Source organism: Pseudomonas sp. MDT1-85 (assembly GCF_054898065.1).
Map to the genome: position 1 here is coordinate 739,349 of NZ_CM142715.1, position 57,671 is coordinate 797,019.

Here is a 57,671-nt window from a genome sequence, read left to right on the forward strand (position 1 = left end):
GTACCGGCGTGCGCAAGTATTTCAGCAGCGATTCACGCAGCTCCAGCAACTTCTCGGCGATGCGCATCGGCCATTGCGCCGGCCGCAGATCCACGCCCTTGAGCAGCGCCGGCAACAGGCACACTGCCGACAGATAGGCGCCCACCAGGCCGGCAGCGGAGAACACGGCAATTTGCGTCAGAGCCGGGAATGGCGTCCAGGCCAGGGCCAGGTAGCCGATGCAACTGGTGATCAGGCTCAGCGTCAGCCCCGGCAGGGTCAGGCGCAACGCCGGCCAGCTGTGCCAGGGTTTCAGGCTCCAGCTTTTGGACAGGTAATGCAGTGGGTAATCCACCGCCACGCCGATCAGGCTGGAGCCCAATACCAGCGTCATCACATGCATGTGACCGAACAGCGCCACGCAGGCCACCGCGCCGAACAGCATGCCCACCAGCACCGGAACAAACGCCAACAATACCCGCCAACGCCGGAAGGCCAGTAAAAGCAACAACAAAATCCCGACCGTGGCGCCGCCGCCGACCCAGGTCATTTCGCGCGCGGCTTGCCGTTGACCGCTGGCGGCGTACAGCAGGCCACTGGCGGCGAGCAGTTGCACATCGGCCTGGGCGGCTTCTTCGCGACTGTGCTGGAGCAGGTCGGCCACTTGCAGCGGCAGGTTCATGTCGAATGCATTGCCGGCGGTTCGCGCCCGCAACATCACCCAACTCTTGCCGTCGGCATCGGCGACCAGCGCACCGCTGCCGATGTCCAGTTGCACTGAGCCGTGTTGCGGCTGGCTGTTCTGAATGCGCCCGGTCAGGCCGAGCCAGTCGTCCTGACTCGGCACCAGGCTGAAGCCAGTGAACGGGTCGAACAGGGCTTGTACCCGTTGCTGGATAAAGGCGTCGGGATGCTCGATGAGTTGCTGCCGGTCGGCAGCCGACAACATCGCCAGTCGGCCTTGCAGCAATTGCGTGCGCAGCGCCGGTAAGTCGGCTTGCAGGTTCCACTGGACCTTTTCGAACACGCCGCTGGCCTGCCACTGCTCGCCGAGTTTTTGCGCCATGGCGATGGCTTGCTGGCGGTCTGTATGGCCGACCAGCACCAGCATTTCCCGGTTCAGCGGTTCTTGCATGCGTTGTTCGGCGCGCAATTCCAACGCGTCCGGCGCCGTGCCTGGCACCAGTTCCATCAGGTTGGCCGACAGCGGGGCACCGTCACGCCATTGCCAGCCGGCGAGCGCGAGCACCGCCAGCAGCAGGATCAGAAACAGCCGCGGGAGCATCCGTTCACTCGGCAAAGTCATGTTGCTCCGCATCGCTCAAAGGTTGTGCGCTAGTGCTGTCCTGCATGCGCAACAGGGTTCGGTCACCCTGGGTTTCGAGCAGCTCGATGCTGTGCACCAGTTCGCCGCCGTCGATGTTGATCTGATTGAACACTTGCTTGAGCAGCATCGAACGCGGGCTCAGGGTCAGCTTCCAGTTCTGTGCATCGCCGCTCAGCGAAAGCTCGAAATCCCGTTGCAGGCCACTGCTGTCGCCTTGCAGCACCGCGAGGAACAAGCGGTTCTGCTCGGCGCCGGCACTCTTGTTCGGCAGCATTTGCCAGCCGCTGGCATCACGCCGGGCAATGCCCTTGGCACTGATGCGGTAGTCCTGTTGCAGCGGCGTTTTCAGCAGCCAGAGCAGGCCGTGATTCTTCGCCAAAACGAAGGTGCCCTTGCTGGTCAGCGGTTGGGGCAGGGCGCGCAGGTGTTTTTCCTGGATGAAGCTGCCGTGGATCACATCGGGTTTGGCCAGTTGATCACTTAACTGCTGCAAATCAAAAGCCTGCGACAACGAAGAAAACCCCAGCGCCACCACAAACATGTAGCAGCTGCCGAGCCCGCGAGGCTGCGTCCGGCGGCGAAGCCTTCGTAAAACCTGAGCATGCGATACATCAGAAGAAACGCAGGGCGACTGCTGCGCAGCCGAACGCAGGCTTCGCCAGCTGCTACAGAGGGTTTTCAGCAGGTTCATGGCAGCATCCTTTCAACTGCGTCGGTGAACACCTTCGGTGAGGCCAACTGCATTTCGCGGCTGCTCATGTCGACGGCGACCTGCACGGAACAGGCGCGGGTCAGGCGCTCGCCGGTGGCCAGATCGCTGATCAGGTAACTGATCTTCAGGCGGTTTTCCCACTCCACCAGGTTGGCGCGCACATTCAGCTTCTGGCCGAACACGGCACCGCGCACATAGCGCAGCTGCAAGTCGATCACCGGCCACGCGTAACCCGACGCTACCATGGCGTCGTAGTTGTGGCCGATCTTGTCCAGCAGCGCACAGCGGGCGACTTCCAGGTATTTGACGTAATGGCCGTGCCAGACCACGTTCATGGTGTCGACGTCAAAGAACGGTACGAGGATTTCCGTGTCGGTGTGAAGCACTCCTTTGCTACGCATGCAGCCTCCAGTGTTGTTCGGCGATACGTTGCAGGCACAGGCGCAATTCGCCTTCCAGGGCACGGTCTTCGATGACTGGCGGGAAGTCCTTGGCCAATTCTTCGTGCATCGCGGCCAGTGCCGGTGGCAGTGAGCGCGCGTCTTCAGCCTGACCCCGCAGCCAGACGCCTTGGTTGGCGGCCAGCAGCGTGGCGGCGGCGACCTGTTCGGTCAGCTCCAGCACGCGGATGGCGTCGCGGGCGGCGATGGTGCCCATGCTGACTTTGTCCTGGTTGTGGCACTCGGTGGAGCGCGAGAAGACGCTGGCCGGCATAGTGTTTTTCAGGGCTTCTGCGGTCCAGGCACTGGTGCCGATCTGCACCGCCTTGAAGCCATGATTGAGCATCGCGCGGTCGGCGGTGGCGCCAGACAGGTTGCTTGGCAAACCATGGTTGTAACGCTCGTCCACCAACAGCGCGAGCTGGCGGTCGAGCAAGTCAGCGACGTTCGCCACCAGGGTTTTCAGGCTGTCCATGGCGAAGGCGATGTGGCCGCCGTAGAAGTGTCCGCCGTGCAGCACGCGTTCGGCTTCGGCGTCGATGATCGGGTTGTCGTTGGCGCTGTTGAGTTCGATCTCGATGAACGAGCGCAGCCAATTCAGGCTGTCGGCCAGCACACCGAGCACGTGCGGCGCACAACGCAGGGAATAGCGGTCTTGCAGGCGATGCAGCGGCGCGGTCGGCGCATCGATCGCCAGATCCTTGCGCAACCACGCAGCGACTTGCATCTGCCCTGGATGGGGTTTGGTGGCGAACAGACGCTCGTCGAAGTGCTCAGGGTTGCCCTGCAAAGCGACCACGTTCAGCGCGGTGATACGCGTGGCCAGTTGCAACAGGTAATCGGCGCGGGCATAAGCCAGGCACGCGAGGCCAGTCATCACGGCGGTGCCGTTCATCAGCGCCAAGGCTTCTTTGGGACGCAATACCAGCGGTTCCCAGCCCAGTTCGTTGTGCACATCGGCGGCTTGTCGACGCTCGCCGCGGAACATCACTTCGCGTTCACCGGACAAGGTCGCGGCGACGTAGGATAGCGGCGTCAGATCACCGCTGGCGCCCACCGAACCTTCTTCCGGAATCAGCGGCAGAATGTCGTGTTCGAGGAAGGCTTGCAGACGCTCCAGCAGTTCCACGCGTACCCCGGAAACGCCTTGGCAAAGCGATTGCAGACGCGCTGCCAGCACCGCGCGGGTGGCTTGAGCGTCGAGCAGTTTGCCCAGGCCGCAGCCGTGGAAGGTATACAGATGACGGGGCAAGGCTTCGACATGGTGCAGCGGCACCGCCACCACGCAGGAGTCGCCATAACCGGTGGTCACGCCATAGATCACGCCTTCCTTGTCCAGCAGGGAATCAAGGAATTGCGGGCCCTTGGCGATGCGCTGGCGAAACTCGGGGTCGCCCTGCAACTGCGTCGGCACCTGACGGTTGGCCAGGGCCAACACGTCTTCGATGCGCAAAGGGAGTTCGCCGAAGGTTACCGGCTCAAGCGTTGGCGTCGTCATCGGTCTTCCAGAAAGGGTAAAAGTTGAACCATTGTTGGGGCGCTTCGAGGCAATAGTGACTCAGGCGTTCGGCGTAGCGGGAGGCCCACTGATGAATGACCTGTTCGCGGTCGCTACGTTTCCACACGATGGCGTCGGCGAACGGTTCGAGGGTCAGTCGATAGTCGCCCGTGGGTTTCTTCAGGCACAGCATCAGGTTGATCGGGCATTTCAGCAGGCCGGCCAACAGCCAAGGGCCTTGCGGGAATGCTGCCTGATGGCCGAGAAAATCCACTGTCACGCTGCGCCCGCCATGCAGCGGCACGCGGTCGCCGGCAATCGCCAGCCATTCGCCGCGCTCCAGGCGTTCATGCAGTTGCAGCATGATTACCGGGTCCAGCTCGCTGACCTGAATCAGCCGCAGATTGGTCGCCCCGGCTTCGCCCAGCAGGCGATTGAATTGTTCGGCGTGCTTGGTATGCACCAGCACGTTCATGGTGACTTTCTCACCGATCTCGGCCAGCGCCCGGCAGACCTCGAGATTGCCCAGGTGCGCGCCTACCAGCATTTGCCCGCGTGTGCCGCGCAGTTTATTGCGCAGCAGCGCCGGGTCGATGATTTCGATTTGATCGATGCTCAGCTTGCCGTTCCATACATCGAGTTTGTCGAGCATGGAATCGGCGAAGGCCATGAACTGGCCGAACACCCGCCAATGGGTCGGGCGCAATTCGCTACGACCGCTCCAGTCAGCGAGCCGCTGCTGGTATTGCCAGGCGCTTTGGCGGGCGCTGCGCCCGAACAGGAAAAAGTACAGCACGATGCCGTACAGCAACGGGCTCAACAACCGACGGCCCAAGACTTTTGCACAGAGCGCGGTGAACTTCATCAGCCAGAAGCTGCCACGCTCCTGGCGGTCGGCCCAGTGCTGTTTGTCTGCGCTGCCGCTCATGCTCGCCACCGTCGCCAGAGGATTACCGGTGCGCGCAGCAACATGCCGAAGAACAGCCGGGTGTGCATGCTCGAAATCAATACATTGTCGTGGAACAGGCGGAAATGCGAGACGCCATCCTGGGGGTAATGGACCTTGGTTTTCAGCCACTGCATCGGCTGATTGCGCCAGGCCAGACGCACCAGGATGTCGGAGTCGAAGTCCATGCGTTTACCAATCCTGGCCGAGTCGATCAGTGCCAGAGTCGGCGGCAATGGGTAGACACGGAAGCCGCACATCGAGTCGCGAATCTGCAACGACAGGGTGTTGATCCACACCATCACGTGGGTCAGGTAGCGGGCGTACAAACGGCCCTTCGGCACGCTGGCGTCGTATTGCGGATAGCCGCAGATCACCGCCTCGGGATGGGCGCGCGATTGCTCGATGAAAACCTTGACGTCTTGCAGGTTGTGCTGGCCGTCGGCGTCCACCTGCAAGGCGTGGCTGAAGCCCAGGCGCGAAGCTTCGCGCAAGCCGGTCATCACCGCGCCGCCCTTGCCTTGATTGATGGTAAGTCTGATCAGGTAAACCTTGTCGCGCTGGGCCAGTCGATCAAGCACCTTGGCGCAGGCCGGGCTGCTGGCATCGTCCACCAGAATGCATGGCAGGCCGCAAGCAAGCAGCGCATCGACCACGGCAGTGATTGCGGTTTCGTGGTTGTAGACCGGGATTACGGCGCAGGGGTTATGCATGTTGGCGTGCATCTGAAGGATAGAGGTGTCTGCATCGCGAGCAGGCTCGCTCCCACAGGGAATTCGTGTTTAACAGAGATCCAATGTGGGAGCGAGCCTGCTCGCGATTGAGTGCGCAGCACTCACCAAAGTTATGCATCGCTGGCAGCCTCCAGCAAAATCCGCCCGCTGGAGCAGGTGGCGGTTTCATTGCGATAGGCGAAATACAATTTACTGCGCGCCGAGTCGAAGCGCAGGTGCAACTGGATTTCGTCACCGGGACGCACCAGTTGCTGAAACTTCAGCACTTCCATGCCGGCGAATTTTGCCGGCAGGTCCATCAATTGCTGACCAAGGCACAGCGCCCAATCCACCTGCACCACGCCGGGCAATACCGGCGCTCGGGGAAAGTGGCCGCTGAAATACGCCAGGTCTGGCGGGACGGCCAGTTGCAGGCTCCACTCGCCATCGGTGTCGATCTGTTCCAGCACTTGCGGCGCCTTTGGGCGTGGCGCCAGCAATAGGGTCTCCACTTCGGCCTGAGGCAGTTTACCTTGAGCGTTCAGTGGCAGTTGTCGCAGCAGGCGCCAGCGACGGGGCAGGGCGAGTGCTTCACAATGCTGGTTGAGGTGTTGGCGCAGCTCCTGAATAAGAGTGCGTCGACCCTGATTGCGCAAGGCATGCAAACCCTGCTCGCTCAACACCAACAGCGCGCCCAGCGAAGCACGGTTTTCCTGGACGACGCCAAGCCGCGCTTCAGCGACCCACTCATGGGTCATCAGTGCTTGTTCGAGCATCGGTAGCGAGATACGTTTTTCTTCCAGTTTGACGATTCGGTCCAACCGTCCCAACAGCTCGAAACGGCCGTCGACGGCGATGCGCGCGGCATCGGCGGTGTGTTCGATATGGCCGGCCGGCAAGTACGGGGAGGCGATAAGCAGGGCGCCATCGCTGTCCTGGCTCAGCGCCACGTCGGCGAAGGGCTGCCAGAGATTCTGGCCCTGACGCCAGGCGATGCCGCCGGTTTCCGAGCTGCCGAAGATTTCTGTCGGCCATTGCTGCAGGCGCTCATGCAGGCTTTGCGCTGCTTCGGCGGGCAGCGCGCCACCGGAGGAAAACACTCGGCGCACCGCGCTCAGCGCTGGCCAGTCGAGGTTGTCGCCCATGCGCTTGAGCAGCGCCGGGCTGGCGACCCAGGCGAAGGCCGGGTGTTCGCGGCTGGCGCGCTGCAAGTCTTCCGGGAAGGCCAGTTGTTTGCGCACGAACGAGCGCCCGGCGCACAGCGGCCACAGCACGCGAAACAGCAAACCGTAGATGTGCTGCGTGGCGACACTGCCGATGATGCAGGCCTCGCCCAGATCTGCGCCCCACAGGTGCTCCAGCGCTTCGACTTCATTGGCCAGTTGGCGCAGGGTTTTGTCGATGCGCTTGGGTTCACCACTGGACCCAGAGGTGCACAGGCCCAGCTGACAGCGATCCAGATCCAGAGGGCTGGCCGGCAGCGGTGAATACCGATAATCGCTCAGGTGCGCATCGTCGGCCTGATCGGTCAGCCACAGATCGACCTCGGTCGACCAACGCTGGCGAGTCTGCGCTTGCAGGTCGGCGGGCAGCAGTACGCTGACCCCGGCACGCCAGGCGCCGAGCAGGGCAATGGCCAGGTCGGCGGCGTCTTCAAGGTGCACGGCGACGCGCTGCACGCCCTGCGCTTGCAGGCCGGCAGCCAGGCTCAGCGCCTGTTCGCACAATTGCGCGTGATTCAACGCAGGTTCCACCGTCACGGCTCGGTCCGGCTGAGCCTTGAGCAACAGTTGCTCAAGTGTTATCCAATTCATGGGCGGCCTCTTACCCGTTGTCGTATCAGCCATTCAATGGCAAACATCAGGCCGATCAATCCATAGGAGATCAGGCCGGTGTACAACATCCACCAACTCAGCGGCGCCCAAAGGGTCAGGGCGGCGGCGCACAAGCCGTTGCAGAGAAAAAACACGCTCCAGGCAATGGTCACCTGGCGGGTGTAGCGAATGGCCCTGGCCGGTAATTCCGGCTCTCGCAGACGGGCCAGGCGTTCGATCATCGGCGGGCCATATTTCAGGCTCAGGCCGAACAGCACCAGCATGAACGCGCTGATCAGCACCGGGTACCAGCGCAGCAGCACTGGACTGTCGAACAGCGCCAACAGCAGGCAAAACCCGATGGCGATCGTGGCCATCCACAGGCTGCCAGGTTGCCGCTCGCCGGTCAGCGCCCGTGCCAGCCACAGGCTACCCAGCAGCAGACCGAACTGCCACGGGGCAAAATGCTCCATGCCGAAATACACCGCAAAGGGGTACAACAGGCCTGCCAGCAGCAGGCCAAGGCCGATCAGTCGGCTCATGCGGCGGGTTGAACCAGACGGTAGACCGCCTCGACCACGTCGCCGACGGTACGCACCGATTTGAATTCTTCGGCAGCGATTTTTTTGCCGGTCTGGCGTTTGATGTGATCGATCAGGTCGACCGCATCGATGCTATCGATTTCCAGATCCTGATACAGGTTGGATTCCAGACTGATGCGTTCGGGGTCCAGCTCGAAGAGTTCGACCAGAGCATCGCGCAGGGTATTGAAAATATCGTCACGAGTTTGCATGGTCCGGTCTCAAGCTGCCTGTTTTGCAGTGACGAACGCCGCAAGGCTCGCCACGTTGGTGAAGTGATTACGGGTGTCCTTGGCGTCGGCATCGATTTTGATGCCGTACTTTTTCTGAATCGCCAGGCCGAGTTCCAGGGCATCTACCGAGTCCAGGCCCAGGCCTTCGCCGAACAGCGTTTGTTCATCGCCAATGTCGTCGACGCTGATGTCTTCGAGGCCCAGGGCTTCGATGATCAATTCTTTGATTTCCAGCATCAGGCTATTGGTGTGTAGATCGCTCATCTTCGGCGAGCTCCTTGATAAAGTAAGAGTGCAAATAGTCGTTGAACTTGCGCGAAGCCTGAGGTGCAGCACCCAGCGCGGCGAAGGTCTGTGGGTCTATATCGGCCCCGACGCGAAAACTGAAGTGCACGCGGCGTGTGGGGATCCGATACCAGGGTTCGGCCTTGGTCAATGTGGTCGGATTGACCTTGATGATCACCGGGGTGAGGATTCTCGCACCGCGCAGGGCGATTGCCGCGCCCCCCCGATGAAAGGCCGGCGGTTTACCGGGTTGGGTGCGGGTTCCCTCAGGAAAGATGATCAGGGTCTGACCGCTTTTCAGCGCGTCGGCAGCGGCGTCGAGCATGTCCATGCTGCCATCGTTGCTGATGTAATCGGTGCGGCGTAGCGGGCCGCGGGTGAACGGGTTTTCCCAGAGGCTTTTCTTGACCACGCAATTGGCGTGGCCCACCAGGCCGATCAAAAACACCACATCGATCAGCGAAGGGTGATTGGCGACGATCATCTGGCCTGGCCTTCCGAGCTTTTCCGCACCCTGAATGTCATAGGTCAGCACGCCAGTGCGAGCCATGAACCGAATGAAAAACCAGAAACAGCGGCTCACCGTCTGTCGTGCACGCTGACGATGGGCCTGGGCGTCTCCCGGCAGGCAGCTCAATAACGGGAACACCACCAGTCGCAGGCATAGCCCGCCCAACCCGAACAGGGTGAAGCTTGCGGCAGTGGCCAGCAGGCGCCAGTAGTAGGCGTCGCGGTTTTTATCGGTTACGGGTTGCGTTGCCAGGTCCATACACGATTTTTCCAGGCATGTTGGCAGGTAGTCTGCTGGCCGAGCAGGGTACGCAAGAGATTCAGGGCATGGGGCCAGTGGGCGTTGGACAATGCTTGCGAGGTGCTGTTCAGCGACAGCTGCCACTGATTACCAGGTGTAATCAACAGGCCGACCGCGTAAGGGAATGGCACATCGTCGATCCAGTCCGAGTAGACAGCGGGCGGTTGCTCTTCAGTCACTATCAGCAGTACCGCGGGCGCTCCTTCTTCAAGCAGTGCCACCGCCTCTAGCATGCCGTGTTCAAGGCCATCGCCAGCCGCGGCGAGAGCGGTCATTTCGCTGGTTTCGCCACGCATGATCGACCACAGGCCGATAACCGCGTTGTGCACCGACAAGCTGAACTGAGTGGGCGACAACGGTTGGTCAGTCGCCAGATCGCTGAGAATTTCGAAGGTGCGCGGGGTTTCGCCATGGCGGGAAATAAAGACCAACGGTAGGTCCTGGCGACCTTCAGCCAAAGGCCAGCCGACGCTGAACGCCATCCGCGCCAGACGGCTAAGTCGCCGACGCTGCATGGCCGGCAGAAACGACACATCGGGGGCGGCATCGCTGCGCTCGAGCACGACCGGTTGTCGGCTCCAGGCCTGCCAATCATCCACGCTTTGAAGCCCAGGGGCCCATGCGCGCCATTGGGCGATGTTGAAGTTGATCACAGACATTCATCCCGCCCCTGCGGGCTTCCTTTTGACGCGGTGAGTCGCAAAAAACGCGGCAGACCTTACATGGCGCTAAACGCCGAGTGGCGCGCATTATCCCGGTGCGGCGGGCGTGTAGCAAATGCTGGTTACATTTTGCGCAATGAAATGTACCGGATGGTTCGCGAAAAAGCTGTCGTTTGGCCATTATCCACATTGCGGCGGACATGTCTGTCAGCCCTATCGGCTGTCGATGGACGAGTTGGCGGCTTTTTCCGTCGGATATTTACCAATGACTGTAGTCCCGATACCAGCGAGGTAGCTAAGCAGCGTCGTGGACTACTACACTCGGTCATTCTTTGATACACGGAGGTTTTGACATGCGGCGCGTGGTGTTCAATCAGAAAGGTGGCGTGGGCAAGTCAAGCATTGCCTGTAATCTGGCGGCGGTCAGCGCCAGCGAAGGCTATCGCACGCTGTTGGTGGATCTCGATGCTCAGGCCAACTCCACTCAATACCTGACAGGACTCACCGGTGATGATATCCCGATGGGGATCGCTGACTTCTTCAAGCAGACGCTGTCCTCCGGGCCGTTCTCGAAGAAAAACCAGGTCGATATCTACGAAACCCCGTTCGACAACCTTCACGTCGTCACCGCCACCGCTGAGCTGGCTGACTTGCAGCCCAAGCTTGAGGCCAAGCACAAGATCAACAAGCTGCGAAAATTGCTCGAGGAACTGGACGGCGATTACGACCGAATCTACCTCGATACGCCGCCAGCACTGAATTTCTATGCTGTCTCGGCCTTGATCGCCGCTGATCGTGTGCTGATTCCCTTCGATTGCGACAGTTTCTCGCGTCAGGCGCTGTATGGTCTGCTGGCGGAAATCGAAGAATTGAAGGAGGACCACAACGAAGGGCTAGAGGTTGAAGGCATTGTCGTCAACCAGTTCCAGGCCCGCGCCAGCCTGCCTCAGCAAATCCTCGATGAACTGATCGCCGAAGGGCTGCCGGTGTTGCCGGTGTACCTGGCCAGTTCGGTGCGCATGCGCGAATCCCATCAGGCCAACACGCCGCTGATCCATCTCGACCCGCGGCACAAACTGACCCAGCAGTTCGTCGATCTGCACAATCTGCTGGAGAATGCCTGAAGATCAAAAGATCGCAGCCTGCGGCAGCTCCTACATGGATTGGAGTACACCCTGTAGGAGCTGCCGAAGGCTGCGATCTTTTCAGGCTGTTGTCAGATCCCCTGACTGCGCAACCAGCTCATCAACTGCGCTAACGGGAAGGCTCCGCTCTGGCGAGCCACTTCCCGGCCGTTCTTGAACAGAATCAGGCTCGGGATCGAGCGAATCCCCAACTGCGCCGACAACTGCTGATTCGCCTCGCTGTCCAGTTTGGCCAACCGACACTTGCCCGCCAATTGCCCCGCAGCCTGCTCGAACACCGGCGCAAACGACTTGCACGGCCCGCACCAGTCCGCCCACACATCCACCAGCAACGGCAAGTCACCCTTGATCTGACTGGCGTAATCGCCTTGCTTCAATTCGAACGGCTTGTTCAGCAGGACGTCGGCCCTGCAGCGACCGCACTTTGGATGGTCGTTGAGGCGCTCGGCGGGGATGCGGTTCAGGCCGTTGCAGTGGGGACATGGGATGAGGAGTGGGTCGGTCATGATTGGGTTCCGGATGAGTAGGCAATCTATGGCACTGATCTGGAGTCGGAAATAATGTTTATCAAGGCAGAAGTTTGTAGGCAAAAACCTTCCCTGGTTAGAGACCCTACGAGTGCTGAAGATCGAAGCCTATGACCACGAGCGCCGGCCAGTACCAGTCTGAATGTTCAGTGTTGTTCAGTCTCACGACGAACAACTGATCTCCAGATGCTTACCCCATTCCGGCGGCCGCTCGGCGTAATTATCCATTCCAGGCTGCTCCTCGAACGGATTGCTCAGTACCGCGTGCAAACGACGAACTTCCGCATAGTCGCCACTTTCCGCCGCATCGATGGCTTTCTGCGCCAGGTAGTTACGCAGGATGTACAGCGGATTGACCGCATGCATGCGCTTGCGGCGCTGTTCCTGATCAATCACGCCTTCGCGAGCAACCCGGGCGATGTAGAGCGCGCCCCACGCATCGAAGCCCTTGATGTCGACGAAGTCATCGCGCAAACGGGCGACGGCCAGTTCGGGTGACTCATCGCCGAGGCGGCGGAAGAACAGGCTGTAATCGACGCCGCTGTTCTGCATCAGTTGCAGCAGGTGCTCCAGCAGTTTCTGGTCGTCGTCTTCGGCAGTGGTGAGACCGAGGCGGCGGCGCATCAGGTCCAGGTAGTGGGCCTGGAACAGTGGCAGGTACAGGCCGAGGGTTTCGCGCAGGGCTTCGACGCTGATGAACGGCGTCAGGGCTTGGGCGAGGGCGCTGAGGTTCCACTGGCCGATCGGCACCTGATTGCTGAAGGAGTAGCGGCCCTGATCATCGGAGTGGTTGCAGATGAAGTGGGCGTCGAAGTCGTCGAGGAAGGCGAACGGGCCGAAGTCGAAGGTGATGCCCAGGATCGACATGTTGTCGGTGTTCATCACACCGTGGCAGAACCCATAGGCCTGCCATTTGGCGATCAACTCGGCATTGCGCTCGACGATCTCGTGGAACATCGCCAGGTACGGTTCCGGCTGTTCCAGGCAATTCGGGAAATGCATGGCCAGTACATGGTCGCCAAGTTCTTTCTGCTGCTCGGGGCGCTTGGTGTAGTAGAAAAATTCGAAATGCCCGAAGCGCACATGGCTCGGTGACAGGCGCAGGACCATGGCCGCGCGTTCCTGTTTCTCGCGCCAGACCGGCGTGTCGGAGCCGATCACGCACAGCGCGCGAGTGGTGGGAATGTTCAGGGCATGCAGGGCTTCGGAGGCGAGAAATTCGCGGATCGACGAACGCAGCACCGCCCGTCCATCGCCCATGCGTGAGTAAGGCGTCTGACCGGCGCCCTTGAGGTGCAGGTCCCAATGCTCGCCGGCTTCGTTATAGACCTCGCCCAGCAACAGGCCGCGACCGTCGCCCAACTGCGGGTTGTAGGAACCGAACTGATGCCCGGAATAGACCATCGCCCGCGGCTCGGCCTCGGCCCAGAGCTTGTGGCCGCCAAACAGCTCGGCGAACACCGGCGTCTCGGTCACGGCCGGGTCCAGGTCCAGCAACGCCATGGCAGCGGGGCTGGCGACCACCAGTCGCGGAGCGGCGATGGGCTCGGGCAGCACATGGGTTGAGAACGCGTCGCCCAGGCGGGCGAAGCGATTGTCGAAGGTCAGTTCGTCGAGGGCTTTCAACGGCCATCTCCAGCAGAATGTCCGAGCATTCTGCTAGGGATAGAGCGGTTAGTCGAGTTTGACAGGCGGCGGCTCTCGGCGCGATTCGCCATCGGGCAGCGGCACGATGGTTTTGGTTTCCGGCTCGACCGGCACCATTTTGTATTCCTGGCCGTGAAGGTTCTTGAGATAGACCTCCATTTGCCGGAATGAGATGTTGATCTTCTGCTTCTTGAACTCGCGATTGATGAAGCGGTTGACCTCGTCGAGTACCGGGTTGCGGTCGCCGAGGTCGCGCACATGCATACGCAATTCGTGGTCGAGGGTGCTTTCGCCGAAGTTCAGGAAGTACACGTGGGGTTCCGGGTCCTTCAGCACGCGCGGGTTATCCCGGGCAGCCTTGAGCAGCAGCTCTTTCACCAGGTCCAGGTCCGAGCCGTAGTCGACACCGAGCTTGAGGGTCACCCGGGTGATGGTGTCGGTCAGGGACCAGTTGATCAACTGCCCGGTGATGAATGTCTTGTTCGGGACGATGATGTCCTTGCGGTCGAAATCGGTGATGGTGGTAGCGCGGATGCGGATCTTGCTCACCGTGCCCGACAGGTTGCCGATGGTGATAGTGTCGCCGATCCGCACCGGACGTTCGAACAGGATCATGATGCCGGAGATGAAGTTGGCGAAGATCTCCTGCATCCCGAAACCGAGACCGACCGACAGCGCCGCCACCAGCCATTGCAACTTGTCCCAGCTCACGCCGAGCGTGGACAAGGTCGAGACGAAACCGATACCAGCGATCACATAGGACAGCAGCGTTGTCGTGGCGTAGGCACTGCCCTGAGCCAGGTTCAGCTTCGACAGCACAAACACTTCCAGCAAACCGGGCAAGTTGCGCGCCAGTGCAAAGGTGATGCCGATAATGATCAGCGCCCCAAGCATGTCGCCGATGCTGATCGGCACCATGCTCATGTTGGCGCCGGTGCCGCTGGTGTATTCGTAGAGGGTGATGTTGTCCAGGTACGAGAACACTGAAATCAGGTCCGACCAGACCCAATACAGGGCCGCGATGAAACCACCGAGCAGGGCCAGACGGATCAGTCGCAGGGACTGTTCGTTGACCTTCTCGATGTCCAGGGTCGGCTCTTCGATCACCGCTTCGCCGTCGCCAGCCTCTTTCGCGGCCTGGCGTTTGGCCAGCGCGCGCTGATAGGCCAGGCGCCGTGCCGCAACACTGAGGCCGCGCACGAAGGTCGCTTCGATCACCAGCCAGAACATCAGCAGGTAAAGCGTGTTGATCAACCGGTCGCTGAGTTTCAGCGCGGTGTAGTAGTAGCCAAAGCACACAGCGACGAACAGCGCGATTGGCAGGGCGGTAAACAGAACCCCCACGGCCTTGCGGAACAGCGACGCGTTCTGGTGAGTCGGGCTGCTGATCAGCAGGCGGCTGAGCAACCAGGCCATCAAGGCATAGCAGGTCAACACCACCGGCATGCCGAGCACGTCATCGGCCAGTGCCGCCGGTTGCAGCTCAGCGACCGCCACCACCGCCACCAGGGCCATCACCACCAGGCCGAGTCGGCGTATCCAGCCTTGAAGGAATTCGACCTGAGGTTTTTCCCAACGGAAATGCAATTCGGCGACGCCGCCCGGCGCGAGGATGCGGTAGGCGGTGTAGAACACCAGCCAGGCCTGGGCCATTTGCAGCAGCGCCGCGCCCATATTGGCGTTCTGCCCGCGGGCGTCGATCTGCAACGCCAGGCCGCACAAGGCCAAACCCAGGGCGACGGGCATCGCCAGCAGGATGTTGATCAGAATCGCTTGCGGTGTGTGCCACTGGCTGTCGCGCTTGAAATGGCCGATGTCCAGGTGAACTTTGTTCAGGCGGGCGTAAAGGTTTTTGCGGCGCCACAGCAACGCGCCGATCAGAAAGGCCAGCGGCAAGAACAGCAGCGGCCGCTGCGTCAGGCCATCGGTCAATTCGCTCAGGCTCGAGGCCCACGGCAGTGTGGTGACCTGACGTTGCAGGCGTTCCGGCACGCCACGCATCCACTCAAAATCCAGGGGCTTGTTGCTGGGAATCCAGAACATTTGCTCGTCCAGCGTAGCCCTCAGACTTTGCGCGGTGCTGAGCAGTTGTTTCTGGTTGAGTTGCAGCGTGATGGATTCGTTGAGCACCGCGCTCAGCTCGCGATTCAAACGCTCCAGCAGGTCTGCGCGGGTGATGGCCAGTTCCAGCAGGCTCTTGCGCAGTTGTGGGGTGACTTGCTCGGGCGGTTGAGTCGCCAGCAGGTTATTGACGTAGGTTGTCGGGTTGCTGAGCAGTTCCCGTTGCTGGCTGACTTCGAACTGATACAGACGAATGTCGGCGATCTGGTCGGCCAGGTCGCGGTCGAGCTGGAGGTGCGGCAGGGCCTGTTTCTGTTTGTACAGGATCTTGGAGAGCAGCAGGCTGCCCTTGAGCACGTTGATCTGTTCGTCCAGCGCCGAGTCGCTCTGCGTCACACTGTCCAGTTGCTGTTTGGTCTGCAGGTTTTGTTGGGTGACTTCGTTGAGGCGGTCGGTGCTTTTGAGCAGGTAGTCGGAGAGCTTCAGGTTGGCCGCGCTTTCGGTGGCCAACAGGCTGCTGCCGCCGGCCTTCTGCGCTTCGATGGACTGCTGGGTGACCGTCTCTTGGGACTGGGCCAGGCGCTTCTGGTTGATCAGGGTTTGCAGCTCCTGGATCTCCTGATCCAGGCGATTGGTTTTTTCCGTGAGCAGGTCATGCTGGCTGTTGCCCAGATCCTGCAGCTGACTGTTACCGGCCAGTTCCTGTCGACGCAACGGGATCAGCGCATTCAGCGCCGTGAGCTCGGCGTTGAGCTGGTCGCGCTGTTCACCGCTCAACGTCTTGCCGTTGTCTTTGCCTATTTTAAGGATGTTATTGATTTGCTGAATGCGCGTCTGGCTGGCGGAAATTTCGGCCTGGGCACGCTCGGGACGGGTCTGGGCAGTAATCACCAGACTGTTGGCCTCGGCCAATGCTTTTTGCAGATCGCTTTGCTGTGTCGAGCGTTCGGTCAATAACTGCTCAAGCTGCTGAATGGTCTCTTTGGTGTAGCGTTGCGCCACCGGCACCACATTGCTGGCCTTCAGGCGAGTCAGTTCACGCTGGTTCTCGATGTTCTGCTTTGGCGCGCTAGCTAGCTGCTGTTTGAGAGCAACCAGCTTTTGCTCGTAATCACGCTTGTTGGTGAGGTGCGTCAACGTGCCTTGCAAAATGCTCTGCAGCGCTTTCTGATCGGCTTCCGGCAGTTTGCGGTCGGCGATCTTGTCCAGGCTCGCCTGCACGGCTGCGCTGGAGGGCGGTTCGGCGGCTTGCAGTGTGTTTATGGAAAGATTCAAGCCCAGCAGGGCCATGATGAAAAAAGTGCGCAGGGTTGACATAAAGACCGATCGAAAACTAGACGAAGAGTGGAGTTTAGAGGAACAAGCCGGGACCCGGGCGACTTCCTTCGGGGAATCTGACGCCTACCTTACCAATCTTGTTCCCTTCCATGACAGCAACCGTCCAAAGGGTGTTGTTCCATTCCACCTGGTCACCCACTACGGGTGCACCGCCCACTTTCTGGGCAATGAAGTGGCCCAAGGACATGTTTGGATCGATACCTTCGACTTTCAACCCGTACAGGGCAGCAACCGCGGCCAGCTGGGCGTCTCCTTCGAGTACGAAGTCGCCGAAGAAGCGCAAATCCAGCCCCCGTTGCGGGGCCTGACTGAAGAGTTTTCCGAGGGCCGGAAGGTTGTGTTCATGGCCGATTACGCAGAGCAAATCATTGACTTCGAGCACCGTACTACCCGACGGATGGAGCAGTTGTTGGCCACGAAACAGGGCAGCGATACGGGTGCCTTCGGGCATTTTCAGCTCGCGAAGAGGGGATCCAATGCACCATTTCTCAGCACCAAGGCGATACACGAACAGCTCCCACTCACTGGTGACATGCACTTCCAGCGCCGATCGGGAGATGGGCAAAGGTTCTGGCGGGACAGTCACTTTCAAGAGCTTGGCAACCCACGGCAGGCTCGTGCCTTGCACCAGCAGCGACACCAGCACGATAAAGAACGCCAGATTGAAGTAGAGCTGAGCATTGGGCAGCCCCGCCATCAGCGGGAACACCGCCAGAATGATCGGTACGGCACCGCGCAGGCCAACCCAGGAAATGAATGCCTTTTCGCGGCCGTGGAATGCCTTGAAGGGCAGCAGGCCGACCAGCACCGACAGTGGGCGGGCAAACAGAATCATCCACAGCGCCAGGCCCAGCGCCGGCAACGCGATCGGCAGCAGGTCATGGGGCGTAACCAACAGCCCCAGCACCAGGAACATGCCGATCTGGGCCAGCCAGGCCATGCCGTCGAGCATGTGCAAAATGCCGTGGCGACTGCGCACCGGACGGTTGCCGATCACCAGGCCACACAAGTACACCGCCAAAAAGCCGCTGCCGTGCAGGGCGTTGGTCAGGGCAAACACCACCAGGCCACCAGCAACCACCAGAATCGGATAAAGGCCGGTGGCCAGGTGGATACGGTTGACCAGTTGCAGCATCAGCCAGCCACCGCCGAGGCCAATCACACCGCCGATGCCGAACTCACGCACCAAATGCCCCAGCAGATTCCAGTGCAGGCCGGTCTCGCCGCTGGCGAGCATGTCGATCAGGGTCACGGTGAGGAACACCGCCATGGGGTCGTTGCTGCCGGATTCGATCTCCAGACTCGCGCTCACCCGTTCGTTCAGACCCTTGCCGCCCAGCAGCGAGAACACAGCCGCGGCATCGGTGGAGCCGACGATGGCGCCGATCAGCAGGCCCTGGATCATGTTCAAGTCGAACAGCCACGCCGCCGCCATTCCGGTCAGCCCGGTGGTGATCAACACCCCGACTGTGGCCAGCGACAGTGCTGGCCATAACGCCACACGGAAACTCGCCACCCGGGTGCGCAAGCCGCCGTCGAGCAGGATCACTGCCAGGGCGAGGTTGCCGACCAGATAAGCCGTTGGGTAGTTATCGAAAACAATGCCGGCGCCGTCGACACCGGCCGCCATGCCCACCGCGAGGATGATCACCAGAATCGGGATACCGAGGCGCGATGAAAGTGAGCTCACCAGAATGCTCGCACCTACCAGCAACGCGCCGATCAAGAACAGGCTGTTGATGGTCGTCGCATTCAAAGGCAGTACTCCAGAAAGCTAAAGGCGGGCACAAACTGACCATGCAGTCTGCGTGCCAGCGATTCTAACCTGTTGAAATGTGATGCTGTCAAAAAGCTTTTGCAGATCAAAAGATCGCAGCCTCGTTTCACTCGACAGCTCCTACAAAGAATCTGCGTAAACCTGTAGGCGCTGTCGAGTGAAACGAGGCTGCGATCTTTTCGGCAGTGATGCGATCTTCGTTTAGAGGCTAAACCGCCCAACCATGTTGTTCAGGTCCAGCGCCAGGCGCGACAGCTCGTTGCTGGCCGCGCTCGTCTGGTTGGCACCCGTGGCCGATTGCACCGACAGGTCACGAATGTTTACCAGATTGCGGTCCACTTCACGGGCAACCTGTGCCTGCTCTTCGGCCGCGCTGGCGATCACCAGGTTGCGCTCGTTGATTTCGACAATGGCGCTGTTGATGGTGTCCAGCGACATGCCTGCACCACGGGCGATATTCAAGGTCGACTCAGCGCGCTCGGTGCTGTTGCGCATCGAATCCACGGCGTGTTCGGTGCCGCTCTGGATGCTGCCGATCATGCGTTCGATTTCGCTGGTCGACTGCTGGGTGCGATGGGCCAGGGCACGCACTTCGTCGGCGACCACCGCGAAACCACGACCGGCTTCACCGGCACGGGCAGCTTCGATGGCTGCGTTCAACGCCAACAGATTGGTCTGGTCAGCCAGGCCGCGAATCACGTCCAGCACTTTGCCGATGTCTCGCGACTCGTTGGCCAGATCGCCGATCAGGGTGGCGGTACTCTGTACATCGGCACTCATGCGCTCGATGGCACTGACGGTTTCCTGCACCAGGTCACGACCGTCGCCCGCCGAAGTGGTGGCGTTTTTCGAGGCTTCGGAGGTGCTCACGGCGTTGCGAGCGACTTCTTCCACGGCGCTGGTCATTTCGTTGACAGCGGTGGCGGCCTGTTCGATTTCGTTGTTCTGTTGAGTCAAGCCGCGAGCGCTTTCGTCGGTGACGCTGTTGAGCTCTTCCGCGGCGGACGCCAGTTGCGTGGCCGAGCCGGAAATCCGTTGCAGGGTGTCGCGCAGCTTTTCCTGCATCTTCGCCATTGCGGCCAGCAGACGACCGGCTTCATCTTCACCGTCAACCGTGATCGGGCGTGTCAGGTTGCCTTCGGCGATTTGTTCGGCAGCGCTCAGGGCGTTGGCAATTGGCTTGGTGATGCTGTTGGTCAACAGCCAGGCGAACAGCACGGTCAGGCCGGTGGCGATAACCAGCATAGTCACCACAAGGTTGAAGGCCGACGAGTACTGATCGGCGGCTCGCTGGTTGGTGTCGGCGGTCTGCTGGGTGTTGATCTCCAGCAGGCGGTTGAGCACGGAGTTGACGGCTTCAGAGTTGGTCAGCAAATCGGTGTTGAGCAGTGTGCGCAATTCATCGACCTGATTGCTGCGCGACAGGCTCTTCATCCGGTCTTCGATCTGGCGGTACTGACCCAGCAACTGCACGTATTGATCATAGGCTGCACGTTCCTGCGGGCTGGCGATCAGTTTTTCGTAGACGGTTTGAGCCGCTCTGATCTGCTGATTGCGTGTGTCCAGCAGGTCTATGGTTTTCTGCTGGACGTCTGGCTCGCGGTTCACCAACAGGCGATAAGACAGGACGCGCAGGCGCAAGGTTAGCTGAGTGAACTCGTCGAGGCTTTTAATGCTCGGTACGCTGTTGGAGGTGATTTCCTGGGCGGCGCCGCGAATCTTGCTCATCTGGTTCAGCGCGAACACCCCCAGAACCAGCATCAAGCTGCCAATCAAGGCAAAACCGAGGAACGCCCGCGGTGCGATATTCATATTTCGTAAAGACATAGTGTTCACCGAAAAAAGCGCATCCGTGCGGGGCTGAGACTGCTGTATGGATGACTTATCGGTCATACGACTAAAGTCTTGAGGCGCTGCGCGCTTTTGTCGCAGAACGGCCGTGGCGACGAAGTGCAGGAACCAGATCCGCCATACACAGTCTTTAAAGCTCGCGAGGAAGGTCGCCCGCCAGGAAAATCAAGGCCTTGCGCCTGCATAACCCTGGCATCCGTGGTGACTTTTCTTTATCGTACGCGCCCTTTGAAAATGCCCGGAAAATCAAAATGTTGGAAGCATCCCTAAGCCAATTGGAACAACTGGTCAGCGACCTGGTGCAACAGAACCAGATCCTGCTCGGCACTAATCAATCGCTGAGTGCAGAACTGGCCCAGGTCAAGGATGAAAACGAAAGCCTGCAACTGAGCCTGATGGAACAGGAAGAGAAACAAGGCGCCACCGCCGCACGCATTCAGGCCTTGGTTGAGCGCGTCAACGCCGGCCCGGTCAGCGCATGAGTTACGGCGCCGCAGGGGTAAAAGTCGTCTCGATTCTGGGGGAGGACTATTCGATCAAGGCGCCGGCCGGGGAAGAGCAGACCCTGCTGGACGCCGCATTAATGTTGAAGGCCGCCTTGGCCGAGACCAAAAAGAAATACCCGACGCTGATCGGTGACCGCTTGCTGGTGCTCGCGGCGATGAATCTGTGCTCGCAGCAGATCGAAATGCAAAAGCGTCACCAGCAAGAACTCGACCGTTACCAAGAGCAAGTCAGCGCCACGGTTGAAGTGATCGCCAAGACAATCAATCAGGCCTGATCGGCTTTGCGCACAACCAAAGAATAAATTGTCGTTTGTGTTGTATACAATCGGCACGGCTGTTGCAGTGTTTCAGCCTCTTATTCTTTGGGGGTGCTCCATGCAGTTCTGGCGACGCAGTATTCAATGGCAGTTGATCCTGAGCATGGGCACCGCCCTGCTGGTCAGTATTCTGATCGTGGTTGGCGTTTATACCCTCGTGGTCAACCGCCTTGCCCAGCGTTATCTGGTCGAGCAGGCGCTGCCGTCGAGCATCGAGGCAATGCGCAACGACATCGAACGAATCCTCGTTCAACCCCTCACCGCCGCCAAGGACATCGCCAGTAACAGCATGGTGCGCGACTGGTTGGCCGCAGGTGAAAACAGTGCCCAGACCGATACATTCGTGAAGTATCTGGAAGGCATCCGCGCCGAGCACAAAGCCTTTACCGCGATTATTGTCGGCACCGCGTCCAACCATTACTTCACTGAAAAAGGCCTGGACCGGACCCTCAGTCGCTCCAATCCAAAAGACGCCTGGTTCTATGCTTTCCTCGACAGCAACCAGCCGCGCACCCTCAATATCGACAATGACACCGCCACCGGCGAATTGGCGCTGTTCATTGACTTCAAGGTCGAGCAGGCCGGCAAAGTCGTGGGCGTCGCTGGCCTCGGGCTGAGCATGAAAGAGCTGTCGGAGCTGATCCACAATTTCAACTTCGGTGAGCGTGGCAAGGTCTATCTCGTGCGTTCCGACGGTTTGATCCAGGTTCACCCCGAGGCGCAGTTCAGCGGCAAACGCATGCTGGTTGAACAGATCGGCGCCCCGGCGGCGCAAGCGCTCATGGGGCAGCTCTCGACCTCCACCGCGTCCGCCACCAGCAGTTTTGTCCGCGATGGCGAAGATTTTCTGGCCTTGAGCCTGCCGCTGCGTGATCTGGGTTGGACCCTGGTGGCCGAAGTGCCGCAGTCACAGATCTATGCCGAAGCCCGGCGAGCGATGTGGATGAGCAGCGGAATTGGCCTGGCTGTGGCGCTGGTTTGCCTGTTGCTGGTCGTGTTGCTGGCCCGTGGATTGGTGCGACCGATTCGACAGGTAACAACCGCGCTGGTAGCCATCGGTAGCGGTGGTGGAGATTTGACCCACAGGTTAGATTCCAGCCGCGCCGATGAACTGGGTGACCTCGCTCGCGGCTTCAATCGTTTCCTGGAAAGTCAGCGCGACATGATCGGCGAAGTCCTGGCCACCAGTGAGCGTTTGCGCACGGCGGTCGGCCAGGTGGCGCGGGTGGTGGACAACACGGCCGAACGTTCGGGTCGTCAGCAGGAAATGACCGACATGGTCGCCACCGCTGTCCACGAGATGGGCCTGACCGTGCAGGAAATCGCTCAGAACGCCGGCAACGCGGCCGTCGCTTCGCAAACCGCGCGGGATGAAGCACTGCAGGCGCGGGAAGTGGTGGGCGGATCGATCCGGCATATCGAAAACATGTCCGACGAGATCGGCATCGCCGCCGGTGCGGTGGGCGAATTGGCCCATCAGGTGGCGTCCATCGATCAGGTGTTGGCGGTGATTCGCGGGATCTCCGAGCAAACCAATTTGCTGGCGCTCAACGCTGCCATCGAAGCGGCGCGGGCCGGAGACATGGGGCGCGGCTTTGCGGTGGTGGCCGATGAAGTGCGAACGCTGGCGCGGCGGACTCAATCGTCAACCGACGAGATCCAGCAGATGATCGGCAGCCTCAAGCAGGGCGCGGAGAATGCGGTGTCTTCCATGCACGCCGGGCAAGCGGCGACCGGCACCGGCGTTGAGTCGAGTCAGCGCACCGGGGCGTCGTTGACGGCGATCACCGGGCAGGTCGAACGGATCAGCGACATGAACCATCAGGTGGCAACGGCGACGGAAGAGCAGTCGGCGGTGACGGAAGAGATCAACCGCAATGTGCAGGGGATTTCTGACTTGGCGCGGGCTACGGCGGGGGAAGTCAGGGCTTGTCGGGAAGACTGTCAGACGTTGCAGCGGTTGGCCGATGATCTGGCGCGGCAGATGGGTGGGTTCAAGCTGAGCTGAAAAATGCGACGGCAGAACTGACGCTATCGCGAGCAGGCTCGCTCCCACATGGGAACATTGGTGTTCACAAGTAATGTGTTCACCGCAGAACTACTGTGGGAGCGAGCCTGCTCGCGATTGGTTCTCAGCTGCGCCAAAGATTCCGGATCAGAACCACTCATCCCGCATCGTCAGGCACACATCATCCCGCGCCTCGAGAATCGCCAGTTCATGGTGGCAACCCGGCACTTCCCACGTCAGGAAATAGCGCGCCGCCTGCAGCTTGCCTTTATAGAAGCTCACATCCGCCGCGTTCCCTTTGGCCAACCCTTCCTCCGCACGAATCGCCTGTTCCAGCCAACGCCAACCGATCACCGTGTGCCCGAACACTTTCAGATACAGCGCCGAGTTTGCCAGACTGCTATTGACCTTGCCCTGAGCCAGATCGGTCAGCAGGCCAATGGTCACGGCTTGCAGGCGTGCCACCAGTTTCTCCAGCGGCTCACGCAGCGGCGTCAGCGATTCATATGTTTGTGCGCGCCCGGCGGTGTCGGCGATCAGGCGGATCAATTGCTTGAGCCCCGCGCCCCCGTTCTGCGCCAATTTTCGCCCCAGCAAGTCCAGCGACTGAATGCCGTGAGTCCCTTCGTGAATCGGGTTCAGTCGGTTGTCGCGGTAGTACTGCTCCACCGGGTATTCGCGGGTGTAACCGTGGCCGCCGAGAATCTGGATCGCCAGTTCATTGGCCTTCAAGCAAAACTCCGACGGCCAGGATTTGACGATCGGCGTCAGTAAATCCAAGAGCTCGTGGGCCTGCTGGCGTTCGGCTTCGCTCTCAAGCGTCGTGGTGTCGTCAAACAGCCGCGCTGCGTACAACCCGAGGTCGAACGCGCCTTCGACGTAGGATTTTTGCGTCAGCAGCATACGTCTGACATCGGCATGCTGAATGATCGCCACCGGTGCGGTGCTCGGATCCTTGCTATCGGGTACCCGACCTTGCGGACGCTCGCGGGCGTATTCCAGGGAATACAGGTAACCGGCATAACCCAGCATCACCGCGCCCATGCCGACGCCAATCCGCGCCTCGTTCATCATTTGGAACATGTAGCTCAAACCGTGGTGCGGCTTGCCTACTAAATAGCCGACACACTCGCCGTTGTCGCCGAAGTTCAGCGCGGTGGACGTAGTGCCGCGCCAGCCCATCTTGTGGAACAACCCGGCCAGCAACACGTCGTTGCGCTGGCCGAGGCTGCCGTCATCATTGACCAAAAACTTGGGCACGATAAACAGTGAAATGCCCTTCACCCCGGCCGGTGCATCCGGCAGCTTGGCCAACACCATATGCACGATGTTTTCCGACAGCGGGTGATCGCCGCCGGAGATGAAGATCTTGTTGCCCTTGAGTCGATACGTGCCGTCGGACGCAGGCTCCGCGCGTGTACGAATATCCGACAGCGACGAGCCGGCATGTGGCTCGGTCAGGGCCATGGTGCCAAAGAAACGGCCGTCGATCATCGGTTGCAGGAAGCGCTGCTTCTGTTCATCGGTGCCGAAGCTTTCAATCAGGTTCGCCGCGCCCATGGTGAGAAACGGGTAAGAGGTCGACGCCGCGTTGGCAGACTGAAAGTGCGCAAAGCAAGCTTGCGACAGCAGCGTAGGAAGTTGCATGCCGCCGGCATCGAAACTGCGCGCGGCGTTGAGGAAACCGGCTTCAAGGAAGGCATCCACCGCCGGTTTCACTTCCGGAATCAGAATCGCCTGACCGTCCTCATAGCGCGGTTCGTTCTCGTCACCCTTGCGGTTGTGCGGGGCGAAGAATTTCTCGGCGATGTTGCGGGCGGTGCCGATGGCCGCATCGAAGGTCTCGCGGTTGTGCTCGGCGAACCGCTCACGCTGGGTCAGGCCCTCGGCATCAAGGACTTCATACAGCTCGAAAGCCAGATTGCGGGAACTGAGCAACGTCTCGGACATGGCGGCCTACCTTTTTTTGGAATGGACCAAGTCTAGGCGTGGGGAGTGCGGGCTGAAAGGATGATTGATGTGGGTGATGGAGAAGCAAAAGATCGCAGCCTTCGGCAGCTCCTACAGAGAAACACGATCCCCTGTAGGAGCTGCCGAAGGCTGCGATCTTTTGATCTTGCTTCTAAAACACCGGGCACCCATTGCAGGTGCCCGGTCTTATTGCGGTTTAACCGATCGTCATCAAACTGGCATTACCACCCGCCGCCGCGGTGTTGACGCTCAACGCACGCTCGATCACCAGACGCTCCAACGCAATGTTGGTTTCGCCCTGCGACAAACCATGAACCCCAACAATCGCGCCGGCACGCTTGGCCACTTGCTGGCAGACCGCACGCAACTGATCGGAATGGCCATGATGCAGAACCGCATCAATCACCACTTCGTCCTTGGTCCAGTCGGCAACCCGCTTGATCCGCGCCTGGATTTCTTTCGGCAGGCGTGCGAACAGGGCCTTGCCCGGTTCAGCGTCCGGCCACACCGCCGAACCGCCCACGGCCAATACCGCCGCCAGTTGGGTCAGCAAATCGCCTTCGACTTCCGCCAGGCACAGCACGTGTTCGCGCGGCAGGATAGCGTAGCTGTTGCGCTCGCCGGTCGGGCCAGCCAGTACACGGGTGATCCCGCTTTGCGATTGCGCCGCGAACTGTACGCACAGGGTGCTCAAGTCAGCGAATTTGTTGCTGTCGGCCCAGCCTTTCAGCGCGGTCAGTGGTTTGCTCATGGCATCACGCAGGCGGGCGTCCGGTGCAGCGATTGCATCGCCGCGAGCGAAGGATTGTTCGATCGCATCGGTAGGACGTGTCGACAGCAAGCGGTACAGGTACAGCGGACCACCGGCTTTCGGGCCAGTACCCGACAGGCCTTCACCGCCGAACGGTTGCACGCCGACCACGGCACCGACAATGTTGCGGTTCACGTAGACGTTACCCGCGTTGACGTTGTCGATCACCTTGGCGATGGTCTCGTCGATGCGAGTGTGTACGCCCAGGGTCAGGCCGTAGCCGGAAGCATTGATCTGGCCGATCAGTTGATCGATCTCTTTGCGCTTGTAGCGAACAACGTGCAGCACCGGGCCGAAGATCTCCCGTTGCAGTTCGTCGAAGCTTTCCAGTTCGATCAGGGTCGGCATCACGAAAGTGCCGCGTTTGACTTCTTCGCTGTTGGCGATGGCGACCTGGTACACGTTGCGACCTTTGTCGCGCATGGCTTGGATGTGCTTCTCGATGCCGGCCTTGGCTTCGGCGTCGATCACCGGGCCGATGTCCACGGACAGGCGCTCAGGGTTGCCGAGACGGCATTCAGCCATGGCGCCCTTGAGCATTTCGATGACACGGTCAGCGGAATCTTCCTGCAGGCACAATACCCGCAGCGCCGAGCAACGCTGACCAGCACTGTCAAATGCCGACGACACCACGTCGATCACAACCTGTTCGGTCAGTGCCGAGGAGTCGACGATCATCGCGTTCTGACCGCCAGTTTCGGCGATCAGTGGAATCGGACGACCCTGAGCATCCAGACGACCGGCGATGTTGCGTTGCAGCAAGCGAGCGACTTCGGTGGAGCCGGTGAACATCACGCCTTTGACTCGATCGTCGCCGACCAGACCGGCGCCAACGGTTTCGCCACGGCCCGGCAGCAGTTGCAGCACGCCTTCCGGAATCCCGGCTTCAAGCAGCAAACGCACGGCTTGAGCAGCCACCAGCGGGGTTTGTTCCGCAGGTTTGGCCAGTACCGGGTTGCCTGCAGCCAGGGCAGCAGCGACTTGACCACTGAAGATTGCCAGCGGGAAGTTCCACGGGCTGATGCAGACCACTGGACCCAATGGGCGGTGGGCATCGTTGGTGAAATCATTGCGCGCCTGCACCGCGTAATAACGCAGGAAGTCCACGGCTTCACGCACTTCGGCGATGGCATTGGCGAAGGTCTTGCCAGCTTCGCGAGCCAACAGGCCCATCAACGGCTGGATCTCGCCTTCCATCAAATCGGCGGCACGTTCCAGAATCGCGGCGCGTTCGGCCGGCGGGGTCGCCTGCCAGATCGGTGCAGCTTTCAGGGCGCACTGGATCGCGTTATCGACGTCTTCGACGGTGGCTTCCTGCACATGACCAACCACATCACGCAGATCGGACGGGTTCAGGACCGGCGCAGGGGTTTCAGTGCTGGACGCGCAACCGAGCATCGGTGCCGCTTTCCAGTTGTTGTGAGCGGTGGCCAGCAGGGCACACGACAGGGACGCCAGACGATGTTCGTTGGCCATGTCGATGCCGCTGGAGTTGGCGCGCTCGGCACCATAAAGATCACGCGGCAGCGGGATACGCGGGTGCGGCAGGCCGAAGCCGCCTTCCAGCGTCGCCATCTGCTCGATGCTGGCCACTGGATCGGCCACCAGCTCCTGAATCGAAATAGACTGGTCGGCGATGCGGTTCACGAACGAAGTGTTCGCGCCGTTCTCCAGCAGACGACGCACCAGGTACGCCAGCAGTGTTTCGTGCGTGCCAACCGGTGCGTACACGCGGCACGGACGGTTCAGCTTGCCTTCGGAAACTTTGCCTACAACCTGTTCGTACAGTGGTTCGCCCATGCCGTGCAGGCACTGGAACTCGTACTGGCCGGGGTAATAGTTCTGACCAGCGATGTGGTAGATGGCCGACAAGGTGTGGGCGTTGTGCGTGGCGAACTGCGGATATATGACTTCCGGTACCGACAGCAACTTGCGGGCGCAGGCGATGTAGGAAACGTCGGTGTACACCTTGCGGGTGTAGACCGGATAGCCTTCCAGGCCTTCGACCTGGGCGCGCTTGATTTCGCTGTCCCAATACGCGCCTTTCACCAAACGGATCATCAGGCGATGACGGCTGCGGCGAGCCAGGTCGATCACGTAGTCGATCACATACGGGCAACGCTTCTGGTAAGCCTGGATCACGAAACCGATGCCGTTCCAGCCGGTCAGTTGCGGCTCGAAGCACAGGCGCTCCAGCAGATCCAGCGACAGCTCGAGGCGGTCGGCTTCTTCGGCGTCGATGTTCAGGCCGATGTCGTATTGCTTGGCCAGCAGGGTCAGCGACAGCAGGCGCGGGTACAGCTCTTCCATCACGCGCTCGTACTGCGCGCGGCTGTAACGCGGGTGCAAGGCGGACAGCTTGATCGAAATGCCCGGGCCTTCATAAATCCCACGACCGTGAGAGGCTTTGCCGATCGAGTGGATGGCTTGTTCGTACGAGGCCAGGTACTTCTGGGCGTCGTGCTCGGTGAGTGCGGCTTCACCCAGCATGTCGTAGGAATAGCGGAAGCCCTTGGCTTCGAACTTGCTGGCGTTGGCCAGGGCTTCGGCGATGGTTTCGCCGGTGACGAACTGCTCGCCCATCAGACGCATGGCCATGTCGACGCCCTTGCGGATCATCGGCTCGCCGCTCTTGCCGATGATGCGGCTCAGCGACGAAGTCAAACCAGCCTCGTTGTGCGTGGCGACCAGTTTGCCGGTCAGCAGCAAGCCCCAAGTGGCGGCGTTGACGAACAGCGACGGGCTGTTGCCCAAGTGCGGCTGCCAGTTGCCGGTGCTGATTTTGTCGCGGATCAGGGCGTCACGGGTGCCTTTGTCCGGGATCCGCAGCAGCGCTTCGGCGAGGCACATCAGCGCCACGCCTTCCTGGGACGACAGGGAAAATTCCTGCAACAAGCCCTGAACAATCCCGGCACGGCCGCCGGCGCTTTTCTGATTGCGCAGTTTCTCGGCAATCGAGGCGGCGAGCTTGTTGGTGGCTTCGGCCATCGGGGCCGGCAAGCGAGCCTGCTCGATCAGCATCGGCACCACTTCAGGTTCCGGGCGACGGTAGGCGGCAGTGATAGAAGCGCGCAGCACCGATTGCGGCAGGATGCTTTCAGCGAATTCCAGGAAGCACTGATGTGCGTGATCAACGTGGATCTCGCCGGCTTCGTCAACTTCCTTGCCGTTCAAACCGTTCAGCTCGGATAGGGTTGCACCACCCTCGAGTTTTTCCAGGTAATTGAAAATTGCCTGCTTGATCAGCCAGTGCGGCGTGCGATCAATCGAGGTCGCGGCGGCCTTGAGGCGTTCGCGGGTCGGGTCGTCAAGTTTGACCCCAAGAGTGGTGGTAGCCATATTTTTATCCTCATGTTTGCCACGACCGCGTGGCATCAGCTGGCGGCAAGATTAGCTGTGCGTCGGCCGAGGTGCAACCGGGTGCAACCCTTTTTTGTCGGAATAATAAGCAGCTCGTCAGGAAATTAATTCTGGTACATCCCTCCCGCGCCTGCTTGGTGCTTTTACTTCTAGTGCAACCCGAAAAACGCCCTGAAAAGGAGCAAAAACCGACTCTTTTCAAGAAAATCCGACTAGGTGCAACTTATTCGCACGAAACTGGTTGCACCTTATTTGCTTTGTTGAATAGCATTCGCGGCCAAGGTGCAACCGGTCAAAAAGATCGGTGTGCCGGCTGATGGCTTTCCTGGGGAAACATCAGTCATAAATGCGCGGTATCCGGAATCGTCTGTCAAACGTCGTCGTTTGCGAGCGGTTCACCAGCCGCCGTTACATAAAAACAATGCCAGGGCGTAACTCAATGAGCGTAAGCAATCCAACCCTGATCACGTTCGTGATCTACATCGCAGCAATGGTTCTGATCGGCTTCATGGCCTATCGCTCCACCAACAACCTTTCTGACTACATTCTGGGCGGTCGTAGCCTGGGCAGCGTCGTAACCGCGCTTTCTGCTGGTGCTTCCGACATGAGCGGCTGGTTGTTGATGGGCCTGCCAGGCGCTATCTACATGTCCGGTCTTTCCGAAAGCTGGATCGCCATCGGTCTGATCATCGGTGCTTACCTGAACTGGCTGTTCGTCGCCGGCCGTCTGCGCGTGCAGACCGAGCACAACGGCGATGCACTGACTCTGCCGGATTACTTCTCCAGCCGTTTTGAAGATAAAAGCGGCCTGCTGCGGATTATCTCCGCGGTCGTGATCCTGGTGTTCTTCACCATCTACTGCGCTTCCGGCATTGTGGCCGGTGCCCGTCTTTTCGAAAGCACCTTCGGCATGTCCTACGAGACAGCGCTGTGGGCCGGTGCTGCGGCGACGATTGCCTACACCTTCGTCGGTGGTTTCCTGGCAGTGAGCTGGACAGACACCGTACAAGCTACGCTGATGATCTTCGCCCTGCTGCTGACGCCGATCATCGTGCTGCTGGCTACCGGCGGCGTCGACACCACGTTCCTGGCCATCGAAGCGCAAGACGCCAGCAACTTCGACATGCTGAAAAACACCACCTTCATCGGCATCATCTCGCTGATGGGTTGGGGCCTGGGCTACTTCGGCCAGCCGCACATCCTCGCGCGTTTCATGGCGGCGGATTCGGTCAAGTCGATCGCCAACGCTCGCCGTATCTCCATGACCTGGATGATCCTGTGCCTGGGCGGCACCGTCGCGGTAGGTTTCTTCGGTATCGCTTACTTCTCGGCGCACCCTGAAGTGGCCGGTCCTGTGACCGAAAACCACGAACGCGTGTTCATCGAACTGGCCAAAATCCTGTTCAACCCATGGATCGCCGGTATCTTGCTGTCGGCCATTCTGGCTGCCGTCATGAGTACCCTGAGCTGCCAATTGCTGGTGTGCTCGAGCGCCCTGACCGAAGACTTCTACAAAACCTTCCTGCGTAAAACCGCTTCCCAGATGGAACTGGTCTGGGTTGGTCGCGCCATGGTTTTGCTGGTTGCCCTGATTGCTATCGCATTGGCCGCTAACCCGGAAAACCGTGTATTGGGTCTGGTCAGCTACGCCTGGGCCGGTTTCGGCGCTGCGTTCGGTCCGGTTGTCCTGATCTCCGTGATCTGGAAAGACATGACCCGTAACGGCGCACTGGCCGGCATCCTGGTCGGCGCGATTACCGTGATCGTCTGGAAACACTTCGAACTGCTGGGTCTGTACGAAATCATCCCTGGTTTCATCTTCGCCAGTCTGGCGATCTACTTTGTCAGCAAAATGGGCGCACCGTCCGCCGGCATGCTTCAGCGCTTTGCCGCGGCCGAGAAGGATTTCCGCCTGAACCAGTGATGGGGATGAGCTGATGCTCTGATCTTTCGCTGAACATGAAAACGGCCCGCTTCCTTTTGGAGGCGGGCCGTTTTTTTGGTTTGGGGGAAGGTTTGGTGTCAGTGCTGACGCCTTCGCGGGCAAGCCTCGCTCCTACAGTGATTCGCCGCAAAACTGTAGGAGCGAGGCTTGCCCGCGAAGAGGCCATCCCCTGCAACACACTAATTTTGCAGGGAATGTCTGTAGCCAAACATCCCGATTTTTGAAGGAAAAATCCCTAAAAAAGCAGGATAAATCTGATTTCCTTGTCCCTCCGTCAACACCCCTTGTCGCTCATGCAGAATCGCCCGCCTTCATTCTGCAGAGACACATCGGATGTTCGCGCCTGCCAATCAACCGCGTTTCACGTTGACCCTCGACGGTGTCCAGAATGAGCTCAAGGTACTTGAGTTCACGGGCAAGGAAGCCATCAGCCAACCCTACCGTTTTGACCTGGAGCTGGTCAGTGAACGCCCGGATCTGGAACTCGAAAGCCTGCTGCACCGTCAGGCGTTTCTGAGTTTTGATGCACAAGGTTCCGGTATTCACGGTCAGATTTTTCGCGTCGGCCAGAGCGATTCCGGCAAACGTCTGACGGGCTACCAAATCAGTCTCGTACCGCGTCTGGCGTACCTCGCTCGGCGCATCAATCAGCGAATCTTCCAGCATAAAAGCGTGCCGGCGATCGTCACGCAAATCCTCAAGGACCACGGCATCCAGCGCGATGCCTACGAGTTCCAGCTCGGCAGCGACTACCCCGAGCGTGAGTACTGCGTGCAATACGCCGAAAGCGATCTGGCCTTCATCCAGCGCTTATGTGCAGAAGTCGGCATTCATTACCACTTCCAGCACAGCCCCGACGGGCATCTGTTGGTGTTCGGCGATGACCAGACGGTTTTCCCTCGCCTGCCCGAACCGACGCTGTACCTGCCGGGCAGCGGGATGGCGGCGGATGCGCCGGCGATCAAGCGTTTCAACGTGCGGCTGGAAACCCGGACTACAGCGGTCACTCGCCGGGACTACGATTTCCATAAACCGCGTTTGCAACTCGAAAGTCGCCTAGACAGTGAACAGCGACCGGTGCTCGAGGACTACCACTTCCCCGGCCAATTCACCGATCGCGAACACGGCAAACATCTGGCGCAGCGCGCCCTGGAGCGCCACGGTGCGGACTACCGTCAGGCCGAAGGTCGCGGCGACGAATCTGCTTTGGTCAGTGGGCATTTCCTACACCTCGCCGAACACCCGCGTCAGACGTGGAATGACCTGTGGTTGATCACCGAAATTGAACACCGTGGCCGGCAGCCGCAGGTGCTGGAAGAGTCGGCCACCAGCGACAGCCCGGATGATTTCCAAGGCTATCGCAATACCTTTCTGGCGACGCCGTGGGACGTTTTCTTTCGCCCGCCACTGGGGCCAGAAAAGCCACGCATGCTTGGCTATCAGCCTGCCGTGGTCACCGGCCCGACCGATAGCGAAATCCATTGCGACGAGTACGGTCGGGTCAAGGTTCAACTCGCTTGGGACCGTGACGGTCAGCTCAACGAGCATTCCAGTTGCTGGCTGCGTGTCGCCACTGGCTGGGCGCATGACCGCTACGGCAGCGTGATGATTCCACGTGTCGGCATGGAAGTGCTGGTGGGATTCGTCGACGCCGACGCAGACAAACCGCTGGTGATGGGTTGCCTGCCCAACGCGGCCACCCCGGTGCCACTCGATCTGCCGGCGGACAAGACCCGCAGCATTTTCCGCAGCCAGAGCAGTCCCGGTGGCGGCGGTTACAACGAATTGCGCATCGAAGATCGCAAAGGCGCCGAGGAAATCTACCTGCGCGCCCAGCGAAACTGGACCCAGCATGTACTGAACGACCAACAGGTGCAGGTCGATAACGCCCGCAGCATCGTCGTCACCGGCACCGCCCGCCATGAATTGAAGGCTGACGAAAAACGCATCACCCACGGTCAGCGTCAGACCGAAGTGCGGCTGGACGATCACTTGGTGGTGGCCGGCGACCGGCACATTCGCGTGACCAGTCAGGCCCTCAACGCCAGTCAGCAATTTCACGTCAGCGCCGGCCAGCAAGTGGTCATCGATGGCGGCGCGAGCGCAACCATTCAAGCAGGCGGGCAGTGGATCAACATCGGCCCCGGCGGGATTTTCAGCAGCGTACCGATCCAGGTCGGTGGCGCACCGATGGCGGCCATGGCGGCGGCGCCGAGTTTGCCGGATGTTCCGTTGAAACTCGCAGCCGCCCCGGCGGCGCTGCTCAGTGCCGCGCAAATACTCAGCCTGCAAAGCGACGCGCCATTCTGCGAAGAGTGCGAGCGTTGCAAGGGCGGTGTTTGTGCCGCCTGATGCCTTGTCACCCCACGCCTGGCTGGAGCGCCAGCCGCTGCAACCGTCGGAGCAACTGTTCGCGATTTTCAGCAGTGCCAGTGCTGCTGAACCCTTCAAAGCCTGGCAACGCTCGATCACGGCTCAAGCGCCGAGCCCGATCTGGGCAGACACCGCGTATGCCGAGTGGGAAACGGTGATGCCCTATGTCGGAATCGTCGCTGCTGGTAGTGAGTTTTTGGAGTGGGTCGCTACGACCGAGTCCCGCGATTGGGGGTGGTTGGCGGTTTCTTCTGCCTCTCAAGAGGTACTGGCTGAGCATTTGCGCAGCCTTACGCAAGTCCTGATGCCCAACGGCAATGCGGTGTTTTTTCGTTTCTGGGATGGGCGTTATTTGTTGTCGATTCTTCAGTCTGTCGACGTTAGCACCACGCAGTTAATGCCTGTCATCGACCGTTGTTTGATCAATGGGCAACCGCTCGTTATCGGTGGCAGTGCATTGAAAACCGCTAGGGATTCTCCGTGGTGGGAGGTTTCTGAATCACTGCTCAAACACCTCGCCACTGAGTCCGCCACAACACACATCAACAACTTGATGAAGTGGTTGAGCGAGGACCGCCCAGACCTTTACGAAGCGTTTTCCGAAAGTGTGTTGCGGCACAAAGTCGCGAGCTTTCTTGAGATGCCAGACCTGCCTCAAGCACCGAAATCAGCCTTGGTGGATTACCTGATATCGGAGCTGGACTGATGGATCAGATCGTACGGATCGAGCAGGAGCTCGACGGATTCAAAGACACCTTGAGTTTGTATCGGCAGCAACTTGGCAGCTTCTTGAGCCGGAATGCGGACAGGGTCAGCCGAGCTACGGATATGCCGTCGCTGATGGACATGGAGCGGAAGATCAAGCTGGGAAATACCAGCAAGTCGGTCAGTAGTCGCGACGATGATTTTCTCTCCAGCGTTGCGCAGTGTCCGAACAGCGGAATGCTGGAAATCGAGAGCAAGTTTGAATCGGTTTATGACATTCCGTTGGGGAATATTCAGGTCGATGTGATTGCAATGGATGGCGGTAAGTCGACGCCTGTGACGCTCGATGAAAACGGTAAAGGACAGTTCGAAGGTATACCAGGAAAGTTCTATCGCGTTCATGTTCAAAGTGAAGTTACCCCGACTCAAATCGATGATCTTTTCTCCTCCTACGATGGCCTGACCACAGAGCTGGAGGGCTGGCTGCGCAAGGAGTGGGAAGGGTTCAAACCGCAATGGTCGCAGCAATCGACATCGGCATCGTTAGCGGCAGTGGGCAATGGAGTGCTCGCAGGAAGTTGGGCTGCGATTCAGGCTGTTTGGGATGGCATTGGTGAACTCACCGACATCCTGAAAGACCCCGACGCCTTTGCCGAAAAGCTCGGTGAAAGTGCCGCCCAACTCGCCAATCTGGCCGTCACTGCTCCAGACAAAATGGAAAAGGCCATGTTGCTGGCCAGCGACGAGGCAGCACTGTGTTTGCTGGTACGCACCGCAGTGTTATGGCTCGAAGCATTGCCACCTTCGCAACTTGCCGGGTCCTCGGCCGAAGCCATTTCCAAGGTCGTGGTCGGCTTGGTCATCGACTTGTTAATTGGCTTGGTGCTGAGTGTCGTTGGGGTAGGCATTGCCTGGCTGACGGTGCGTCTGGCCAAGTACAGCGCGCAGATTTTTCAGGCAGTGATGGGCTTCGTGAAGTCGATGGTCGCGATCATCAACAACTTCATGGAGTACGTCGACCGCTATAAAAAAGTCGCCGCGCGCGGTGTTGCAGCGGGACTGAAAAAGGGTCGCATGCAATTGCGCTGGAATGGCCGCAAGAACACCACACTGAAAAAAGACGAACACCACGACGACGCCCCGGATCAGGCGAAAAACCCCAACGGCGACAGTGCCGACTCTGCCGATAAAACCGCCACCAACAAATGCCCGGTGTCGATGGTCACCGGCGAAGAATTGCTGACCCTCACCGACGGTGTGCTGGACGGGATTCTGCCGTTCGACTTCACCCGGCTCTACCGCACCAGCGCCGCCGAGATCGACTGTGGCCTCGGTTTTGGCTGGAGCCATTCGCTCGCCCATCGACTGGAAATCGAGGGTGATCAGGTCATCTGGATCGACCACGAAAACCGGCGCACCACGTTCCCTATCCCGTCCGCTGAACGCCCGGCGATCCACAACAGCCTGTCGCGGGCGGCGATTTATCTGGGCGATGATCCCGAGGAACTGATCCTCGCCCAGGCCGGCAACGACGCACGTTTCTACCACTTTCATAACGGTCGGCTGACGGCGATCAGCGACGCGTACGCCAACCGCCTGCGCATCACCCGCGACCGCCAGGAGCGCATCCAGCGCCTCGACAACGGCGCCGGCCGTGCCTTGCTGCTGCGCTATGACCGGGCTCATCTGATCGCCGTCGACTATCAGGTTTTTGTTCCAGCGCAGACCCTCGCCGAGGCCTGGCACACCGAACAAACGCTGGTCAGTTATCGCTACGACGAATGCGCTCAACTGATCGAAGCGAGCAACGCCGCCGGGGAAAGCGAGCGTTACGACTACGACGACCGGCACGTGATTCTGCAGCGGCAGCTGGCCGGAGGCGCGAGTTTCTTCTGGGCGTGGGAACGCTCCGGCAAGGCGGCACGCTGCGTCCGGCACTGGGCGTCGTTTGCGCAGATGGATGCGTGCTATGTCTGGGACGACCAGGGCAGCGTGACCGTCCACAACCTCGATGGCAGCCAAGAGGTTTACCTTCATGACGGCCGCGCGCGGCTGGTGCGCAAGGTCGGGCTGGATGGCGGTGAACAGCTCAAGGCCTATGACGACAACGGCCGCTTGGTGGCTGAGCAGGATCCGCTGGGCGCCGTCACCGAATACCGCTACGACGAAGTCGGACGGCTGGTGGCGATGATTCCGCCGGAGGACGAACCAACGGCCTACGAGTATCGCAACGGTTTCCTGCATGCACGCTATCGCGGCAAAGCGGTGTGGACCTATCGGCGCAATGCGCAGGGGGATGTCACCGAAGCCACCGACCCGGATGGCCAGGTCACCCATTATCACTACGACCCTCAGGGGCGTTTGCTGTCGATCCGTTACCCGGACACCAGCCGCCATGTGTTCGTCTGGAATGCTTTGGGGCAGTTGCTCGAAGAGAACTTGCCGGACGGTGGTCAGCGGCGCTTTTCCTACGACGCGTTGGGGCGGCAGATTACCCGTCAGGACGAACACGGTGCCGTCACCCAGTACCAGTGGGATGCCATCGGCCGACTGCTCCAGACGATTTTGCCTACCGGCGCCAGCCGCGCCTTCAGTTACAACGCCTACGGCAAGATCACCGCCGAACGCGATGAACTGGGCCGCATCACCCGCTACGAATACGCCGACGACCTGCACCTGGTCAGTCGCCGCATCAACCCCGATGGCACCCAGCTCCAGTATCGCTACGACAACGCGCAGCTGCTGCTGACGGAAATCGAAAACGAATCCGGTGAAAAATATCAGCTGGACTACACGCCCAATGGATTGATCCGACAGGAAACCGGTTTCGACGGCCGCCGCACCGCTTATAGCTACGACCTCAACGGACACCTGCTGGAGAAAATCGAATTCGGCGATGACGGCTCGCAGCTAGTAACGGCTTATGCGCGGGACTCAGCCGGACGGTTGCTGACCAAGACCCTGCCCGACGGCATCCAGGTCGTGTACCGCTACGACTCGTTGGGCCGACTGACCAGCGTCGACGATGGCCACGATCATCCGCTGGAATTCGAGTACGACCAGCAGGACCGCCTGATCACCGAACACCAGGGTTGGGGCACCCTGCGCTATGGCTACGACGCCTGCGGCCAGCTCAACCGCCTGCGCCTGCCGGACAACAGCAAACTCGACTACCTCCACGCCAAGGGCGGCGCGCTGACGGCCATCGACCTCAACGGCGCACGGCTCACCAGTCACACGTACAAATCCGGCCGCGAACAAAACCGCCAACAGGGTCTGCTGCTCAGCGAATACGTCTACGACGACCAGGGCCGGTTGAAGGCCCACGCTGTCAGCCAACAGCAAAAGAACCTGTACCGCCGCGACTATGCCTACAGCCTCAACGGCAATCTCGACCAGATCGCCGACAGCCGCCACGGCCAGCGCAGCTACCAGTACGACCCGCTCAACCGCCTGACCCGCGTGCGCCACACCCGCGACGACCCACCGGAAACCTTCGCCCACGACCCGGCCGGCAACCTGCTGATGCAGGACCGCCCTGGCGCCGCGATCGTCAAAGGCAATCGTCTATTGATGCAGGGCGACCGCCACTACGACTACGACGCCTTCGGCAACCTCATCCGCGAACGCCGCGGCACCGCGCAAAAACTCGTCACCGAATACCGCTACGACTGCCAGCACCGGCTGGTCGGCGTCACCACCCCGGACGGCCGTTGCTCAAGCTACCGCTACGACGCCTTCGGCCGCCGCATCGCCAAAACCGTCGACGGCAAAACCACCGAGTTTTTCTGGCAGGGCGACAACCTCGTTGCTGAAAGCAGTAAGGAGCATTACCGCAGCTACGTCTACGAACCGGGCAGCTTCCGTCCATTGGCGATGCTCGACGGCAAGGGTCCGCGCAAGGCGTGCCCGTTTTATTACCAACTCGATCATCTCGGCACGCCACAGGAACTGACGGATTACGGTGGCGAGATTGTGTGGTCGGCGAAGTACAACGCCTACGGCAAAGTCACTCGCCTGTCGTTCGGCGGGGTCGAGCAACTTGAGCAACCGCTACGATTTCAAGGGCAGTACTTCGACGCCGAGAGCGGTCTGCACTACAACCGGCATCGCTACTACAATCCGGATATTGGTCGGTACCTGACGCCGGACCCGATCAAGTTGGCGGGTGGGCTGAACCAGTACCAGTACACGCCGAATCCGACGGGCTGGGTTGATCCGTTGGGGTTGAGCGGAAATTGTCCGCCGCCGAATAAGCCTGGGTGTGAGGCGCCGGATGATACGACTGGCGCTAAGGTTGATGAGGGTGAGCCGCCGCTGCCGAAGCTGACGGGTGATCAGCGTCGGGCGAGGATTGACGAGTTGGCTGAGGAAAATGCGAAGCAGAGGGTCGAGAAACTGGAGAGGCGACACAACATGCACACTGTTGAAAAGCACAGCTCAGAAATATCTGATACGGCGCTTAAGCAGCGAGCTATTGATGGTTCAAACCCTCATACGGGTGAGCTTCCCCCAAAGGGGCCGAAAGGAAGTTTAAGCTCTCAGTTCAGTAGTTGGCGGGTTCATTTAAATGCATTAAATAAGGCTATGACAAGGGTGGAGCTAGGTTTAAGTCCGCACACCGGATTTGATCATAATAAAGCCCCGGTAGTGAGAATGGAGCTGCCTGGGGCAGGTCGTGGATATAGGCCGAATAAAAAAGATAATAACAATCCAATTTTGAATGAGGATTTGAATTGGTTTGAGGTGAAATTTGATAAGCAAGACAAAACACGGCCATTTACAGGTTTTCCAACGGAGAGAAAGTGATGTTGCGTGATCCATTTTTAGGTGAGGAATTTGAACCTGATTTGATGTGGTTTATTGGTGTTTTGGATGTTTATGATCGGGAGGAAACTTATGGTGTAGAGCTTGTTGTTTACGATCCTAATGATCGCGATGATAGAGTGGAGCTGATTAAAAAATACTGTTTGAATTTGGGCTATTTGTCTTATAGGCATAAATTTTTATTGGTAGAAAGTCTGGCGGCGAAATTAAATGATAAAAATTATGACTTCCAGCACTTGTTTGAAATTGATGAGAGTGAAACATCAAGTTGGCCTCGTAGTGAGTGGTATGAGCTAGAGAGTCCTCGGGATTTTCTTCAAGATGTGTACGCATTGGCTAAAGAGGTTTGGAAAGATGATCTTCATAAAGCCAGCCTTGAAGATCAATCCACGTGGTGAAGCTCGTTAATTTCGAGTCTGACGGATTTTATGACCGCTTCGCGCTCAATCGCGGGCAAGCCACGCTCCCACAGGATGTCGGGGATCTGTAGGAACGAGGCTTGCCCTAATGCCAGTCAGTTAAGCGAGTAAGCCGCTTTTCTGTAGGAGCCAGGCTTGCCGGCGAAGGCGTCCTTAAGAACGCCTTCGCCGGCAAGCCTGGCTCCTACAGGTCCGATTTTCCCTTAACTGACTGGCATTAAGGCTTGCCCGCGAAGGCGGTCTTACAGGCGGCGAAATTTCTGGGCAAGGTCGTCGGAAGTTTCCTTCAAGTCGTAGCGGTTTCCATGAACTGGTGCGAAATGTGTTCCATCGATAGTCTTTGGCAGTCGCTGAACTTTTAGTGGCAGGGTGTAGGAACCCTTCAAGACCGATGGGATGCTAATAGCGTCAATGCTTGGTTTGCGGCCGTTAACATGCGTCCGTAAGATCAGTTGCGGCGGCTATGCGTGAGCACGCTTCGGCGTGGTCGAGTTTTCCCAAAGGTCTCGATATTCCTACCTTGCGTATAGCTGCCACCCCTAGCCTGTAGGAAGGCTGATGGCAGCTCCTATTATTCTTTGGGAGTCTCTAATGAAAACGCTTACACCCGATCCACCCTACGAAAAACCAATTCCCCACCCCGACAACCGCTTCATGGCACTCACCAGCAACTGCAACGACATGCCCACCCTATTCGTCGATACCCACGCGCCGATCGATGTTCTGTATGACGCTGCCAACTACCGAATTCGCGCCGTCACGCAGGTGCTCGAAAACATGTCGATGCGCGGATCAGTCGAGTGCGAATCTTTCATTCTCAGTGACTTTGCCTTGCTCTGTGCCATTCCATTGCGCGATGGGTGTGATCTGCTGTAACTGATCCATAAACCCCACCTATCCAAAAACAGGTGGCGCGTTCAGCGCGTGAGATCGGGTGTGAAATCAAATCATTCTGGCGCGGAGACCATTCGTGGCGGTTACTTCATTTTTTGTGGCTTCATATCCACTACCGTCCCCGCCTGCACGTTTTTGATCGGTGACAGTAAGTGCGGCGAAATATTCCAGCGCTGGCTGGTGTCGGTTACCACTGTGACGGTCTTGCGGTTGAACTTCATGACGGTACCGGACAGGCGCTCACCATTGGGTGAATCGAAGCTTACCCGTGCTCCCGGATGGAACTGCATCATCGATTTATGAGCCTCCAACGACTCCAACATCTTCAGCCGTTCGATAATGTGATGATTCAATGTCACTAATTCATCGACGCTCAGATGATCAATATTGATACTCATGATGCCCTCCAATTCCAGGGTAGTAACGCCTCAACATCTTCAACCGATTCAGCCTGCGGTAATCGTTCCAGTACGTGGCGCAGCCACGTATAGGGCTCCTGGCCGTTAGCTTTGGCGGTTTCGACCAAGCTGTAGATCTGCGCACTGGCTGCGGCGCCCTTGGGCGTATCGCTGAATAACCATGCCTTGCGCCCTATGACAAACGGCTTGATTGCTCTTTCGGCGGCATTGTTGTCGATCGGTAAAAAACCGGCCTCCACGTAACGCTCCAGCCGGCTCCAGTTGCTGGCCAGATAACTGAGCGCCTTGCCGAGAGCACTTTGCGATGCGACTTGCGGGTGAGTTTTCTCCAGCCAGCTTTTCAACTGCGCGAGCACCGGCAAGCTCTGTTCCTGGCGACCGGCAAAGCGCTGCTCATCCGTCATTTCTTTCAAATCACGTTCGATACCGTACAACTTGTTGATCATCGTCAGCGCAACATCGGCCCGACCGGTTTTACCCTTGGGCTGCACTTTCTGCGCATCGACAAATTTGCGCCGTACATGGGCCATACAAGCCAAACGCTCGACACCCGGCTGTGCGGCCAAGGCGTTATAGCCGGCGTAATCGTCAGTCATCAAATAACCACGATAGTCGCCGAGCAGCCGCAATGGCACCTCCTGCGCTCGGCTGGTGGTGTAGTCAAAAAGAAGGACTGGTCGCTCCGGTGGGCCGCTGGCTTGTACCCACATCCAGGATTGGCTGGTCGGGTCTCGACCTGGCTCTTTCAGCACCTGCACTCGCGTTTCATCGCAGTGAACAATCGGACTTTCCAGTAACCGATCACGCATCAGATTCAGCAGCGGCTGGAAGTGTTCGCAGCACTGGATCACCCAGCGCGCCAGAGTTTGACGCGGGATATCGACACCGTGGCGAGCGAGGACTTTTTCGAAGCGGTGCAGCGGCAGGCCATCGACGTACTTGGTGGTCAGCAGCATCGCCAGCACGCTGGGGCTGGCCATGCTTTTATCGATCAGTTGCGCGGGTTTGTCGGCAGTGACCGGTGCTGTTTCGCAGCCTCGGCAGCCGTAGACCTTGCGGATATGTTTGATCACCCGGATCTGCATCGGCACGATCTCCAGCTGTTCGCTGGTTTCCTCGCCGATGGCATGTTTGCGGCAGCCGCAAACGCAGGTCAGTTCGTGTTCGGGGAGTTCGTGGATAACTTCGATGCGTGGCAAGTCAGCCGGTAGTGGCTTGCGTTTGCCACGGCGTTTGGTCGGGGCGACAACTTCTTCGTCAGCAGCAACAGGCGCTAGCGTGTCGATACTTTCGGCTTCATTAAACAGCGGCAGTTGTGGTGTCGCCGGATCAGCCGTTTGCTCAGACTTGCGCCCGAACAGGCGCTGACGAAGCAGCGCATTCTCTTCTTCAAGAAAAACGACCTTCGACTGCATCTGAGCAAGTAATTGCTTGAGCGCAGTCAGATCATCGGGAAAGTTGTCGGGCCTGGAAATCATGGCCCGGATTATACCCAATCAAGCAACAAATCGCGGCGTCAAAACCTGATGCGGACGGTTGCGCCAAAGGTCAAAACCGTCAAGCAGCCAGTTCAGTTCCTGGACGCTCAATACGATGGCTTCGTCAGTAACGTCGGGCGAGGTTTTGAAACGCTCGGACTCCAGGCGCTTAAGCCAAAGGCAAAAGCCATTGCGCTCCCAGTAAAGGATTTTCACTCGGTTCCGGGGGCGATTCAGAAAAACAAAAAGTACCGGGTCGAATACCGCCACCTTGATATCCAGTTCGACCAGGGCAGCGAGGCCATCGATGGATTTTCGGAAATCCACGGACTTGGGGTAGAGGTAGACTTTTTCGACTTTGGCGTCGGGTCGCATCATGGCGGACGGCTCCAGAAAAATTCGGGAGCACAGCATCCGCGATCATATGGTGGCTTTGAATGTGGGGTTCATGGCGCGCTTACGATCTGCTGGATGTGATTGGGCGGCGGTTGCGGGCGCAACCGTAACCTCGGCAAGACTATGATCCTTCCCATATGACTGTAGGAAGGATCATGCCTTTTCGTTTTAGCGTTTATTTCGGTAAATATTGATCCTGAGATTTTATGAATGTGTCCAGCTCATCGGAGTTGTAAATCTCAAGGCAAGCGTAAAAAACCATTTTTTTATCTGAGTGTTTGCTGATTGATGAAGATTTTTTGTAGGCATCAAGCATTAATTTTTCGGTTTCCCTGTATGGATCGTGTGTGACTTCCAGGGTGTCTTCATTTTGTATGATTAGATGCTCGCCTTTCCCCATTGCTGAATAGGCTCCGATGGCGAGGCCTAAATCAGATTTTATTTCTGATTTATCTTTGAGTTGGCTGGATATGCAGTTGGCTAATCCATAGTTTTTCAATGTTTCCCTAGCTTTGTCGATATACGATTCCGCAGATATTGCTCGGCCCGAAGTGAGTAGAAGTAAAAGCAGAATTACTCGTAAGCGTGTCATTCCTTCAATTTCCAGAAATTTATCTTGTTCAATTTTACATTTGGATTGTCATAAGTATGACTGTCTTGCCGATGGTAGTCGCTGTCGTCACCGGTCACGCTCCCATCCCAAAGGGTTGCATGCCCTGTTGCATCGCTCCATCCGGTGATTTCCATAATGATGACGCCTTTCTTGCCATTTATATAACTCAAATTGCTTTGAGTTATTGTGTGGTCAGGTTCGCCCCACTTATGTTTTAGGAAGGCAAGAAAATCTACCACTTTCATGATATAGGGGAGATTGTCTGCTCCGGCAAGCCGATAGATAGGGGTGTTTGGTATGACTGTGCCTTTGGGTATTTTGTATCCGCCGTAGTTAAATGCCCTGCTTATTCTTAAAGCGCAAGCATTTGCATAGGCGTCAGGCTTGTCTGCCCTTGCCGCTTCGACGGGACCTCCGACAAGGCCATAAACATCTATGGATGACTTATGTCCTACTTCTGCGTATGCGTTCCATAAATTGCTAAAACGGGGTCTTTTAATAGAGATGCTGAATGAGGCGTCGTCAGAATTGATAGCCATTATGCTTCACCTTCCATGTTGATAGCTTCGCTTCCAAATGCGTTCGGAATGATAGCCACGCCTTTGGCTCCAACTGCTCTTGAATAGTAGCTGTTTTATGAGGCGTCCAGCTCACAGCAGGGCAAGTCCCCTTGTCACAGAAGCAAGATCAAAAAAGATCGCAGCCTTCGGCAGCTCCTACAGGGGGGTTGTGATCGTTCTTGTGCTTCTGCGTTGGGATGATTGCCGCGCAGACTGCCCGCTCAGCCACCAACCCCTGACGTTCTGCGCCGTACAAGGTAAACTTCCCGGCCTTCGCAGGAGCAATCATGAATTATCGTCACGCCTTCCATGCCGGCAATCACGCCGATGTGTTCAAACACCTGACTTTGACCCGCCTCATCGCCCTGATGTCGCGCAAGGAGCAGCCGTTTGCCTATCTCGACACTCACGCCGGTATTGGTCTGTATGACCTGCAGGGCGATCAGGCCAGTCGTACCGGTGAGTACCTGGAAGGGATCGCGCGGTTGTGGGATCAGCCGGATTTGCCGGCGCTGACCGCCGATTACATGAAGGTGCTGCACGACATGAACCCGGATGGCCAGTTGCGCTATTACCCGGGGTCGCCGGAGTTGGCGCGGCGGCTGACGCGGCCGCAGGATCGGCTGATGCTCAACGAGAAGCACCCCGAAGATGGCTTGCTGCTCAAGGACAACATGGCCGGTGATCGTCGGGTGAAGGTTCACTTGGGCGAAGGCTGGCATGTGCCGCGGGCGATGTTGCCGGTGCAGGAGAAGCGGGCGGTGATGTTGATTGATCCGCCGTTCGAGCAGCTCGATGAGATGCAGCGCTGTGCGGCGTCGTTGAAAGAGGCGATTGGCCGGATGCGTCAGACGGTGGCGGCGATCTGGTACCCGGTGAAGGACCAGCGCATGTTGCGTCGTTTTTATCAGGATCTGGCCGGCACGGGCGCGCCGAAGTTGTTGCGGGTTGAATTGTTGGTGCATCCGCTGGATACGCCCAATAGTCTGAATGGTTCGGGGTTGGCGATTGCCAATCCGCCGTGGGGCCTGGAAGAGGAATTGCGTGAGTTGTTGCCGTGGTTGTCCAAGAAGTTGGGGCAGACCCAGGGTGGTTGGCAGATGGATTGGTTGATTGCCGAATAGGGTAATCGACAAGCAAGATCAAAAGATCGCAGCCTCGTTTCACTCGACAGCTCCTACAAGGGAATGCGTAACCCCGTAGGAGCTGTCGAGTGAAACGAGGCTGCGATCTTTTGCTTTTAGGGCCCGAAAATCAGATCGGGCAAGTCACGCCTGTACCGCCAATCCCGCAATACCCTTCAGGGTTTTTCGCCAGGTATTGCTGGTGATAGGCCTCGGCGAAGTAGAACGTCGGGGCTTCTTCGATTTCGGTGGTGATGGTGCCTTTGCCAGCCTTGGTCAACTCGGCCTGGAATACTTGTTCGCTGTGCTTGGCCGCAGCCAGTTGAGTCGGGTTGGTGGCGTAGATCACCGAGCGGTACTGGGTGCCGATGTCATTACCCTGGCGCATGCCCTGGGTCGGGTTGTGCAGTTCCCAGAACATCTTCAGCAGCGCTTCGTAGCTGACTTTTGCCGGCTCGTAGACCACCAGTACCACTTCGCTGTGGCCGGTCAGGCCCGAGCAGACTTCTTCATACGTCGGGTTCGGCGTAAAGCCGCCGGCGTAACCCACCGCCGTACTGACCACGCCTTCGCGCTGCCAGAACTTGCGCTCCGCGCCCCAGAAGCAGCCCAGGCCGAAGATTGCGAAATCCACGTCGGTGACGAACGGGCCCAGCAGCGGGGCGTCGTGGACGAAGTGTTTTTCCGGCACGGTCATTGGGGTTTCGCGGCCAGGCAGAGCTTGTTCTTTAGTCGGGAGCACGTTTTTGTTCACCAGGATTTCCGAGCGCAGAACCATGATCAGTCCTCTCAGTCAGGTTGAAGTATAAATAGTCAGACTGCCAGTTTGCCCAATACCGACCTGTTACGCACTACCCCTGTGGGAGCGAGCCTGCTCGCGATAGCGGTGTGTCAGTCAGAATCCACGTCACTGATAGACCGCTATCGCGAGCAGGCTCGCTCCCACAGGGATTGCGGAGTGCTCAGACGATTGGGCCGCGCGGGTAGCGTTTGAGCTTTTCGATCAGCTCGGCACCCGGGATCGGTCGGTCGAACAGGTAGCCCTGGCCGACGTCGCAGCGGTGGCGCCGCAAGAACGCAAGCTGCTCAGCCGTCTCGATGCCTTCAGCCACGACCTTGAGTTTCAGGTTGTGGGCCATGGCGATCACCGCGGAGGTGATTTCCATGTCGTCCTGGTTGTCCGGGATTTCGTGGATGAAGCTTCTATCGATCTTGATAATGTCGATCGGGAATTTTTTCAAGTAGCTGAGCGACGAGTAACCGGTGCCGAAGTCGTCCATCGCCAGGGTCAAGCCCAGGCGCTTGAGCTGGTCGAGTTGCAAGTGCGTGTCTTCGGTGGCTTCCAGCAGCAGGCCTTCGGTGAGCTCCAGTTCCAGCAAATTGGCCGGCAGCTCTTCTTCCTTGAGGATGTTGGCGATGGACGCTACCAGGTCCGGGTCGGAGAACTGTTTGGGCGACAGGTTGATCGCCACCTGCAGATTACCGAGACCGGCGGCGGTCAGTTCTTTGCTCATGCGGCAGGCCTGGCGGGCGATCCATTTGCCGATCGGGATGATCAGCCCGGTCTCTTCGGCGACGCTGATGAACTGGTCCGGGCGGATCATGCCTTTTTCCGGATGGTTCCAGCGCAGCAACGCTTCCATGCCCAGCAAACGACCGCTGCGCAGGCACAGCTTGGGCTGGTAGAACACGTCCAGCTCGTTTTGGGTCAGGGCGCGGCGCAGGTTGTTTTCGACGAACAGTTTGTAGCTGGCCTCGGCATTCAGCGCTTCGGTGAACACCTGCACCTGGTGTTTGCCGTTGGCCTTGGCCTTGTGCAGCGCCAATCCGGCGTTACGCATCAATGTCTGTGGATCACGACCGTGGAGCGGCGCGCAGGCCAGGCCCACGGAGCCGGTGACGCTGATCAACTGGTTGTCGACGAACATCGGTTTGTCGAGGGTTGCCAACAATTGGTTGGCGACCCGCTGGCCAGTCGAGAGGTCAGTGTCGTCCAGTAGCACCGCGAATTCGTTACTGGCGAAGCGCGCCAGGCTGCCGCTCGGGCTCAGGCTGTTGCGCAAGCGTCGCGCCAGGCTGATCAGCAGTTTGTCGCCGGTCTGGTGGCCGAGGCTGTCGTTGATGCGTTTGAAGTTGTCGATGTCCACCAGCAGCAGGCTGATCGGCGTATCGCTGTCTCGGGCAAAGCGTTCGTCGAGGTTGCGGATGAACGCCGGACGGTTACCGAGATTGGTCAGGTTATCGGTGTAGGCCAGGCGCTCGATGCGCTGCTGGGCGAGCTTGGTCTGGGTGATGTCTTCGTAGATGCCGATGTAGTGCGTCAGCTCACGGTTGTCGCCATAGACCTTGGAAATCGACAGCTGACCCCAGTAGGGTTCGAGGTTTTTGCGCCGGCTCTTGAACTCGCCCTGCCAACTATTGCTCTTGGCCAGCGCCGACGGAGCGTCGAACAGCAGTTCGCTGAGGTTTTCCAGCGCCGGCAGTTCCGACAGCCGCTGGCCGTGGACTTCCTCGGTGGTGTACTGGGTGATCGCGGTAAAACTTGGGTTGACGTATTCCACTACGCCATCGCAATTGACCAGCAGAAAGGCGTTGGCGCTTTGCTCCACCGCCCGCTGGAACAGGTGCAGGGCGCTGGTGGCGGTGCGGCGGTTGTGGTTGTTGATGACCTGCGCGAACTGATCCGCCAGCTCGCCGGCAAAGGCGATTTCGTCCGACTGCCAGGCGCGGGTTGCACCGATCTGTTCCAGGCAGAGCACGCCGACCACTTGGCCATCGACGCGGATGCTGGCGTCGAGCATGGCGTTGACATCGCGCGGGCGCAGGCTCTCGGCTATTTCCCGGGTGCGCGGGTCGCGCATGGCGTTGTGGGCATCGATAGCGCGCCCGGTGTGCAAGGCGTCCAGGTAATCGGGAAAACCGCTGACGTCGATCGGCTCCGGCAGTCGGTGAGCCCGGGTGACGCGGTGATAGGCCGAGATCGGCGTCAGTAACGAGCCGTCGAGGTTCCACAGACTGGCGCAGTCGATTTCATAGATATCGACTGCGCTGCGGGTGATCAGCTCGGCGGCTTCTTGCAAGGAATTGTTGGTGCTGTAGCGCTGGCGGGTCAGCAGCAGAATCAGATCTTGCTGGGCGCGTACCCGGTCCAGGTGCTGCAGTTGTTCTTGTTGGGCGCGCTGATTGAGTTCCAGGGCTATTTGCAGGCGTGAGTTCTGGGTTTCCAGATCCAGCGCGGGCAGCAGCGGTTCGCTGTCGAACAGACCGTCCACCACCATGAGGTAGCCGCGCAGCAGGTGTCGATTGTGTTGTTTGTAAGCTTCGCCCAGTTCCAGCAGGCTCAGTACCCCTGCCGCGGTGTGCAAGGTGTAGCGGATCAGGTAATGCGGGCTATTGGTGAGTTGCTGCTGGATCGTGTCATGCAGTTGATAGCGCGCTTCCGGCTCCATCAGGCTGGCGTAGGGCGAACCGACCAGAGCACAGAGCTCCACTGCCGGCAGGCCAAACTGTCGTTCGCAATTGGGGTCGAGAAACAGCAGCGCCCAGCTTGGTTCATTCAGCCGTTCGAAACGCAGCATGCCGAGCCGCGAGGGCACAGGCAACTGCGTCACTACCTCGGCCACCATACGGCTGGCGGCATCGGGTTGGCTCTTCATATGGAGGGAAACTCGCTTCGAATAGGCTGATCGCGCCGGGCTCTCGCCCTCTTTTCTGTTGTCTGCGGCAAGGTTGCATCATTGCGACACCGACTGACAAGAGACATGAAGGCCAAGTGCTATAAGAATATGTCGGCAGGCGTGAAGAATTCTTCAGCGAGGGGCGAGAAATCGTGTGGTTGGCCAAAAAGATCGCAGCCTTCGGCAGCTCCTACAGGGCTGCGATCTCTTCCGGAATCAACGCAATTTTATGGTTATCGACTGCAGTTGCTTGCCATCCCGATCGTGATAATTGACGCGAACCTGTTCAGCATCGACGATCAAATGCGCGAAATTATCCTGGCTGATCACCTCACTGGTCAGCTCATGCCGATAATCTCCCGCGGCCGTTCGGGCCAGCGCTTGGTCGAGGATAAAGGTCGACGCCTTGGCATACGGCAACAGTTTGCTGTTGCACAGGGGTGAAGACACGATGGTGTGAACTTCGAAATCCGGATTTTCGCTGTGGGTCAGGCGGCTGGTCAGCGAACCGTGAACATCGCCGGAAATGAACAAGACGTTCTTGATGCCGTGCGTACGAATCGTTTCCAGCAGTCGTAGTCGTTGTTCCGGGAAGGCTTTCCAGGCGTCATCGCCGTTAAGTTTGCGGTCGGGGTAGAACATGACGCTGGTGACCACGAATTTGACCCGAGCCGTGCTGTTGATTAGCCATTTGAGCAGCGCCTGTTCCTGCTCTTCATCCAGAATACGTCGGTCGCTGCCCGACAGATTGCGTCGGGTTCGGCTGTCAGTGATAAACCATTCGATATCGCCATTGGTGAATTGATACCAATACTGTTCCAATTGCCTGCTGACTTGTCCGTTGGCGAGCAGCTCATGGGCGGGGCTGTGACTGGCTTGATATAACTCATATGCCGCCATCGCGTTTTTGTATAGGTGTGTATCGTCCTTGCTTTCATTGGCGGGCCAGTTGTCTTCAATTTCATGGTCGTCGAGGATCATGTAAGTCGGCACGCCGGACATTAACTTCGAGATATGAGGTTGCGAAAAAGCCGTGCGGTATTTACTGAGGATGTCCTTGTATTCCCGGTCGGGGGCCACGAGGTTCAGGTCATCGACGTAGATTTGATCTCCCGTCATCAGCATGGCGCTGACAGGCGGCTCGGCGCGTTCCGCCAGGCTGGTGATCGAGGCAAAGATCCGATCACCCAAATGTGGGGCCGACGCAATGCCGGCGGTCATTCGCAGGTAACGACATGAGCCAACGATATAGGCCCGTGGCAGGGTGGTTTTGCTGGACTGCGTGCGAAAACGATAGATCTCCCGAGGCCATTGCAGAGGCAATTCCTGGATCGTCTCCACGGTATGCACCGGGCTCATGGGGCTGAACCAGCCTGCCTGGTATTCATAGGCGGTATCGGTGGCGAGATCGTTGAGGGCAATCACATCGGACATGTCGCGCAAGATGGTCAGTTTTGTAAATGCGCCTTTGGACCAGTGTTCTTCACCGGCGCGTCGATAACGGATGCCTGCAAATACCAGGGCGTTGTTCTGTGAATTACCGCGCAAGAAGATACGGGTGTGATTAGTTGTAGTGTGGCCAATAATCGGGCCGACAGTCGGTTTGAACATGTTCGAATCCATTCGAAGTAATGCTAACTAAGCAGATTAAGTTGTCGAAGTTTCTATTGGAAATTCTCCGAACTAAGACTAGTTATTGGCTCGCAAAAAATATCGGGCGGAAGTGGACTCGAGTTGTAGGCGGCGTAAGCCCGGAATGTAGGAATAAAACGCGATGGTGGCCCAGTTGTAGCAGTTGTCGAGCCTGTGAGGCTGCGTTCGGCTGCGCAGCAGTCGTCAAGCCAGCACTTGAGTTGCATCAGGTAAACCGTGTCAGCCGGATTCACGCCTGCTACGCAGCCGAACGCAGCCTCGGGGATTTAGGCGAGGGCTTTCTTCATGGATCGAGTAGGAGGCGGATTTACATCCGCCGTCCTCTCACACCACCGTACATACGGTTCCGTATACGGCGGTTCAGGTTACACGGCTAAGCCGATCTATCGTATCCAGTATCGAGATCAGCCCGAGTCGGTCCCACAGCTTCTTCGGCAGCGCCTGATTCATATGAGGCGCTCCCGAGTTCCACCATGGGCCTCGGCCATTGACTGCCGATTTACACGCCCGCGCCTCATTAAGTCCCAAGCGTATCAAGTTGCGCGCCCTCGTAGAGGGCCGCTTCCATTGACGCCAGACGACACAGCGAAGCTTGCGACGCACCCAGCCGTCCAGTTCCTCAAGTGGCCGTTTGCTTTGGCTCAGTTTGAAGTAGCCCGCCCAACCACGCAGCACGGGGTTTATCCGCTCGATGATATTCGCCATCTTGTGGCCCCGCGCTTTACGTAGCAGCTCTCTGAGTCGGTCGCGCAAGCGACCTAGACTCATCGTCGCCACTCTCAGCTTCGGTTGCTGATGCCAGCTCATCCCGTAACCCAAGTAATCACACTTCCAAGACCTCGCAACTCGGCTCTTGTCCCGGCTCAGCGTCAGTTTCAGGCGCTGATTCAGGAAGCGCTCAACACTCCTCATCACTCGTTCGCCAGCACGAGGGCTGCGCACATAGATGTTCGCATCGTCGGCATAACGCACAAAACGATGCCCCCGTCGTTCCAGCTCGCGGTCGAGTTCGTTGAGCAGGATGTTCGACAGCAACGGCGAGAGCGGGCCGCCTTGCGGCGTCCCTTCCTGCCGTCGGCTGGCGATACCGCCTGACATCGTTCCCGCTTCGAGGTAACGATGGATCAGCTTGAGCACCCGCTTGTCTTCGATTTGGCGCGCCAGATAAGCCATCAGGATGTCGTGATTAACCCGATCAAAGAACTTCTCAAGATCGAGTTCCACGCACCAGCGATGCCCTGCCGCCACATGGGCGCGGGCTTTCTCGATGGCTTGGTGGGCGCTTCTGCCCGGTCGGAAGCCGTAGCTATAGTCCGAGAATAGCGGGTCGAAGATCGGCGTGAGCTGTTGCAGCAATGCCTGTTGGATCAGGCGATCCACAACGCTGGGAATACCCAGCTGCCGGGTGCCGCCTTTGGGTTTGGGGATGTCGACGGCGCGTACACCTTGCGGGTGGTACTCGCCGGCCAGCAACCTCTTCTGGAGGGTCGGCCAATACTGTTTCACATAGTCCGCCAACTGGTCGACCGTCATGCCATCGGCACCCGGCGCGCCCTTGTTGCTGACTACGCGATGATACGCACGTCTGAGGTTGGCGGGTGCAAGCACCCGCGCCATCAGCGTGTCCGGCTCCGCGTTCGTCCACGTCACAGACGCCGTCGATACCTTTGCGCTATCAGCCGTCATCCTCGGATTCTGTCCGGGACTCGGAGTAACAGTCTTCTCTGGGAGAAATTTCTGCATTTCGGTATTCAACGAGACTCTGACGCCTACTGGCGGCATAACCTGTTCGGCCCTTGGTGGCAGGGTTATTTGCCACTTACTACGGCCTCGGCTGACTTCTGCACGCTCATCCCGTCGCCTCTCGACGCGCGGTAGCACAGTGGCAAACGTGCAGATCTCCCAGGGTAATTCGCGCGACCTTCCTGCTTATGCCTGTCGGATCTACGTCACAGCGTTCCGTGCAAGTACTGGGCTTTGAAGATTTTGGCCTTCTTACCCCGCTGCGCCGCCTCTATCCGCTTCCTGTTCGTCAGGCCAGCATTTTGCCTCGGGCTTCCTTCAGATTCGCAGTCACCCGCGACACCCTTGCCTCTGGCTAACACTTCCCCTTGCCGGGTGTGTAGAGGACTTTCACCTCCAAGTCACCAGCGTGGCCACCACAGCCCAGCTGGTTGCGCTTGCGCGCAACGCGCCATGCCTGGCGCACCAAAAAAAGCCCCGCCAAATTGGCGGGGTTGAGGTACGAGCGTGGCGCTCGGAAAACGTGGAACGCGACGGGCCCTCCGGTGAAGGAGGGCCGGTCGGTGTTACAGCAGGATGGTGCGGATGTCCGCCAGCAGATCGCTCAGACGCTTGGTGAAGCGTGCAGCAGCGGCGCCGTTGATCACACGGTGATCGTAGGACAGCGACAGTGGCAGCATCAGTTTCGGCTGGAAGGCTTTGCCGTCCCAGACTGGCTGGATGGTTGCCTTGGAAACACCGAGGATCGCCACTTCCGGCGCGTTGACGATTGGCGTGAAGCCGGTGCCGCCAATGTGGCCGAGGCTGGAAATGGTGAAGCAGGCGCCTTGCATGTCGTCAGCGGTGAGCTTTTTGTCGCGGGCTTTGGCGGCCAGCACAGCGGCTTCGGCTGCCAGTTGCAACAGGCTCTTCTGATCGACGTTCTTGATGACCGGTACCAGCAGGCCTTCAGGGGTGTCGACGGCGAAGCCGATGTTCACGTACTTCTTGCGAATGATCGCCTTGCCGCCAGGTGCCAGCGAACTGTTGAAGTCCGGCAGTTCCTTGAGCAGGTGCGCGCAGGATTTGAGCAGCAGCGGCAGGATGGTCAGCTTGACGCCAGCCTTCTCTGCAACGGCTTTCTGAGCGATACGGAACGCTTCCAGGTCGGTGATATCAGCCGAATCGAACTGAGTCACGTGCGGAATGTTCAGCCAGCTGCGATGCAGGCTCGACGCACCGATTTGCATCAGACGGGTCATCGGCACTTCTTCGGTTTCACCGAATCGGCTGAAGTCCACGACCGGAATCGGCGGGATGCCCGCGCCGCCGGTTGCGCCAGCAGCAGCGGCCGGTGCTTCCTTGGCCTTCTGCATCATGGCTTTGACGTAGACCTGCACGTCTTCTTTCAGGATGCGACCGTGCGGACCACTGGCGCCGACGGCGTTCAGCTCGACGCCGAACTCGCGAGCCAGTTGGCGTACAGCCGGACCAGCGTGAACTTTGGCGCCCGGTTTAGCCGGTGCAGCAGCCGGTGCGGCCGGTGCCGGGGCCGCAGGCGGTGCGGCGGCTGGAGCAGGAGCGCTAGGTGCAGTCGCCGCTGGAGCCGGAGCCGCAGCAGGTGCCGCGCCTTTGACTTTCAGCTTCAGGATCAGGTCGCCGGTACCGACTTCGTCATCCAGTTTGATGGAAACGCTTTCCACCACGCCAGCGGCGGGCGATGGAATTTCCATGCTCGCCTTGTCGGATTCCAGAGTGATCAGCGACTGGTCGGCGACGACGGTGTCGCCAGCCTTGACCAGCACTTCGATGATTTTGGCCTTGCCCGCCGAACCGATGTCCGGGACGTGAATGTCCTGAACCGTATCGGCAACTGGAGCCGCCGGAGCCGCAGCGGCTGGCGCTGGAGCGGAGGCAGCAGGCGCAGCAGCCTGGGCTGGCGCGACCGCGGCCGGTGCAGCAGCACCCGCCACTTCCAGATCCAGAATCAGGTCGCCAGTGCCGACTTCGTCGTTGAGCTTGACGCTGATGGCCTTGACCACGCCAGCGGAAGGCGATGGAATTTCCATGCTCGCCTTGTCGGATTCCAGAGTGATCAGCGACTGATCAGCCTCGACGGTGTCGCCGACCTTGACCTGGATCTCGATGATCTGGGCCTTGCCCGACGAACCGATGTCCGGCACGTGCACTTGCTGAACGCTGGCAGCAGCCGGCGCACCAGCTGGAGCAGTGGCGGCAGCTGGTTTGGCTTCAGCCTTGGCAGCCGGCGCAGCGGCAGCCGCAGGGGCAGCAGCAGCGGCACCTTCGACTTCCAGTTCCAGCAATTCGTCGCCTTCTTTCAGGCGATCGCCCAGCTTCACTTTCAGACTTTTGATGATACCGGCCTTCGGCGCGGGCACTTCCATGCTCGCCTTGTCCGACTCAAGCGTCAGGATGCTCTGGTCGGCTTCGATACGGTCGCCGACCTTCACAAACAATTCAATTACTTCACCTTCACCGCTGCCGATGTCAGGTACGCGAATGAGTTCGCTCACAGAGTGTCTCCTCAGCAGTCCAGTGGGTTGCGTTTTTCCGGGTTGATACCGAACTTGGCGATGGCTTCTGCCACAACCTTAGGTTCGATATCGCCACGGTCAGCCAAGGCTTCCAGGGCTGCCAACACCACGAAATGACGGTCGACTTCGAAGAAGTGACGCAGCTTCTTGCGGCTGTCACTGCGGCCGAAACCATCGGTGCCCAGGACTTTGAATTCCTTGGACGGGACCCACTGACGAATTTGCTCAGCGAACAGCTTCATGTAGTCGGTAGAAGCGATGACCGGACCTTTACGGCCGTTCAGGCACTCTTCGACGTAGCTCAGTTCAGGCTTCTGGCCCGGGTGCAGACGGTTGCTGCGCTCGACGGCCAGGCCATCGCGACGCAGTTCGTTGAAGCTGGTAACGCTCCACACGTCAGCGCCGACGTTGAACTCTTCACGCAGGATCTTCGCCGCTTCACGGACTTCACGCAGGATGGTGCCGGAGCCCATCAGCTGAACGTGGTGCGCCGCTTCGCGGGTGTCTTCCTCGAGCAGGTACATGCCCTTGATGATGCCTTCCTCTACACCGGCCGGCATGGCGGGTTGCTGGTAGGACTCGTTCATCACGGTGATGTAGTAGAAAACGTCCTGCTGCTCTTCGGTCATCTTCTTCATGCCGTCCTGGATGATCACCGCCAGCTCGTAGCCGTAGGTTGGATCAAAGGTGCGGCAGTTCGGGATGGTGGCAGCCAGGATGTGGCTGTGACCGTCTTCGTGTTGCAGGCCTTCGCCGTTCAGCGTGGTTCTGCCTGCGGTACCGCCGATCAGGAAGCCACGGGTGCGGCTGTCGCCAGCGGCCCAGGCGAGGTCGCCGATACGCTGGAAGCCGAACATCGAGTAGAAGATGTAGAACGGCAGCATTGGCTGGTTGTGGCTGGAGTACGAAGTACCGGCAGCGATGAAGGAGCTCATGGCGCCCGCTTCGTTGATGCCTTCTTCGAGGATCTGGCCCTTCTTGTCTTCTTTGTAGAACATCACCTGGTCTTTATCGACTGGCTCGTAGAGCTGGCCAACGGACGAGTAGATACCCAACTGACGGAACATGCCTTCCATACCGAAGGTACGGGCTTCGTCCGGGATGATCGGGACGATGCGCGAACCGATTTCCTTGTCCTTGACCAGTTGCGCGAGGATCCGCACGAAGGCCATGGTGGTGGAAATTTCACGGTCGCCCGAGCCGTCCAGGATTGCCTTGAGGGTATCCAGCGGTGGCGTCGGGATGTCGAAGCTTTTGGCACGGCGCTGTGGCACGAAACCGCCCAGTGCAGTGCGGCGCTCGCTCAGGTAACGGGCTTCAGCGCTGTTGGGTTCCGGTTTGAAGAACGGCAGGTTTTCCAGCTCTTCGTCTTTGACCGGAATGTCGAAGCGATCGCGGAACAACTTCAGGCTGTCGACATCGACTTTCTTGGTGTTGTGCGCAGTGTTTTTCGCTTCGCCGGCACCGGTGCCATAACCTTTGATGGTCTTGGCCAGGATGACGGTCGGTTGTTCTTTGTGGTTGACCGCTTCGTGGTACGCCGCGTAGACCTTGTACGGGTCGTGGCCGCCACGGTTGAGTTTCCAGATCTCATCGTCGGACAGATCAGCAACCATCGCCTTGAGTTCTGGCGAGTTGAAGAAGTGTTCACGCACGAACGCGCCGTCTTTGGCTTTGTAGTTCTGGTACTCGCCGTCGATGACTTCGTCCATGCGACGTTGCAGGATACCGTCGACGTCTTTGGCCAGCAGTGGGTCCCAGAAACGGCCCCAGATGACTTTGGTCACGTTCCACTGAGCACCGCGGAACACGCCTTCGAGCTCCTGGATGATCTTGCCGTTGCCGCGAACCGGGCCATCAAGGCGCTGCAGGTTGCAGTTGATGACGAAGATCAGATTGTCGAGCTTCTCGCGGCCAGCCAGCGAGATGGCACCCAGGGATTCCGGCTCGTCACACTCGCCGTCGCCCAGGAAACACCAGACTTTTTGCTTGCCTTCCGGGATGAAACCACGGGCTTCCAGGTACTTCATGAAGCGTGCCTGGTAGATCGCCTGGATCGGGCCCAGACCCATGGATACAGTCGGGAACTGCCAGAAATCAGGCATCAGCCATGGGTGCGGGTAGGACGACAGGCCCTGACCGTCCACTTCCTGGCGGAAGTTGTTCATCTGGTCTTCGGTGATGCGGCCTTCCATGAATGCGCGGGCGTAAACGCCTGGCGAAGTGTGGCCCTGGAAGTAGATCAGGTCGCCGCCGTGTTCGTCGGTCGGGGCCTGGAAGAAATAGTTGAAGCCGATGTCATACAGGGTCGCACTGGAAGCGAAGCTGGAGATGTGACCACCCAGGTCAGAATCTTTCAGGTTCGTACGCATTACCATGGCCATCGCGTTCCAGCGCACCAACGAGCGAATGCGGCGTTCCATGAACAGGTCGCCAGGCATGCGTGCTTCGTGGGTAACGGGGATCGTGTTGCGGTAAGGCGTGGTGATGGCGTAAGGGAGCTGCGAGCCGCTACGGGTCGCGAGTTCGCCCATACGGGTCATCAGATAGTGAGCACGGTCTTCGCCTTCTTTGTCGAGAACCGATTCCAGGGCGTCCAGCCATTCCTGGGTTTCGACGGGATCGAGGTCTTGCATGGCTTGCTCCAGGGCGGAAAGGCTTCCAGAATCGGTTGCCTGAGTTTGCGACTGGCCTTGTGGGCAGACGATATAAATTCTTGGATTGCCGAGAGGTTGTTCCGGCGGCGTGTAGTTTTACTACAAATCATCGGGCATTTCAGCCTTTCGAATGTATAGACGAGTAGTAAAACTACAGAAGATCGGCTTGTGGCCTCCGGCTGCGTTGTGAGAATAATCGTTAAGGTTGGTCTTTTGCCAACCAGAAAAGGTGAAGGCTTGATGATCGCTGCCAAAAATAAACAAATTTCAGCTATTTCTAACCTTTGTTCGACAGTCGGTCAGGTAGCGCATTTTCACGAATCACTACATGCAG

Annotated in this window: 41 protein-coding genes and 2 pseudogenes (1 of these 43 cut by a window edge); 12 read left to right on the forward strand and 31 right to left on the reverse strand. The window is 58.9% G+C overall.

The features are described 5' to 3' along the window. The 12 genes from ACYZT2_RS03420 to ACYZT2_RS03475 all read right to left on the reverse strand — a co-directional run. On the reverse strand, positions 1–1,285 hold the 5' portion of the coding sequence (locus ACYZT2_RS03420) for an MMPL family transporter (RefSeq protein ID WP_461970135.1). The gene continues 1,055 nt to the left of window position 1, outside the view; 1,285 of the gene's 2,340 nt are visible here — the first part of the coding sequence; its start codon is at positions 1,283–1,285; its stop codon lies beyond the left edge, outside the window. After that, a complete protein-coding gene (locus ACYZT2_RS03425; RefSeq protein ID WP_461970137.1) occupies positions 1,269–1,847 on the reverse strand; it encodes an outer membrane lipoprotein carrier protein LolA in 579 nt (192 codons plus the stop codon). Before ACYZT2_RS03425 ends, ACYZT2_RS03420 begins: the two co-directional genes overlap by 17 nt. Positions 1,848–1,993: 146 nt before the next feature. Then, the gene (locus tag ACYZT2_RS03430) at positions 1,994–2,419 is read right to left on the reverse strand and encodes an acyl-CoA thioesterase (protein WP_461970139.1); all 426 of its coding nucleotides are present in this window, start codon (positions 2,417–2,419) and stop codon (positions 1,994–1,996) included. After that, positions 2,412–3,956 (reverse strand): HAL/PAL/TAL family ammonia-lyase, encoded by a 1,545-nt coding sequence (locus ACYZT2_RS03435; RefSeq protein ID WP_461970141.1) that lies wholly within the window; start codon positions 3,954–3,956, stop codon positions 2,412–2,414. The genes ACYZT2_RS03430 and ACYZT2_RS03435 overlap by 8 nt, the downstream gene beginning before the upstream one ends. After that, the gene (locus ACYZT2_RS03440; RefSeq protein WP_461970143.1) at positions 3,937–4,884 is read right to left on the reverse strand and encodes an LpxL/LpxP family acyltransferase; all 948 of its coding nucleotides are present in this window, start codon (positions 4,882–4,884) and stop codon (positions 3,937–3,939) included. The genes ACYZT2_RS03435 and ACYZT2_RS03440 overlap by 20 nt, the downstream gene beginning before the upstream one ends. Beyond that, entirely contained in the window at positions 4,881–5,615 is a 735-nt protein-coding gene (locus ACYZT2_RS03445; RefSeq protein WP_461970145.1) for a glycosyltransferase family 2 protein, read from the reverse strand. The genes ACYZT2_RS03440 and ACYZT2_RS03445 overlap by 4 nt, the downstream gene beginning before the upstream one ends. 131 nt (positions 5,616–5,746) lie before the next feature. Further along, on the reverse strand, positions 5,747–7,429 hold the full coding sequence (locus tag ACYZT2_RS03450) for an AMP-binding protein (protein ID WP_461970147.1): 1,683 nt from the start codon (positions 7,427–7,429) through the stop codon (positions 5,747–5,749). Then, positions 7,426–7,971, reverse strand: coding sequence for a COG4648 family protein (locus tag ACYZT2_RS03455; protein WP_461970149.1), 546 nt, complete (start codon positions 7,969–7,971; stop codon positions 7,426–7,428). The genes ACYZT2_RS03450 and ACYZT2_RS03455 overlap by 4 nt, the downstream gene beginning before the upstream one ends. Next, a complete protein-coding gene (locus ACYZT2_RS03460) occupies positions 7,968–8,222 on the reverse strand; it encodes an acyl carrier protein (RefSeq protein ID WP_461970151.1) in 255 nt (84 codons plus the stop codon). The genes ACYZT2_RS03455 and ACYZT2_RS03460 overlap by 4 nt, the downstream gene beginning before the upstream one ends. A gap of 9 nt (positions 8,223–8,231) precedes the next feature. Next, complete coding sequence (locus tag ACYZT2_RS03465) at positions 8,232–8,507, reverse strand: phosphopantetheine-binding protein (protein WP_253546907.1); 276 nt, start codon at positions 8,505–8,507, stop codon at positions 8,232–8,234. Next, the gene (locus tag ACYZT2_RS03470) at positions 8,485–9,297 is read right to left on the reverse strand and encodes a lysophospholipid acyltransferase family protein (RefSeq protein ID WP_461970154.1); all 813 of its coding nucleotides are present in this window, start codon (positions 9,295–9,297) and stop codon (positions 8,485–8,487) included. The genes ACYZT2_RS03465 and ACYZT2_RS03470 overlap by 23 nt, the downstream gene beginning before the upstream one ends. Beyond that, positions 9,273–9,998, reverse strand: a complete 726-nt coding sequence (locus ACYZT2_RS03475) for a beta-ketoacyl synthase chain length factor (protein ID WP_461970156.1) — start codon at positions 9,996–9,998, stop codon at positions 9,273–9,275. Before ACYZT2_RS03475 ends, ACYZT2_RS03470 begins: the two co-directional genes overlap by 25 nt. A gap of 356 nt (positions 9,999–10,354) precedes the next feature. Here ACYZT2_RS03475 and ACYZT2_RS03480 point away from each other — a divergent pair, with 356 nt between their 5' ends. Next, a complete protein-coding gene (locus ACYZT2_RS03480; protein WP_008009127.1) occupies positions 10,355–11,125 on the forward strand; it encodes a ParA family protein in 771 nt (256 codons plus the stop codon). A gap of 92 nt (positions 11,126–11,217) precedes the next feature. Here the strand turns inward: ACYZT2_RS03480 and trxC are convergent, their stop codons facing one another. The 6 genes and pseudogenes from trxC to ACYZT2_RS03510 form a co-directional block, all read right to left on the reverse strand. Next, positions 11,218–11,652, reverse strand: coding sequence for a thioredoxin TrxC (trxC, locus tag ACYZT2_RS03485; RefSeq protein ID WP_461970159.1), 435 nt, complete (start codon positions 11,650–11,652; stop codon positions 11,218–11,220). Between the two features lie 183 nt (positions 11,653–11,835). Further along, complete coding sequence (gene selO / locus ACYZT2_RS03490) at positions 11,836–13,299, reverse strand: protein adenylyltransferase SelO (RefSeq protein ID WP_461970161.1); 1,464 nt, start codon at positions 13,297–13,299, stop codon at positions 11,836–11,838. 48 nt (positions 13,300–13,347) lie between these two features. Continuing rightward, positions 13,348–16,698: a mechanosensitive channel MscK gene (mscK, locus tag ACYZT2_RS03495; RefSeq protein ID WP_461970163.1), complete on the reverse strand. Its 3,351-nt coding sequence runs from the start codon at positions 16,696–16,698 to the stop codon at positions 13,348–13,350. Between the two features lie 34 nt (positions 16,699–16,732). Next, entirely contained in the window at positions 16,733–18,475 is a 1,743-nt protein-coding gene (locus tag ACYZT2_RS03500; RefSeq protein ID WP_461970165.1) for a potassium/proton antiporter, read from the reverse strand. Positions 18,476–18,697: 222 nt separating this feature from the next. Continuing rightward, the gene (locus ACYZT2_RS03505) at positions 18,698–19,570 is read right to left on the reverse strand and encodes a methyl-accepting chemotaxis protein (protein ID WP_371317140.1); all 873 of its coding nucleotides are present in this window, start codon (positions 19,568–19,570) and stop codon (positions 18,698–18,700) included. A 30-nt stretch (positions 19,571–19,600) separates the two neighbouring features. Continuing rightward, positions 19,601–20,389: pseudogene (locus ACYZT2_RS03510) on the reverse strand (MCP four helix bundle domain-containing protein); the annotation flags it as partial. Between the two features lie 209 nt (positions 20,390–20,598). On the opposite strand from ACYZT2_RS03510, the gene ACYZT2_RS03515 reads away from it, so the two are divergent. From ACYZT2_RS03515 to ACYZT2_RS03530, 4 genes and pseudogenes are all read left to right on the forward strand, one after another. Beyond that, complete coding sequence (locus ACYZT2_RS03515) at positions 20,599–20,829, forward strand: hypothetical protein (RefSeq protein ID WP_461970167.1); 231 nt, start codon at positions 20,599–20,601, stop codon at positions 20,827–20,829. Further along, positions 20,826–21,128: a cell division protein ZapA gene (locus ACYZT2_RS03520; protein ID WP_007903196.1), complete on the forward strand. Its 303-nt coding sequence runs from the start codon at positions 20,826–20,828 to the stop codon at positions 21,126–21,128. The genes ACYZT2_RS03515 and ACYZT2_RS03520 overlap by 4 nt, the downstream gene beginning before the upstream one ends. A gap of 262 nt (positions 21,129–21,390) precedes the next feature. Further along, positions 21,391–22,263 (forward strand): annotated as a pseudogene (locus tag ACYZT2_RS03525) (cache domain-containing protein); the annotation flags it as partial. Positions 22,264–22,470: 207 nt separating this feature from the next. After that, positions 22,471–23,178, forward strand: coding sequence for a methyl-accepting chemotaxis protein (locus ACYZT2_RS03530; protein WP_461972983.1), 708 nt, complete (start codon positions 22,471–22,473; stop codon positions 23,176–23,178). Positions 23,179–23,325: 147 nt separating this feature from the next. On the opposite strand, the gene ACYZT2_RS03535 is transcribed toward ACYZT2_RS03530, so the two are convergent. After that, the gene (locus tag ACYZT2_RS03535) at positions 23,326–25,128 is read right to left on the reverse strand and encodes an acyl-CoA dehydrogenase (RefSeq protein ID WP_461970169.1); all 1,803 of its coding nucleotides are present in this window, start codon (positions 25,126–25,128) and stop codon (positions 23,326–23,328) included. A 217-nt stretch (positions 25,129–25,345) separates the two neighbouring features. After that, entirely contained in the window at positions 25,346–29,299 is a 3,954-nt protein-coding gene (putA, locus tag ACYZT2_RS03540; RefSeq protein WP_461970172.1) for a trifunctional transcriptional regulator/proline dehydrogenase/L-glutamate gamma-semialdehyde dehydrogenase, read from the reverse strand. A gap of 460 nt (positions 29,300–29,759) precedes the next feature. Between putA and putP the strand changes: the two genes are divergently transcribed. The 6 genes from putP to ACYZT2_RS03570 all read left to right on the forward strand — a co-directional run bounded on the left by putP (position 29,760) and on the right by ACYZT2_RS03570 (position 40,465). After that, entirely contained in the window at positions 29,760–31,244 is a 1,485-nt protein-coding gene (gene putP / locus ACYZT2_RS03545) for a sodium/proline symporter PutP (protein ID WP_461970174.1), read from the forward strand. A 354-nt stretch (positions 31,245–31,598) separates the two neighbouring features. Next, positions 31,599–33,617, forward strand: a complete 2,019-nt coding sequence (locus ACYZT2_RS03550) for a type VI secretion system Vgr family protein (protein ID WP_461970176.1) — start codon at positions 31,599–31,601, stop codon at positions 33,615–33,617. Next, a complete protein-coding gene (locus tag ACYZT2_RS03555; RefSeq protein ID WP_461970178.1) occupies positions 33,607–34,344 on the forward strand; it encodes a DUF4123 domain-containing protein in 738 nt (245 codons plus the stop codon). Before ACYZT2_RS03550 ends, ACYZT2_RS03555 begins: the two co-directional genes overlap by 11 nt. Beyond that, positions 34,344–39,152, forward strand: a complete 4,809-nt coding sequence (locus ACYZT2_RS03560) for an RHS repeat-associated core domain-containing protein (protein WP_461970180.1) — start codon at positions 34,344–34,346, stop codon at positions 39,150–39,152. Before ACYZT2_RS03555 ends, ACYZT2_RS03560 begins: the two co-directional genes overlap by 1 nt. Further along, on the forward strand, positions 39,152–39,568 hold the full coding sequence (locus ACYZT2_RS03565; RefSeq protein WP_461970182.1) for a hypothetical protein: 417 nt from the start codon (positions 39,152–39,154) through the stop codon (positions 39,566–39,568). Before ACYZT2_RS03560 ends, ACYZT2_RS03565 begins: the two co-directional genes overlap by 1 nt. A gap of 612 nt (positions 39,569–40,180) precedes the next feature. Continuing rightward, positions 40,181–40,465 carry a hypothetical protein gene (locus tag ACYZT2_RS03570; protein WP_461970184.1) on the forward strand — a complete coding sequence of 95 codons (285 nt, stop codon included), beginning with the start codon at positions 40,181–40,183 and terminating at the stop codon, positions 40,463–40,465. 101 nt (positions 40,466–40,566) lie between these two features. On the opposite strand, the gene ACYZT2_RS03575 is transcribed toward ACYZT2_RS03570, so the two are convergent. The 5 genes from ACYZT2_RS03575 to ACYZT2_RS03595 all read right to left on the reverse strand — a co-directional run bounded on the left by ACYZT2_RS03575 (position 40,567) and on the right by ACYZT2_RS03595 (position 43,928). Then, positions 40,567–40,881 carry a peptidylprolyl isomerase gene (locus ACYZT2_RS03575; RefSeq protein WP_448091603.1) on the reverse strand — a complete coding sequence of 105 codons (315 nt, stop codon included), beginning with the start codon at positions 40,879–40,881 and terminating at the stop codon, positions 40,567–40,569. Continuing rightward, the gene (gene tnpC / locus ACYZT2_RS03580; RefSeq protein WP_461964919.1) at positions 40,878–42,380 is read right to left on the reverse strand and encodes an IS66 family transposase; all 1,503 of its coding nucleotides are present in this window, start codon (positions 42,378–42,380) and stop codon (positions 40,878–40,880) included. Before tnpC ends, ACYZT2_RS03575 begins: the two co-directional genes overlap by 4 nt. Positions 42,381–42,398: 18 nt before the next feature. Further along, positions 42,399–42,758, reverse strand: coding sequence for an IS66 family insertion sequence element accessory protein TnpB (tnpB, locus tag ACYZT2_RS03585; protein WP_461964917.1), 360 nt, complete (start codon positions 42,756–42,758; stop codon positions 42,399–42,401). A 193-nt stretch (positions 42,759–42,951) separates the two neighbouring features. After that, a complete protein-coding gene (locus ACYZT2_RS03590; RefSeq protein ID WP_461970186.1) occupies positions 42,952–43,368 on the reverse strand; it encodes a hypothetical protein in 417 nt (138 codons plus the stop codon). Then, positions 43,365–43,928, reverse strand: coding sequence for a type VI secretion system amidase effector protein Tae4 (locus ACYZT2_RS03595; protein WP_461970188.1), 564 nt, complete (start codon positions 43,926–43,928; stop codon positions 43,365–43,367). Before ACYZT2_RS03595 ends, ACYZT2_RS03590 begins: the two co-directional genes overlap by 4 nt. Positions 43,929–44,236: 308 nt before the next feature. Between ACYZT2_RS03595 and ACYZT2_RS03600 the strand changes: the two genes are divergently transcribed. Then, complete coding sequence (locus ACYZT2_RS03600) at positions 44,237–45,073, forward strand: 23S rRNA (adenine(2030)-N(6))-methyltransferase RlmJ (RefSeq protein ID WP_050681744.1); 837 nt, start codon at positions 44,237–44,239, stop codon at positions 45,071–45,073. Between the two features lie 130 nt (positions 45,074–45,203). On the opposite strand, the gene msrA is transcribed toward ACYZT2_RS03600, so the two are convergent. The 6 genes from msrA to aceE form a co-directional block, all read right to left on the reverse strand. After that, positions 45,204–45,851 carry a peptide-methionine (S)-S-oxide reductase MsrA gene (gene msrA, locus ACYZT2_RS03605; RefSeq protein ID WP_038978654.1) on the reverse strand — a complete coding sequence of 216 codons (648 nt, stop codon included), beginning with the start codon at positions 45,849–45,851 and terminating at the stop codon, positions 45,204–45,206. 184 nt (positions 45,852–46,035) lie between these two features. Beyond that, entirely contained in the window at positions 46,036–48,729 is a 2,694-nt protein-coding gene (locus ACYZT2_RS03610) for a putative bifunctional diguanylate cyclase/phosphodiesterase (protein WP_461970191.1), read from the reverse strand. Positions 48,730–48,966: 237 nt separating this feature from the next. Next, complete coding sequence (locus ACYZT2_RS03615) at positions 48,967–50,361, reverse strand: alkaline phosphatase D family protein (protein WP_461970193.1); 1,395 nt, start codon at positions 50,359–50,361, stop codon at positions 48,967–48,969. Between the two features lie 402 nt (positions 50,362–50,763). Next, on the reverse strand, positions 50,764–52,185 hold the full coding sequence (gene ltrA, locus ACYZT2_RS03620) for a group II intron reverse transcriptase/maturase (RefSeq protein ID WP_461968955.1): 1,422 nt from the start codon (positions 52,183–52,185) through the stop codon (positions 50,764–50,766). 527 nt (positions 52,186–52,712) lie between these two features. Continuing rightward, positions 52,713–54,659 (reverse strand): dihydrolipoyllysine-residue acetyltransferase, encoded by a 1,947-nt coding sequence (gene aceF / locus ACYZT2_RS03625; protein WP_461970195.1) that lies wholly within the window; start codon positions 54,657–54,659, stop codon positions 52,713–52,715. Between the two features lie 11 nt (positions 54,660–54,670). Next, positions 54,671–57,316: a pyruvate dehydrogenase (acetyl-transferring), homodimeric type gene (gene aceE, locus ACYZT2_RS03630; RefSeq protein WP_461970197.1), complete on the reverse strand. Its 2,646-nt coding sequence runs from the start codon at positions 57,314–57,316 to the stop codon at positions 54,671–54,673. Positions 57,317–57,671: the final 355 nt, after the last annotated feature.

Bases quoted from the DNA above. Each gene is read 5' to 3' on its own strand.
- ACYZT2_RS03595 (WP_461970188.1), bottom strand. From the start codon at position 43,928: ATGGCTATCAATTCTGACGACGCCTCATTCAGCATCTCTATTAAAAGA.
- ACYZT2_RS03560 (WP_461970180.1), top strand. From the start codon at position 34,344: ATGGATCAGATCGTACGGATCGAGCAGGAGCTCGACGGATTCAAAGAC.
- ACYZT2_RS03470 (WP_461970154.1), bottom strand. From the start codon at position 9,297: ATGGACCTGGCAACGCAACCCGTAACCGATAAAAACCGCGACGCCTAC.
- ACYZT2_RS03435 (WP_461970141.1), bottom strand. From the start codon at position 3,956: ATGACGACGCCAACGCTTGAGCCGGTAACCTTCGGCGAACTCCCTTTG.
- ACYZT2_RS03475 (WP_461970156.1), bottom strand. From the start codon at position 9,998: ATGTCTGTGATCAACTTCAACATCGCCCAATGGCGCGCATGGGCCCCT.
- ACYZT2_RS03535 (WP_461970169.1), bottom strand. From the start codon at position 25,128: ATGTCCGAGACGTTGCTCAGTTCCCGCAATCTGGCTTTCGAGCTGTAT.
- ACYZT2_RS03450 (WP_461970147.1), bottom strand. From the start codon at position 7,429: ATGAATTGGATAACACTTGAGCAACTGTTGCTCAAGGCTCAGCCGGAC.
- ACYZT2_RS03570 (WP_461970184.1), top strand. From the start codon at position 40,181: ATGAAAACGCTTACACCCGATCCACCCTACGAAAAACCAATTCCCCAC.
- ACYZT2_RS03600 (WP_050681744.1), top strand. From the start codon at position 44,237: ATGAATTATCGTCACGCCTTCCATGCCGGCAATCACGCCGATGTGTTC.
- aceE (WP_461970197.1), bottom strand. From the start codon at position 57,316: ATGCAAGACCTCGATCCCGTCGAAACCCAGGAATGGCTGGACGCCCTG.
- ACYZT2_RS03575 (WP_448091603.1), bottom strand. From the start codon at position 40,881: ATGAGTATCAATATTGATCATCTGAGCGTCGATGAATTAGTGACATTG.
- ACYZT2_RS03440 (WP_461970143.1), bottom strand. From the start codon at position 4,884: ATGAGCGGCAGCGCAGACAAACAGCACTGGGCCGACCGCCAGGAGCGT.
- ACYZT2_RS03455 (WP_461970149.1), bottom strand. From the start codon at position 7,971: ATGAGCCGACTGATCGGCCTTGGCCTGCTGCTGGCAGGCCTGTTGTAC.
- ACYZT2_RS03590 (WP_461970186.1), bottom strand. From the start codon at position 43,368: ATGACACGCTTACGAGTAATTCTGCTTTTACTTCTACTCACTTCGGGC.
- ACYZT2_RS03515 (WP_461970167.1), top strand. From the start codon at position 20,599: ATGTTGGAAGCATCCCTAAGCCAATTGGAACAACTGGTCAGCGACCTG.
- putA (WP_461970172.1), bottom strand. From the start codon at position 29,299: ATGGCTACCACCACTCTTGGGGTCAAACTTGACGACCCGACCCGCGAA.
- ACYZT2_RS03460 (WP_461970151.1), bottom strand. From the start codon at position 8,222: ATGCAAACTCGTGACGATATTTTCAATACCCTGCGCGATGCTCTGGTC.
- ACYZT2_RS03550 (WP_461970176.1), top strand. From the start codon at position 31,599: ATGTTCGCGCCTGCCAATCAACCGCGTTTCACGTTGACCCTCGACGGT.
- ACYZT2_RS03480 (WP_008009127.1), top strand. From the start codon at position 10,355: ATGCGGCGCGTGGTGTTCAATCAGAAAGGTGGCGTGGGCAAGTCAAGC.
- ACYZT2_RS03445 (WP_461970145.1), bottom strand. From the start codon at position 5,615: ATGCATAACCCCTGCGCCGTAATCCCGGTCTACAACCACGAAACCGCA.
- ACYZT2_RS03565 (WP_461970182.1), top strand. From the start codon at position 39,152: ATGTTGCGTGATCCATTTTTAGGTGAGGAATTTGAACCTGATTTGATG.
- putP (WP_461970174.1), top strand. From the start codon at position 29,760: ATGAGCGTAAGCAATCCAACCCTGATCACGTTCGTGATCTACATCGCA.
- ACYZT2_RS03520 (WP_007903196.1), top strand. From the start codon at position 20,826: ATGAGTTACGGCGCCGCAGGGGTAAAAGTCGTCTCGATTCTGGGGGAG.
- ACYZT2_RS03430 (WP_461970139.1), bottom strand. From the start codon at position 2,419: ATGCGTAGCAAAGGAGTGCTTCACACCGACACGGAAATCCTCGTACCG.
- ACYZT2_RS03465 (WP_253546907.1), bottom strand. From the start codon at position 8,507: ATGAGCGATCTACACACCAATAGCCTGATGCTGGAAATCAAAGAATTG.
- ltrA (WP_461968955.1), bottom strand. From the start codon at position 52,185: ATGCCGCCAGTAGGCGTCAGAGTCTCGTTGAATACCGAAATGCAGAAA.
- mscK (WP_461970163.1), bottom strand. From the start codon at position 16,698: ATGTCAACCCTGCGCACTTTTTTCATCATGGCCCTGCTGGGCTTGAAT.
- ACYZT2_RS03425 (WP_461970137.1), bottom strand. From the start codon at position 1,847: ATGTTTGTGGTGGCGCTGGGGTTTTCTTCGTTGTCGCAGGCTTTTGAT.
- tnpB (WP_461964917.1), bottom strand. From the start codon at position 42,758: ATGATGCGACCCGACGCCAAAGTCGAAAAAGTCTACCTCTACCCCAAG.
- ACYZT2_RS03610 (WP_461970191.1), bottom strand. From the start codon at position 48,729: ATGAAGAGCCAACCCGATGCCGCCAGCCGTATGGTGGCCGAGGTAGTG.
- ACYZT2_RS03505 (WP_371317140.1), bottom strand. From the start codon at position 19,570: ATGGCGAAGATGCAGGAAAAGCTGCGCGACACCCTGCAACGGATTTCC.
- trxC (WP_461970159.1), bottom strand. From the start codon at position 11,652: ATGACCGACCCACTCCTCATCCCATGTCCCCACTGCAACGGCCTGAAC.
- ACYZT2_RS03530 (WP_461972983.1), top strand. From the start codon at position 22,471: ATGGGCCTGACCGTGCAGGAAATCGCTCAGAACGCCGGCAACGCGGCC.
- tnpC (WP_461964919.1), bottom strand. From the start codon at position 42,380: ATGATTTCCAGGCCCGACAACTTTCCCGATGATCTGACTGCGCTCAAG.
- ACYZT2_RS03615 (WP_461970193.1), bottom strand. From the start codon at position 50,361: ATGTTCAAACCGACTGTCGGCCCGATTATTGGCCACACTACAACTAAT.
- msrA (WP_038978654.1), bottom strand. From the start codon at position 45,851: ATGGTTCTGCGCTCGGAAATCCTGGTGAACAAAAACGTGCTCCCGACT.